The organism is Aquirufa sp. TARAVU-A1A (assembly GCF_054558675.1).
Genome location: NZ_JBPXKP010000005.1, coordinates 1 through 57,671, shown reverse-complemented (window position 1 = coordinate 57,671; position 57,671 = coordinate 1). Strand labels below are relative to the sequence as shown.

General features: G+C 42.5%; 54 protein-coding genes (1 of these 54 running past the window's edge). 16 read left to right on the top strand and 38 right to left on the bottom strand.

Translation table 11 applies throughout. The features are described from left to right. Together V7S75_RS08220 and V7S75_RS08215 are read right to left on the bottom strand one after the other, a co-directional pair. Positions 1-311: the 5' end (the start) of an AGE family epimerase/isomerase gene (locus V7S75_RS08220; RefSeq protein ID WP_459512991.1), read on the bottom strand. It extends 925 nt beyond the left edge of the window; only the first 311 of its 1,236 coding nucleotides appear in the window; the start codon lies at positions 309-311; its stop codon lies off the left edge, out of view. After that, the gene (locus V7S75_RS08215; RefSeq protein WP_459512990.1) at positions 295-1,263 is read right to left on the bottom strand and encodes a bifunctional heptose 7-phosphate kinase/heptose 1-phosphate adenyltransferase; all 969 of its coding nucleotides are present in this window, start codon (positions 1,261-1,263) and stop codon (positions 295-297) included. Before V7S75_RS08215 ends, V7S75_RS08220 begins: the two co-directional genes overlap by 17 nt. 200 nt (positions 1,264-1,463) lie before the next feature. On the opposite strand from V7S75_RS08215, the gene glmM reads away from it, so the two are divergent. Together glmM and V7S75_RS08205 are read left to right on the top strand one after the other, a co-directional pair. Beyond that, positions 1,464-2,852 carry a phosphoglucosamine mutase gene (glmM, locus tag V7S75_RS08210; RefSeq protein ID WP_459512988.1) on the top strand — a complete coding sequence of 463 codons (1,389 nt, stop codon included), beginning with the start codon at positions 1,464-1,466 and terminating at the stop codon, positions 2,850-2,852. 8 nt (positions 2,853-2,860) lie between these two features. After that, positions 2,861-4,009 (top strand): cysteine desulfurase family protein, encoded by a 1,149-nt coding sequence (locus tag V7S75_RS08205; protein ID WP_459512986.1) that lies wholly within the window; start codon positions 2,861-2,863, stop codon positions 4,007-4,009. Between the two features lie 78 nt (positions 4,010-4,087). On the opposite strand, the gene proS is transcribed toward V7S75_RS08205, so the two are convergent. Continuing rightward, a complete protein-coding gene (gene proS / locus V7S75_RS08200; RefSeq protein WP_459512984.1) occupies positions 4,088-5,560 on the bottom strand; it encodes a proline--tRNA ligase in 1,473 nt (490 codons plus the stop codon). 153 nt (positions 5,561-5,713) lie between these two features. On the opposite strand from proS, the gene V7S75_RS08195 reads away from it, so the two are divergent. Next, positions 5,714-6,682, top strand: coding sequence for a hypothetical protein (locus tag V7S75_RS08195; RefSeq protein WP_459512982.1), 969 nt, complete (start codon positions 5,714-5,716; stop codon positions 6,680-6,682). A gap of 5 nt (positions 6,683-6,687) precedes the next feature. Continuing rightward, positions 6,688-8,226 (top strand): OmpP1/FadL family transporter, encoded by a 1,539-nt coding sequence (locus V7S75_RS08190; protein ID WP_459512980.1) that lies wholly within the window; start codon positions 6,688-6,690, stop codon positions 8,224-8,226. Here V7S75_RS08190 and V7S75_RS08185 read toward each other — a convergent pair. The 3 genes from V7S75_RS08185 to V7S75_RS08175 are packed head-to-tail and all read right to left on the bottom strand — an operon-like array spanning position 8,223 to position 10,434. Next, positions 8,223-8,741: a shikimate kinase gene (locus tag V7S75_RS08185; RefSeq protein WP_459512977.1), complete on the bottom strand. Its 519-nt coding sequence runs from the start codon at positions 8,739-8,741 to the stop codon at positions 8,223-8,225. The genes V7S75_RS08190 and V7S75_RS08185 overlap by 4 nt on opposite strands. A gap of 8 nt (positions 8,742-8,749) precedes the next feature. Beyond that, complete coding sequence (locus V7S75_RS08180) at positions 8,750-9,844, bottom strand: BT_3928 family protein (protein WP_459512975.1); 1,095 nt, start codon at positions 9,842-9,844, stop codon at positions 8,750-8,752. A 5-nt stretch (positions 9,845-9,849) separates the two neighbouring features. Then, positions 9,850-10,434: a DUF1599 domain-containing protein gene (locus V7S75_RS08175; RefSeq protein ID WP_459512974.1), complete on the bottom strand. Its 585-nt coding sequence runs from the start codon at positions 10,432-10,434 to the stop codon at positions 9,850-9,852. Between the two features lie 61 nt (positions 10,435-10,495). On the opposite strand from V7S75_RS08175, the gene folP reads away from it, so the two are divergent. Together folP and V7S75_RS08165 are read left to right on the top strand one after the other, a co-directional pair. After that, complete coding sequence (gene folP, locus V7S75_RS08170) at positions 10,496-11,365, top strand: dihydropteroate synthase (protein WP_459512972.1); 870 nt, start codon at positions 10,496-10,498, stop codon at positions 11,363-11,365. Further along, positions 11,343-12,161 carry an aminotransferase class IV gene (locus V7S75_RS08165; protein WP_459512971.1) on the top strand — a complete coding sequence of 273 codons (819 nt, stop codon included), beginning with the start codon at positions 11,343-11,345 and terminating at the stop codon, positions 12,159-12,161. Before folP ends, V7S75_RS08165 begins: the two co-directional genes overlap by 23 nt. Before the next feature lie 123 nt (positions 12,162-12,284). On the opposite strand, the gene mog is transcribed toward V7S75_RS08165, so the two are convergent. The 8 genes from mog to aroQ are packed head-to-tail and all read right to left on the bottom strand — an operon-like array spanning position 12,285 to position 17,934. Next, positions 12,285-12,806 carry a molybdopterin adenylyltransferase gene (gene mog / locus V7S75_RS08160; RefSeq protein ID WP_459512969.1) on the bottom strand — a complete coding sequence of 174 codons (522 nt, stop codon included), beginning with the start codon at positions 12,804-12,806 and terminating at the stop codon, positions 12,285-12,287. Further along, a complete protein-coding gene (locus tag V7S75_RS08155) occupies positions 12,803-13,576 on the bottom strand; it encodes a tRNA threonylcarbamoyladenosine dehydratase (protein WP_459512967.1) in 774 nt (257 codons plus the stop codon). Before V7S75_RS08155 ends, mog begins: the two co-directional genes overlap by 4 nt. Then, positions 13,576-14,529, bottom strand: coding sequence for a glycosyltransferase family 2 protein (locus tag V7S75_RS08150; RefSeq protein WP_459512966.1), 954 nt, complete (start codon positions 14,527-14,529; stop codon positions 13,576-13,578). Before V7S75_RS08150 ends, V7S75_RS08155 begins: the two co-directional genes overlap by 1 nt. A gap of 44 nt (positions 14,530-14,573) precedes the next feature. Continuing rightward, positions 14,574-15,281 carry a tRNA1(Val) (adenine(37)-N6)-methyltransferase gene (locus V7S75_RS08145; RefSeq protein ID WP_459512965.1) on the bottom strand — a complete coding sequence of 236 codons (708 nt, stop codon included), beginning with the start codon at positions 15,279-15,281 and terminating at the stop codon, positions 14,574-14,576. Further along, entirely contained in the window at positions 15,268-15,894 is a 627-nt protein-coding gene (locus V7S75_RS08140) for a ribonuclease H1 domain-containing protein (RefSeq protein WP_459512963.1), read from the bottom strand. The genes V7S75_RS08145 and V7S75_RS08140 overlap by 14 nt, the downstream gene beginning before the upstream one ends. Then, the gene (locus V7S75_RS08135; protein ID WP_459512962.1) at positions 15,894-16,466 is read right to left on the bottom strand and encodes a MarC family protein; all 573 of its coding nucleotides are present in this window, start codon (positions 16,464-16,466) and stop codon (positions 15,894-15,896) included. Before V7S75_RS08135 ends, V7S75_RS08140 begins: the two co-directional genes overlap by 1 nt. Further along, positions 16,456-17,505 (bottom strand): aminotransferase class V-fold PLP-dependent enzyme, encoded by a 1,050-nt coding sequence (locus V7S75_RS08130; RefSeq protein ID WP_459512960.1) that lies wholly within the window; start codon positions 17,503-17,505, stop codon positions 16,456-16,458. Before V7S75_RS08130 ends, V7S75_RS08135 begins: the two co-directional genes overlap by 11 nt. 3 nt (positions 17,506-17,508) lie before the next feature. Beyond that, a complete protein-coding gene (gene aroQ / locus V7S75_RS08125; protein ID WP_459512958.1) occupies positions 17,509-17,934 on the bottom strand; it encodes a type II 3-dehydroquinate dehydratase in 426 nt (141 codons plus the stop codon). Between the two features lie 66 nt (positions 17,935-18,000). Between aroQ and xerD the strand changes: the two genes are divergently transcribed. After that, positions 18,001-18,915 (top strand): site-specific tyrosine recombinase XerD, encoded by a 915-nt coding sequence (xerD, locus tag V7S75_RS08120; RefSeq protein ID WP_459513244.1) that lies wholly within the window; start codon positions 18,001-18,003, stop codon positions 18,913-18,915. On the opposite strand, the gene V7S75_RS08115 is transcribed toward xerD, so the two are convergent. The 4 genes from V7S75_RS08115 to V7S75_RS08100 are packed head-to-tail and all read right to left on the bottom strand — an operon-like array spanning position 18,912 to position 21,649. After that, on the bottom strand, positions 18,912-19,316 hold the full coding sequence (locus V7S75_RS08115; protein ID WP_459512956.1) for a hypothetical protein: 405 nt from the start codon (positions 19,314-19,316) through the stop codon (positions 18,912-18,914). The two genes, xerD and V7S75_RS08115, sit on opposite strands and share 4 nt — an antisense overlap. Then, positions 19,313-20,527 carry an alanine dehydrogenase gene (locus V7S75_RS08110; RefSeq protein WP_459512955.1) on the bottom strand — a complete coding sequence of 405 codons (1,215 nt, stop codon included), beginning with the start codon at positions 20,525-20,527 and terminating at the stop codon, positions 19,313-19,315. The genes V7S75_RS08115 and V7S75_RS08110 overlap by 4 nt, the downstream gene beginning before the upstream one ends. 1 nt (position 20,528) lies before the next feature. Then, the gene (gene tsaE / locus V7S75_RS08105) at positions 20,529-20,951 is read right to left on the bottom strand and encodes a tRNA (adenosine(37)-N6)-threonylcarbamoyltransferase complex ATPase subunit type 1 TsaE (protein WP_459512953.1); all 423 of its coding nucleotides are present in this window, start codon (positions 20,949-20,951) and stop codon (positions 20,529-20,531) included. Then, positions 20,948-21,649, bottom strand: a complete 702-nt coding sequence (locus tag V7S75_RS08100; RefSeq protein WP_459512951.1) for an SDR family oxidoreductase — start codon at positions 21,647-21,649, stop codon at positions 20,948-20,950. The genes tsaE and V7S75_RS08100 overlap by 4 nt, the downstream gene beginning before the upstream one ends. A gap of 37 nt (positions 21,650-21,686) precedes the next feature. Here V7S75_RS08100 and V7S75_RS08095 point away from each other — a divergent pair, with 37 nt between their 5' ends. Continuing rightward, positions 21,687-22,418 (top strand): MlaE family ABC transporter permease, encoded by a 732-nt coding sequence (locus tag V7S75_RS08095; RefSeq protein ID WP_459512949.1) that lies wholly within the window; start codon positions 21,687-21,689, stop codon positions 22,416-22,418. On the opposite strand, the gene V7S75_RS08090 is transcribed toward V7S75_RS08095, so the two are convergent. The 3 genes from V7S75_RS08090 to V7S75_RS08080 are packed head-to-tail and all read right to left on the bottom strand — an operon-like array spanning position 22,415 to position 25,013. Next, entirely contained in the window at positions 22,415-23,269 is an 855-nt protein-coding gene (locus V7S75_RS08090) for a transglutaminase family protein (RefSeq protein ID WP_459512947.1), read from the bottom strand. The two genes, V7S75_RS08095 and V7S75_RS08090, sit on opposite strands and share 4 nt — an antisense overlap. Then, positions 23,266-23,994 carry a peptidase gene (locus tag V7S75_RS08085; protein WP_459512946.1) on the bottom strand — a complete coding sequence of 243 codons (729 nt, stop codon included), beginning with the start codon at positions 23,992-23,994 and terminating at the stop codon, positions 23,266-23,268. Before V7S75_RS08085 ends, V7S75_RS08090 begins: the two co-directional genes overlap by 4 nt. Positions 23,995-24,050: 56 nt before the next feature. Further along, the gene (locus tag V7S75_RS08080; RefSeq protein WP_459512944.1) at positions 24,051-25,013 is read right to left on the bottom strand and encodes an alpha-E domain-containing protein; all 963 of its coding nucleotides are present in this window, start codon (positions 25,011-25,013) and stop codon (positions 24,051-24,053) included. A 191-nt stretch (positions 25,014-25,204) separates the two neighbouring features. On the opposite strand from V7S75_RS08080, the gene V7S75_RS08075 reads away from it, so the two are divergent. From V7S75_RS08075 to V7S75_RS08065, 3 genes are all read left to right on the top strand, one after another. After that, positions 25,205-26,239, top strand: coding sequence for a quinone-dependent dihydroorotate dehydrogenase (locus tag V7S75_RS08075; protein ID WP_459512942.1), 1,035 nt, complete (start codon positions 25,205-25,207; stop codon positions 26,237-26,239). 63 nt (positions 26,240-26,302) lie between these two features. Continuing rightward, a complete protein-coding gene (locus V7S75_RS08070; protein ID WP_459512940.1) occupies positions 26,303-28,762 on the top strand; it encodes an FtsK/SpoIIIE family DNA translocase in 2,460 nt (819 codons plus the stop codon). Beyond that, positions 28,762-29,364 (top strand): LolA family protein, encoded by a 603-nt coding sequence (locus V7S75_RS08065; RefSeq protein WP_459512938.1) that lies wholly within the window; start codon positions 28,762-28,764, stop codon positions 29,362-29,364. Before V7S75_RS08070 ends, V7S75_RS08065 begins: the two co-directional genes overlap by 1 nt. A 71-nt stretch (positions 29,365-29,435) precedes the next feature. Here the strand turns inward: V7S75_RS08065 and purQ are convergent, their stop codons facing one another. From purQ to V7S75_RS08045, 4 genes are all read right to left on the bottom strand, one after another. Then, a complete protein-coding gene (gene purQ / locus V7S75_RS08060; protein ID WP_459512936.1) occupies positions 29,436-30,122 on the bottom strand; it encodes a phosphoribosylformylglycinamidine synthase I in 687 nt (228 codons plus the stop codon). Positions 30,123-30,168: 46 nt separating this feature from the next. After that, positions 30,169-31,755: a M1 family metallopeptidase gene (locus V7S75_RS08055; protein WP_459512935.1), complete on the bottom strand. Its 1,587-nt coding sequence runs from the start codon at positions 31,753-31,755 to the stop codon at positions 30,169-30,171. A gap of 79 nt (positions 31,756-31,834) precedes the next feature. Then, complete coding sequence (gene ahcY, locus V7S75_RS08050; protein ID WP_459512933.1) at positions 31,835-33,151, bottom strand: adenosylhomocysteinase; 1,317 nt, start codon at positions 33,149-33,151, stop codon at positions 31,835-31,837. A 91-nt stretch (positions 33,152-33,242) separates the two neighbouring features. After that, complete coding sequence (locus V7S75_RS08045) at positions 33,243-34,535, bottom strand: UDP-N-acetylmuramoyl-tripeptide--D-alanyl-D-alanine ligase (protein WP_459512932.1); 1,293 nt, start codon at positions 34,533-34,535, stop codon at positions 33,243-33,245. A gap of 43 nt (positions 34,536-34,578) precedes the next feature. Here V7S75_RS08045 and V7S75_RS08040 point away from each other — a divergent pair, with 43 nt between their 5' ends. Beyond that, positions 34,579-36,555 (top strand): T9SS type A sorting domain-containing protein, encoded by a 1,977-nt coding sequence (locus V7S75_RS08040; protein WP_459512930.1) that lies wholly within the window; start codon positions 34,579-34,581, stop codon positions 36,553-36,555. Here the strand turns inward: V7S75_RS08040 and V7S75_RS08035 are convergent. After that, complete coding sequence (locus V7S75_RS08035; protein WP_459512929.1) at positions 36,552-37,505, bottom strand: sulfite exporter TauE/SafE family protein; 954 nt, start codon at positions 37,503-37,505, stop codon at positions 36,552-36,554. The genes V7S75_RS08040 and V7S75_RS08035 overlap by 4 nt on opposite strands. 121 nt (positions 37,506-37,626) lie before the next feature. Here V7S75_RS08035 and leuS point away from each other — a divergent pair, with 121 nt between their 5' ends. Further along, positions 37,627-40,443, top strand: coding sequence for a leucine--tRNA ligase (gene leuS / locus V7S75_RS08030; RefSeq protein WP_459512927.1), 2,817 nt, complete (start codon positions 37,627-37,629; stop codon positions 40,441-40,443). A gap of 28 nt (positions 40,444-40,471) precedes the next feature. Here leuS and V7S75_RS08025 read toward each other — a convergent pair whose 3' ends face one another. The 11 genes from V7S75_RS08025 to V7S75_RS07975 all read right to left on the bottom strand — a co-directional run bounded on the left by V7S75_RS08025 (position 40,472) and on the right by V7S75_RS07975 (position 51,128). After that, positions 40,472-41,041 carry a hypothetical protein gene (locus V7S75_RS08025; protein WP_459512925.1) on the bottom strand — a complete coding sequence of 190 codons (570 nt, stop codon included), beginning with the start codon at positions 41,039-41,041 and terminating at the stop codon, positions 40,472-40,474. An 81-nt stretch (positions 41,042-41,122) separates the two neighbouring features. Continuing rightward, positions 41,123-42,133, bottom strand: a complete 1,011-nt coding sequence (locus tag V7S75_RS08020; protein WP_459512923.1) for an SO2930 family diheme c-type cytochrome — start codon at positions 42,131-42,133, stop codon at positions 41,123-41,125. 2 nt (positions 42,134-42,135) lie between these two features. Then, positions 42,136-43,335 (bottom strand): parallel beta-helix domain-containing protein, encoded by a 1,200-nt coding sequence (locus tag V7S75_RS08015; RefSeq protein ID WP_459512922.1) that lies wholly within the window; start codon positions 43,333-43,335, stop codon positions 42,136-42,138. Positions 43,336-43,340: 5 nt separating this feature from the next. Next, on the bottom strand, positions 43,341-43,700 hold the full coding sequence (locus tag V7S75_RS08010; protein ID WP_459512920.1) for a hypothetical protein: 360 nt from the start codon (positions 43,698-43,700) through the stop codon (positions 43,341-43,343). A 32-nt stretch (positions 43,701-43,732) separates the two neighbouring features. Further along, a complete protein-coding gene (locus V7S75_RS08005) occupies positions 43,733-45,097 on the bottom strand; it encodes an alkaline phosphatase family protein (RefSeq protein ID WP_459512918.1) in 1,365 nt (454 codons plus the stop codon). Further along, complete coding sequence (gene eboE, locus V7S75_RS08000; RefSeq protein WP_459512916.1) at positions 45,082-46,260, bottom strand: metabolite traffic protein EboE; 1,179 nt, start codon at positions 46,258-46,260, stop codon at positions 45,082-45,084. The genes V7S75_RS08005 and eboE overlap by 16 nt, the downstream gene beginning before the upstream one ends. A gap of 1 nt (position 46,261) precedes the next feature. Further along, positions 46,262-47,407 (bottom strand): 3-dehydroquinate synthase, encoded by a 1,146-nt coding sequence (locus V7S75_RS07995; RefSeq protein ID WP_459512914.1) that lies wholly within the window; start codon positions 47,405-47,407, stop codon positions 46,262-46,264. A 10-nt stretch (positions 47,408-47,417) separates the two neighbouring features. After that, positions 47,418-48,305: a UbiA-like protein EboC gene (eboC, locus tag V7S75_RS07990; RefSeq protein ID WP_459512912.1), complete on the bottom strand. Its 888-nt coding sequence runs from the start codon at positions 48,303-48,305 to the stop codon at positions 47,418-47,420. Beyond that, positions 48,305-49,210 (bottom strand): TatD family hydrolase, encoded by a 906-nt coding sequence (locus V7S75_RS07985; protein WP_459513242.1) that lies wholly within the window; start codon positions 49,208-49,210, stop codon positions 48,305-48,307. The genes eboC and V7S75_RS07985 overlap by 1 nt, the downstream gene beginning before the upstream one ends. A gap of 112 nt (positions 49,211-49,322) precedes the next feature. Then, complete coding sequence (locus V7S75_RS07980) at positions 49,323-50,075, bottom strand: EboA domain-containing protein (RefSeq protein WP_459512910.1); 753 nt, start codon at positions 50,073-50,075, stop codon at positions 49,323-49,325. Between the two features lie 48 nt (positions 50,076-50,123). Continuing rightward, a complete protein-coding gene (locus V7S75_RS07975) occupies positions 50,124-51,128 on the bottom strand; it encodes a glycosyltransferase (protein WP_459512908.1) in 1,005 nt (334 codons plus the stop codon). 104 nt (positions 51,129-51,232) lie between these two features. Between V7S75_RS07975 and V7S75_RS07970 the strand changes: the two genes are divergently transcribed. The 3 genes from V7S75_RS07970 to V7S75_RS07960 are packed head-to-tail and all read left to right on the top strand — an operon-like array spanning position 51,233 to position 55,504. Continuing rightward, a complete protein-coding gene (locus V7S75_RS07970) occupies positions 51,233-53,347 on the top strand; it encodes a S9 family peptidase (RefSeq protein ID WP_459512906.1) in 2,115 nt (704 codons plus the stop codon). A 32-nt stretch (positions 53,348-53,379) separates the two neighbouring features. Continuing rightward, positions 53,380-55,239, top strand: coding sequence for a YgiQ family radical SAM protein (locus V7S75_RS07965; RefSeq protein ID WP_459512905.1), 1,860 nt, complete (start codon positions 53,380-53,382; stop codon positions 55,237-55,239). Positions 55,240-55,276: 37 nt separating this feature from the next. Next, positions 55,277-55,504 (top strand): zinc ribbon domain-containing protein YjdM, encoded by a 228-nt coding sequence (locus V7S75_RS07960; protein WP_459512903.1) that lies wholly within the window; start codon positions 55,277-55,279, stop codon positions 55,502-55,504. Positions 55,505-55,809: 305 nt separating this feature from the next. On the opposite strand, the gene rmuC is transcribed toward V7S75_RS07960, so the two are convergent. Beyond that, positions 55,810-57,090, bottom strand: a complete 1,281-nt coding sequence (gene rmuC, locus V7S75_RS07955; protein WP_459512902.1) for a DNA recombination protein RmuC — start codon at positions 57,088-57,090, stop codon at positions 55,810-55,812. Positions 57,091-57,671 lie beyond the last annotated feature (581 nt).

Here is a 57,671-nt window from a genome sequence, read left to right as displayed (position 1 = left end):
AAGGGCTTACCAGCACGGTCAACCATCCAATGGAATCCGCCATGGTTAGAATCCCACATGTGGTCTAATAGAAATTTGACACCGTTTTTAGCCATTTCGAGCATGATGGGTCCTCCAAAACCGTGGCGATATGCCTGCGAATAGGTAAAGATGGAACGGGTTTGCGCGATGAGTGATTTCTCGTCATCTCCTGCATCGTTCCCGAATTCATCGAAATGCGTGATGAATCCTCCATGCTTTGGGTCTATCGTCCGTTTAATCCAAAAAGGTAATAAAGCGTTTTCGGTATAATCTTTAATTTCTTGTTGCATGGTTTGTAAGGATTATTTCTTGTGGATTTGCACTGCCTGTTTCGCCTAATTTGTGGATGGATACATGGACAGCTAAACTGGCGAATTGGCAGGATTCCGGAATGCTAGCACCTGCTGCTCGGGCAGCACTGAATGCTGCGACGACCATATCTCCGGCTCCTACCGTGTCGATGGGGCCATGTTTGGGAATCGCTTTCTCCCAATGAAAATCTGTGGGGGAGGCATAGATCATACCTTGTTCGCCTAAAGTTACGAGCACGGGTTTTTGCCTGGTAGAAACCCATTGTTTGATTGCTTCTTCCCAATTATTCGTTTTGCCAATGATCTTCGTTAATTCAGCTTCATTAACTTTTAAGAGTGTTTGTGTCGCATATTTTCCGAGACTACGCAAGTCGGCAATAGAAGATTCTCCTACGAATTTTTGGAGGTATTCCAACGTCGCCTGATTTAGCAATGGAATTTGAAATTGCTCATTGATGACAATCCAATCATATTTACTAGCATGAATGGCTAATTCGTGTATGACGTCAATCGAAAATTCCTGAAACCGATTATTCCGCGTGCCAAAATCTAGTCGGCTTTGTTCGATGCCCCCTTGCATGGGTTTACTGTATGTGGGTGTGTCGATGCTGTTTTTTACACGAAGTTGCTCGGTATTTATCTGGAGTTGATGCGCTAAATGTTCCATTTCTCTGCCAAAAACATCATTTCCTCGTATGCCAAAGGCTTCCACCTGAACGCCCAAATAAGCCAAATTTTTGGCTACATTTCCTGCACCGCCTAGATAGGTTTTGGTTTGTGAAGCATGTTGGACTGTTTTTCCCGTTTCTACAGATATTTCATCGGATTGAGCGGCCAATTCAAAATAGAAATCCAGAGCATAGTCGCCGATGACCGCAATGCGGAGTGAGCTGATTTTAGCCAATAGGGCTTCTAATCGCTGGGAATTCATGTTGATAGGTTTAGTGGCAGAAATGTACAAAAAAAATGAGTTCAGGCAAATAGGGGCTTTCCGCTCTGTTTGCGTTTGTCTTAGCTTTGGCAATCCTTTGAGGTTTGCCAAAGCTACGCCGTTCGAATGAAAATTGGACTTGAGAAACTGATAATTTCTCCTTAATTTTAATCTTCTATTTACCCTAAATTTATTCCGTTTTGGCATTAATTAAATCTATTTCTGGCATTCGTGGTACCATCGGTGGGAAACCTGGCGATGGACTAAGTCCCATTGATGTGGTGACTTTCGCCGCCGCTTATGGTGCTTGGTTGAAAAGCACGAATCCAACTTCCAATCAAATCGTTATCGGTCGAGATGCACGAATTTCAGGATCGATGGTTTCCTCTTTGGTTTCCAATACCTTAATCGGCCTGGGATGGAATGTGTTGGATATAGGTCTTTCAACTACCCCAACCGTAGAATTAGCGGTGCCCTGGACGAAATCTGCTGGAGGAATCATCATCACAGCAAGCCATAATCCAGCCCAATGGAATGCGTTGAAACTCTTGAATGCAGCAGGGGAATTTATCTCCGACGAAGACGGAAAGGCTTTGCTTCGTTTGGCAGAAAATCTTGATTTTAATTTTGTCGAGGTAACGGAATTAGGAAAGGTTACGGAAGACGCAAGTTTCCTTCAACAACACATCGATCACGTGTTGGGTTTACGTTGGGTTGACCAAAAGGCCATTCAAGCGAAAAATTTCAAAGTACTGGTTGATGCGGTTAATTCCACAGGAGGAATTGTTGTTCCCCAGTTGTTAAATGCACTAGGTGTTCAGCATGTGGATGTAATTTTTGGCGAACCCAATGGACATTTTGGTCACAATCCAGAACCATTGCCGGAAAATTTAACGGCGATGATCGCTGAAATGAAGACAGGAAAATATGATCTAGGTATCGTCGTGGATCCGGATGTGGACCGCTTATGCTTTATTTCGGAAGATGGTACGCCGTTTGGTGAAGAATATACCTTGGTAGCCATCGCGGATTATATATTAGCCAAAGAAAAAGGAAATACAGTTTCAAATTTATCCTCTACGCGTGCGCTAGCTGATGTGACTAATCAACATGGCGGAACGTATTTTGCTGCCGCTGTAGGCGAGGTGAATGTGGTGACCAAAATGAAAGCAGAAAAAGCGATCATTGGTGGCGAAGGAAATGGAGGCGTTATTTTCCCTGAATCGCATTACGGTCGGGATGCCTTAGTGGGTATCGGATTGTTTTTGACGCATTTGGCCTATAAAAACAAATCAGTAAGTGCTCTTCGTGCCGAATATCCGGCTTACATCATGTCGAAAAATAAGATAGAATTGTCTACGGATTTAAATGTGGATTTAATCTTAGCGACGGTGGCGGAGCAATTTAAAGCTGAACGCGTCAATACGATAGATGGTGTGAAAATTGATTTTGCAGACCGCTGGGTACATTTGCGCAAATCCAATACGGAACCCATTATTCGAATTTATTCTGAAGCACCTACCGAAGCGGAGGCGAATGGATTAGCCCAACAAATCATGCAGGTAATCGAAGCGATTGCAGGCAAATAAAGTATAACATGACATCAACAACGAAAACACCTATTTACCTCGATAATGCGGCGACCACTCCGGTGGACCCGGCGGTTTGGCAGGAAATGCAACCCTTATTTGAGCATTTTACGGCGAATCCTTCGTCGATACATTCGCATGGCCGACAAGCCAAAGTGATTGTTGAGAAAGCTCGGAAGGCTGTTGCTACTTTATTGAATGCATCACCTGCAGAAATCTTCTTTACTTCTGGCGGTACAGAGGCTGATAATACGGTGATCCAGTCGGCCGTTTTATACGGCGGCGTGAAAAACATCATCACATCCCCTTTAGAACATCATGCGGTTTTGCATACAGCGGAGGCATGGGAGAAATTGGGGATGGCGAAGGTTCATTTGGTTCAAATCAATGCCCAAGGTGATATTGATTTGGCGCATTTGGAAACTTTATTAGCCGAAAATCCGAATGCCCTTGTTTCCTTGATGCATGGGAATAATGAAATTGGAAATCTATTGGATTTGCATGCGGTGGGGGCTTTGTGCCAACAGTACAACGCCACTTTCCATTCGGATACGGTGCAAACCATGGGTCATTTTACGCATGATGTTCAGGCTTTGCCGGTGGATTTCTTGGTAGGAGCTGCTCATAAATTCCATGGTCCTAAAGGGATTGGGTTTTTATATGCACGTGCAGGGGCGAAATTTCATCCTTTGATGCATGGCGGAGCGCAAGAGCGTAACCAGCGGGGAGGAACGGAAAATGTATATGGGATGGTTGGTTTGGCCAAAGCCTTAAGCATGGCTTATGAGCACATGGATGAGCACATGGCACATATTAAATCCATCAAATCCTATTTTATCGAAGGTTTAGAAAAACGCTTCCCGGGTATTCAGTTTAACGGTCGGTCGGGCGAAGTGGATAACAGCCTTTATACGGTTTTAAACGTTCGCTTCCCAAGTGTTGCGGATGGTGATATGCTCTTGTTCCAATTGGATATTGAGAAAATTTCCGCTTCGGGTGGAAGTGCATGTTCGAGCGGTACATCGGTGGGGTCCCATGTGCTTTCCGCCTTGAATCCGACGGCGACGGGTGCAGCGATTCGTTTTTCTTTTTCGAAGAATAATACGAAGGAGGAGATTGATCGGGTGCTGGAAGTGCTGGAAAGATTGGTGAAATAACTCTTTTAAATTCCCCAGACTGAAGTCTGGGGTTTCTAAAATCGTTCATTAACCCCAGACTTTAGTCTGGGGAGTAGTCTAGTAAGCTCTCGCAAACAACACCCGCTTATTCGACGGATTGCCAGTAAGAATACATTTGCCGGCCTCTTCTTTTGCATCCAAAGGAATGCAACGAATCGTCGCTTTGGTTAATTCTTTGATTTTCTCTTCTGTTTCAGAACTACCATCCCAGTGCGCTGAGATGAAACCACCTTCTTCCAATTTGGCATTGAATTCGTCCCAAGTATTTACTACATGGGTTTTCTCTGTGCGGAATGCTAACGCTTTGGCATAAATTTTGGATTGAATATCTTCCAAGGTATCCACGACTACTTGCTCAATTCCTTCGAATGACATGCTCGTTTTTTCACGAGTATCACGGCGCGCTAATTCGATCGTGCCATTTTCCATGTCCCGATTTCCAATCGCCAAACGTACGGGGACGCCTTTCAATTCGTATTCGGCAAATTTAAATCCAGGGCTTTGGTTTTCGGAAGTATCAAACTTCACGGAAACCCCACGTTTGCGTAATGCTTTTACCAAAGGATTTACTTTTTCGATGATAGCATTCAATTGCTCCTCACCTTTGTAAATTGGCACGATAACCACTTGGATAGGGGCTAATTTGGGAGGTAATACCAAACCTTGGTCATCCGAATGAGCCATAATTAAGGCACCCATTAAACGGGTTGAAACGCCCCAAGATGTTCCCCAAACATAATCCAATTGATTTTCCTTGCTCAAGAATTTGACATCAAATGCTTTGGCAAAGTTTTGACCTAAAAAGTGGGAAGTTCCCGCTTGTAAAGCCTTTCCGTCTTGCATCAAGGCTTCGATACAATAAGTTTCATCTGCACCTGCAAAACGCTCGTTGGCTGTTTTTATCCCTTTCACAACCGGCATTGCCATAAAGTTCTCAGCGAAATCCGCATATACTTCTAGCATTTGTTCGGTTTCCTCGATCGCCTCCTTTTTCGTTGCGTGCGCCGTATGGCCTTCTTGCCACAGGAATTCTGCTGTACGTAGGAATAAGCGAGTACGCATTTCCCAACGAACCACATTAGCCCATTGATTGATTAATAAAGGTAAGTCGCGGTAGGACTGAATCCAGTTTTTATAGGTCGACCAAATCACCGTTTCGGAAGTTGGCCTTACGATTAATTCTTCTTCTAATTTTGCCTCAGGGTCAACGATAACACCTCCACCGTTGGGATCATTTTTAAGACGATAATGCGTAACAACCGCACATTCTTTGGCAAATCCTTCTACGTGCGAAGCCTCTTTGGAAAGGAATGATTTGGGAATGAATAATGGAAAATAGGCATTTGTATGACCTGTTTCCTTGAACATATCATCCAAAGCACGTTGCATTTTTTCCCAAATGGAATAGCCATAGGGTTTGATAATCATGCAGCCTCGAACAGCTGAATTCTCAGCTAAATCAGCTCTTTTGACTAATTCATTATACCATTCTGAATAGTTGTCGGCACGTGACGGTAAGGATTTACTCATATATTTTTAGGGAATCGTACTAGGTGGGTTTTTATTTCGTTAATTTGTAGGTAATTGATTTGAAACTTTTTGTAAGCTTCAAAGGTTAAATTTACGAATTAAACCATGAACTTAAAAATTGAAATGAATCACAGATCCTAATCCAATGAATTTATGAAAAATATAGGGATTGCCTCGGTATTGATAGCGATGATTGCACTATTAAATGCATGTTCGGTTTCACAAACAGCATTTGTTTCGGATGACCTTTATGATAGTTACCAAAGGCCTGCTGCGGTAGTAGCCAAGCAAAAGAAAGCATCTTATTTGAATTTTGAGGATGATGCACAGATCATTCAGGAGGAGGAAGCAACGGTGATTCAAGAGGATGCGGATGTGAATTATTTGAATTCGAGAGCGATATACCAACAAGGCTATAATTCGGGATTCAATCAAGGCTTATTTACGTCAAATCCATGGAATAATTGGTATTCCAATCCATACATTACGTTCGGGTTAGGATATAGTAATCGATGGTATTCACCATTACAAGCTTGGCGTTTAAATGATCCCTTTTATTCGGGTTTCTCGTTGGGGACTAATTTCGGATATTATGGGGGGATGAGTTATGGCTTTAATTCATTTGGGTTTTCGAGTCCATACGGGTATTATGATCCGTTTTATGGTTATGTGGGTCCAGGTATGATGTTTGGATATGGCCCTGCGTATAATTACTATTATGGTTTTGGCCAAAATTATTACGGTGGAAACAATTATCAATCGAATGTGGGAAATGCACAAGAACCTGCTCCTCGTTACATTCGTGGACCGCGGGATGGAGGTTCAAGCAATCGATATGGGGGTGAAAATTATTCCAATGCACCCCGTGGTGGGAATAATACCTATAATCCTCAAGGTACGAATCAGCCACGTGTGAATTCAAATGCGGGTTATAACAATTCGCCTGTACAAGCGGCTCCACGTAGAAATTCAAATTATGAATTTCAACCGAGCACACCGCAGCAAAATTATGGTCAAAATAGAACGGAATCCTACAGTTCTCCTTCTTCGAATTATTCCGGTGGTGGATATAGCGGCGGGGGAGGTTCTTCCAATGGTGGTTCTTCACATGGTCCAAGATAATTTCTATGAAGCATCTATTTAAAATCATCACGCTTATTTTGATAAGCTACGTGGCTAACGCGCAGGTGTATACCTATCCGATGTTGGCCAAACAATTTTCTACATCTTATGTAACGGGTTCAGCTCGGATGCAGGGAATGGGAGGAAGTCAAATTGTTTTGGGGGCGGACTTAAGTTCAATTGCAGGTAATGCTGCCGGATTAGGATTCTATTCGCGTTCTGAAATTGGACTAAATTTTGCTGTTAATTCGTCTTCAACAGATGCTGAATATTTAAGCCAGTCGACGAATAGTTCGAACAACTTATTTCATATGCCCAATTTTGGGATTGTGATTTCAGGGGATTATTTGTCTAGCTCATCTTGGAGAGGAGCCTTTGGAATTGGGTATTCCCGTCAAGTGGTATTGACCCAGCCTCTAACGATAAATGGAACAAATAATCGGAGTTCATATTTAGATCGATTAATTCAACAGGCAGGTGATAAAGGAGCAACAGGTGCTAGTTTGGATGCTGAATATGATACGTATTATAATACGGCTGATAGTCCTGAAGCGGCTGCTTATCAAGCCTATTTGATCAACCCTAACCCCACCACAGGTGGGGCGCCATTTGAACGTTATTTGCCTAATTTACCCACAAAGCAATTTGGCTATGGAACGAATTCTGGTTCTGTTGCTCAGTGGGATATCAGTTATGGCGCAGCTTATCAAGACCAATTTTACATCGGTTTAGGGGTTCATTTCTCCAAATTAAATACGACGCATACGCAACGCTGGGACGAAAGTTTCCCAGGGAATAATTATGTAGCGGGTTTTAGCATGGAAGAGCAATTAATCACCACAGGTTCAGGAATTTCAGTTTCATTGGGAGCAATTTATAAGTTGAAGCCCAATCTTCGTGTCGCATTGAATGTTCAAACGCCCACCTATTATGATCAGTTGAATGAGCAACTGACAGGCTTAATGACACCACAAGTTTCATCGATTCCTGTTTCCGGTGGCTATATTACGAAGGTCAAGCCTGTGAAATTAACTCCGAATGAATTTACTTACCAAATGGTAACGCCCTTCCGTATTTCGGGTGGGATGGCCTACTTCTTCGGTAAACGCGGTTTACTAAGCGCTGATGTTGAAATGATAAACTATTCAGGCATGTCGGTTTCTTCTGCGGAGTTAGGACCCTATGCTAACCAACAGTTTAAAGACAAGTACAATAGTCAAATTTCGAAAAACTACCAGACCGTATTGAATATGAAGCTGGGTGCTGAATTCCGTGTTTCCAGTGCTTGGACATTACGTAGTGGAGCTGCTCTGTATGGTAGCGGGTTTTCTAGTACCTATGATTCGATTGATCGTAATCAACTCCAATTTTCTGCGGGTTTGGGATATCGAAGCTCGGCATATTATGTCGATTTTGCCGTTGTCCAACGAACTGGAAAGGATGCTTATACGCCTTATGCATTAAAAAATGCGGCCGATTATGCATCAGCCGCATTGAAATTAACCAATACGCAAATTACCCTAGGGGGTGGAATCTTCTTCTAAACAGGAAGGTATTGGTCTAATAACCAAAGTAATTGACTAACCGTAATTTCGCCATCCACTTGGATGTCGGCTTGTTGGTAATAGGCTAAACGCTCCTCAAAAGTCTTTTTAATCGAGGCAATTACCACTTCTTCGCTTTGGCTTTTGTCTAATAAAGGACGGTTATTTCCTTGCGCTTTGTATAAGCGTTTTGCCAAATCATTCACATCTACATTTAAGAAAATGCTGACACCGTTTTCTTTGATGAAATCCATGTTGTCATTGAAGCAGGGAATGCCACCACCTGTAGCAATCACCATGGATTGATTCGGCTGAAAGCCACGTAAAGTCTTCTTTTCTAGTTCGCGAAAATGTGCTTCTCCATAGTTTGAAAAAATTTCAGAAACGGTTTTTTGCTCACGCGTTTCAATCAATTTATCCATATCTGTAAAGCTATACCCTAAATTTCTTGCTAATTCTTTCCCTAATGTACTTTTTCCTGATGAGGGCATTCCAACTAAATAGATATTCTTCATTCTTGCACTTATTGTTTTAAACGTTGTTGAATTTCATCCGCATCGGGTAGGTAATAGGCCGACCATTTCCCTTTGACGGTTCCTTGGCTAATAAGCCAAAGTCCAGGACTTGAGCGGATGATGGTTTTTAATACTTTGGTGTCCGCCGATAAGGCAGGAAATGCCAATTGGTACTCATGACGCAAGGCATTCACATCCTCATCGGAAGATGCACTGACTAACCACATGGGAACCTTAATTGTTTTTGCTAATTGGCTGATACTTTCAAATGCGGCTAAACGCGTATGGAGGACATTGGGTACGATGACCAACAAATGATCCCCCTGGAATATCATTTGTGTATAATCCGTCGTGTCACCGTCAATCCATAAACGGTAGTCGGTGATTAAAGGTCGTGCTTCTTTTTCGTTGATTGCCTGCATGGAAATGAACTCGGCTTTCGGATCCGTAGGCATTTCCGTTAATTCGACCTCTTTGCCATTGATTTTGTAGACATAGCTGAATTTTAATTCTTCACGATTCTTCATGTTCGTAGGAATATGTTGGCCCACGGCATAAGGCAATCCATCTTGAATCGGGAGGAAGAAATAGCAATAGGTTCCCAGTCCAACACTGATCAAAGCGGATACAATTACCCATTTTCCTGTCGGTTGGCTTTGCTGGATTTTGTCTGTCAAGAATAAGCTTAAGGTCAAAACAAGTAAGAAAATGTCTTTGCCAAAGGATGTCCAAGGTGTCAATTTAATCGCCTCCCCGAAGCAACCACAGTCGGTAACTTTATTGAAATAGGCCGAATAAAACGTCAAAAAGCTGAAGAAAATGAGGATACCTACAAAGAAGTAAAGTGTCTTTTTGGTTTTGTAGTTAAATGCCAATGCGATAGCTAAAACAATTTCAGCGCTACTTAATCCGATGGAAAATAGTAGGGCTTGCGGGATGAGTAATTTCCAGAAACCAGCCATCCAAGGAAAATCCACGGAGAAAACTTCGAAGTATTCTTCGAGTTTCAATTGTGTACCGATAGGATCGTTGAGTTTGATGAGACCTGAGAATAAAAATATCCCGACCAATACAAACGTGGCTATGTTGCGGTATTGCTTCATCCGATTTATTGCTGTTGAGCCATTTGCATTTGCTTTTCTTCTTTGAATTTAATCAAACAGAAGACAGCATAATTAAGCATATCTTGGTAGTTGGCCTCCACACCCTCCGAAACCAATGTTACCCCTTGATTATTTTCGATTTGTTTGGTGCGGAAAATTTTCATGAGAATAAGGTCAGTCATGCTGCTGATGCGCATATCACGCCAAGCCTCACCGTAATCGTGGTTTTTGTTGCGCAATAATTCAAGTGTCGTTTCAACTTGTTGGTCGTAAAAAGCACTTAATTCTTCGGGAGTAAACTCCATTTGATCGGATGATTCAAGTGATTTTTGAATCAAGGCGATGATGCAATAATTAATGATTCCGATGAATTCGCCTTCGATACCATCTTCGATGCGTTGCGCTCCTTTCTCTTGAATACTGCGGATGCGTTGGGCTTTAATGAAGATTTGGTCAGTCAAACTAGGCAATCGTAAAATTCTCCAAGAGGTACCGTAATCTTTGTTTTTTTTATCAAACAAGGCTTTGCAGTATGAAATTACTTGGCGATATTCGATTTCAGTTTGTGAAGGCGCGGAGTCCTTGATCATACGGGTCAGTATTTTAATTATAGCCTACAAAAATATTTAAATTATCCTAAATTTCGTTGATTTGAACGCTCTTTTTCCATCAATTCAAACAATTCGCGTACAGGGTCGAATCATAAGCCTCGATAAGCCACTTATCATGGGTATTTTGAATACAACACCTGATTCTTTTTATGCGGGTAGTCGGGCCTTGGATGCTTCTGTTTGCTTGGAAAGAGTTGCGGGTATGGTCGCGTTGGGAGCCGAAATTATCGATATTGGGGGACATTCTACGCGTCCCGGAGCTGACCCCGTTTCCGTGGAAGAAGAAATTGAACGTGTTGTCCCTGTGATCACATTGTTGCGTCAGCATTTTCCCTCGCTGGTGATTTCGATTGATACTTATCGATTGTCGGTGGCGCAAGCCGCGATAGCAGCAGGAGCTGATATTTTCAATGACATTGGTGCAGGCCAAATGGATACGGGTATCTTTGAATGGGTCGCTCAAAATCAAGTCCCTTACATTTTGTCGCATAGTCGGGGTGCCTTTGATCAGGTACATGAAATACCTAATTACCAAAATGTCGTTTCGGATGTTTGGTCTGATTTGGCTCAAAAACTCCAACAATTACGCGCATTGGGTGCGAAAGATGTGATCGTTGATCCCGGTTTGGGCTTTTCGAAATCCATCGAGCATAATTTTACTTTATTGGCTCATTTGTCAAGCTTCAAAACCTTAGGAGCTCCCATTTTAATTGGAGTTTCACGTAAGTCGATGATTTATAAAACACTGGGCATTACAGCTGCGGAATCCTTGAATGGAACGGCGGTGTTGCATACGATTGCGCTCCAACAAGGAGCGAATATTTTACGCGTGCATGATGTAGCGGAGGCACGTGAGGTTATCACATTAGTAGCAAAATTACAAGCAAATGGATTACCCGATTTGGTTTAATGGGGCTTGGAAGCCGGCGAATGAAGTGCATGTTTCCGTCAAGGATATTGGTTTCTTACGGGGTTATGGCATTTTTGATTTTTTTCGAATCATGGATGGGAAACCCGTTTTTTTAGCGGATCATTTGGCGCGCTTTGAACGATCTGCGGCCAAAATGGGTTTGAATTTGCCATATTCAACCGAGGCTTTATCTGCTTGTATTCATGAATTAGCTGCGATGTCAAAGGATGCCTGTTTGGGTGTTAAAATGGTGTTGACCGGTGGTGATAGTTTGAATGGCTATACCCCAGCTGAGCAATCAAACCTATGGATTTTGCCTGGGGTATTTCAGTTTACGGATCCTGAAAAAGGCATGCGTTTATTGAGTAAGGAATTTGTCCGTGAGATGGCCGATATTAAGTCGCTAAATTATGCGTTTGGAATCCGGCATATTCTTGAGATGAAGCAGGCTGGTGCGGATGATTTACTTTATTTTACTTCCCAACATGGTGTTTCTGAATCGACAAGAAGTAATTTGTTTTATGTTAAAAATGGGGCGATTTACACGCCCGATGCGCATATTTTGGAAGGAATTACCCGGATGAAGGTGTTGGAAATCGCACGGAAACATTATCCAGTTTTCGTGCAGCGTTGTAGTTTGGAGGATTTTATGCAGGCCGACGAGGTATTTACAACCGGAAGTACGAAACGGGTGGTGCCTATCTTAGCGATTGATGGACAAATAATTGGTTCGGGGGAGAGAGGTTCGGTGGCGAAGCGGTTGTATGAGGAGTTGGTGAAATTAGAGGTGTTGTAGAGACGCGATACCTCGCGTCTATTTAATTTAAGACGCGATGTATCGCGTCTCTACAAAATATGCCAACGACTAACGTCCAATGTCTAACGTCTAATAGACGCGAAGTATCGCGTCTCTACAAACTTAACTCCCCTTCGGCCTAAATGCCTTCATATTCGCCTCATTGCATTCCAAGAATGGTCCTCCGATTAAATCAATGCAATAGGGGATAGCAGGAAAAACAGCCTCTAAGCATTGGCGAATGGCCTTTGGTTTTCCAGGTAAATTTAAGATCAAGGTTTGATTGCGAATACCTGCGGTTTGTCGGCTTAAGATCGCCGTAGGAACATATTGCAAACTTACAGATCGCATTAACTCACCGAAACCAGGCATCATCTTTTGGCATACCGCTTCGGTTGCTTCGGGTGTTACATCGCGCAATGCAGGTCCGGTGCCGCCCGTGGTTACTAAAAGACAAACTTCTTCACTCATTTCGGTCATTTTGGCCTCCAACAAAGCTTGCTCGTCGGGGATTACGGCATACACCACCTCGAAAGGTGAGGTCAAATATTCATGCAATAATTCTACGACTGCCTTGCCGGGAATATCTTCGTAGATACCTGCGCTGGCACGGTCCGACACATTGATGACGCCAATTTTGATCATTTCTTATAGGCTTTTAGACGTTTTTCCATGGGAATCGGTTCATCCAATAAATCGCGAATCACAATAGACGCAACTGCTCCACCAAAAGCGGCAGGTAAATAGGAAATAGTCCCGTAGGCTGATTTTTTGAAGTTGGAACCATCCGTTAATATCAAAGACTCATCCTTCACTTTCTCCAGCGAAAAAACCGCTTTGATTCCTTTGCCTACATTCATTTTACGAATGCGTTTGCGCACCAAGGATGCCAAATAACATTCCCGCGTGTCCATCAAATCCGCCGTACGAATCTTGGTTGGGTCTAATTTTCCTCCGGCACCCATCGAACTCGCAATGCGATAGCCTAAATCATAAGCCGTTTTTAGCAAGGTTATCTTTGGCGTGACCGAATCAATACAGTCCATCACATAATCAAAGCGGGTTTGTTCCAATAATTCTTTGGCAGCCTCTGGACTCAAAAAGCTTTCAATACTCGTCAGTTTCAAGGCTGGATTGATTGCCATCAAGCGTTCCGCCATAATTTGGGCTTTCGATACGCCATGGTTTGTAGCCAATGCGGGTAATTGCCGGTTTCGATTGGTTGGATCCACAACGTCACCATCTACGATGGTCATAGTTCCAACGCCTGAACGGGCAATAAATTCTGCGGCGAATGAGCCTACGCCACCGAGGCCAACAATTAATACGTGTGCGTTTTGTAATTTTTGGATTCCTTCTGCGCCGATGAGTAGTTCGGAGCGAGAAAGCCAACTAAGGTCATTATCTTGTAACATTAGGCAATTTCTTCCTTGATTTGGTATTGTGTAGTTTTATCGGAATTCGTGATAAGTAGTTCTCCTAGGAAACCTGCGACGAATAATTGAACACCCAAAATGATGGCAACTAATGCCAAAAAGAATAATGGGTTTTCTGTGACGTTTCTGAACTTAAGATTATTCGCGATGTTATAAAGTTTTACCCCAATTAACCACAAAGTAATCAGTGAGCCAGAAAAGAAGGATAAAATCCCTAAACTACCGAAAAGGTGCATGGGTCTTTTGCCAAAAGTCTGCACAAAAGTGATGGATAATAAATCCAAGAAACCATATAGAAAGCGTTCCAAACCAAATTTGGTAACCCCATATTTACGCGCTTGGTGCTGAACTACCTTTTCGCCAATTTTCGTAAAACCATTCCATTTAGCCTGCACCGGAATGTAGCGGTGCATTTCGCCGTATAATTTGATGGTTTTGACAACCTCTAATTTGTATGCCTTTAAGCCACAATTGAAATCATGTAGGGAAACGCCCGACAAAGCGCGCGTCGCGGCATTATATAGTTTTGTTGGGATAGTCTTGGAAATCGGATCGAAACGCTTTTGTTTCCAGCCCGAAACGAGGTCAAATCCTTCCTCGGTAATCATGTGATACAATCCTGGAATTTCATCAGGAGAATCCTGTAAATCCGCATCCATGGTAATGACAACTTGCCCGCTGGCTTTTTGGAACCCTTCATGCAAAGCAGCTGATTTGCCGTAATTACGCGCAAATGAAATGCCTTTAACGGTTGGATATTGTTTCGCCAACTCTTGTAAAACTTGCCAAGAATTATCCTTGCTTCCGTCATTAATATAAATCATTTCATAGGAGAATTGATTTTTCTGCATGACCTGATCAATCCACGAACATAATTCGGGAAGGGATTCAGCTTCGTTATACAAGGGTACTACAATGGATATTTGCAACATAGGTGGGCATCAAACAAACAAAAATACAAATTTCAATGGATAAATTAGTCGAAAATCAGATAGTAGGGTCTTAATAAGTTAATGAATGCCGGTGAATAGGTATCATCGTTATTCTTTATGCAAAGTATCTCCTTTGCTAATTGTCCCTCATGAAACGAACCTTGAGCCATCAAACGTAATGTTTCGTGCGTGGCTTGATGTTTGACCTCACAGATTTGATTCAGGTAAAGTCCACGTTTATTTGCCGCCTCTTCGAATTGCTTCATGCCTACTGGTGGGTAGAGCACGGTGAATTTTCCTTCGGGACTTAAGGTGCGCTGAATGCCTTTGGCCAATTCCTCCGGACTAAGCGTATCACTGTGCATCGCTTGATTCTTAGATGCATCCGAGTTTTTCAAGTGATTGATGAAAAATGGTGGATTGCAGATGATGAAATCATGTTGGCCATCATATTCAGCAAGTCCTTTTGATTGAATTTGGATATTACTTTTCGATAATGAAAGCATATTTTCATTGGCCAATTTGGCTACATCTGCCTGGATTTCAATGCCGGTAAATTGTGCTTGGGGGTGAGCTTGGGCCAACATGCCTATGAGTAGTCCGCAGCCCGTTCCGATGTCGAGTATGTTTTGTTGGGGAAATTGTGCCGACCACGCTCCGAACAAACAGGCTTCTGTTGTTATTTTCAAGCCTGGCTTTCCGTGTGCGAGAGCAAATTGTTTGAACTGAAAAATAGATCTATTTTCGGCCATAATCTGCCGGATTTTCACCCCAATCTTCTGTTTCCCACTTCAAGATTTTGGTAGTATAGCTGTTGGTCTTCAACCATTCAATCGCTCGATCGACCAAAATAAACAGATCCTCCGTTTTCGCATTGCGTTCCAAATTCGTTTTAATCGCTTTGTTTCGAACCCAGGCAATGGCCGTTCGGGAATCAGAGTACAGCGGAAAAGGACAATCCAATTTTTTGAGGTAGGAGAGCCCGTGAACAATCGCAAGAAATTCACCTAAATTGACCGTCCCTACTGGAAAGGGGCCTCGTTTAAAAAGAACTTCTTTGGTTGCTGTGTTGACACCTTGGTATTCTAAGATGCCGGGATTGCCGGCGCATGCCGCGTCGACTGATATGCTCGGAACGATGTAATTGCCTGCAGCTCCCGAAGGCTTCAATGTTTTTGTCGCTTTGGGATTGATACTCGCCCAATAGTTTTTCTTTGATGCCGCTTCCGCTTCTTGTCTTGTTTCGAAAGATTTATATTGAGCATTGGGAAAGCCTTTGATATGCTTCTCAGTTTCCGACCAAGAGTCGAAAATCCCTTTTTTATGCCCCTCCCAGATTACATAGTATTTCTGTTTTTTGGCCATTATCCTAAACGCGTTTTGAAGATTTTAATCGCGATGGCAATCAAGATTACCCCAAAAACTTTGCGTAAAACCTGCGTTCCAGCATTTCCGAGTCTGTTTTCAATCCAGACGCTGGAGCGTAAAACGATGTAAATGAAGATGAGGTTAATCAAAATACTGATCATGATATTCTCCTCCTCAAATTGTGATTTCAAGGAAATTAAGGTGGTCATCGTACCTGCGCCAGCGATAATCGGAAAGGCCAAAGGCACAATGCTATGCGCGGATCCTTCTTGCACTTCTTCCGATTTGAAAATGTTACGCCCGAGCGTCATTTCTAAACCAATCAAAAAGATAATCAGCGCTCCTGCCATGGCAAATGAGTTCGTATCCACGCCAAAAAAGCGCAAGATTAGTTTCCCCGCAAAGAAAAAACCAATCATGATTAATCCTGATACCATCGTGGCTTGTTCTGCATGGATATTGCCATTCTTTTTTCGCAAATCGATGATGATGGGAATTGAGCCTAAAATATCAATGACCGAGAATAAAATCAGGGATGATGATAAGATTTCTTTGAAATTAAAGTTCATGTGTTAGTACTTGAATGAGTGTTTGAATGTCGTTTTCGGTATGGCTAGGGAAGTTGGCAATCCGCACCGTATTCGCTTGCCAATCGCCGTATCCTTTACCTAATTCAATGCCTGCTGCTAAGCAAGTTTGTTGGATTAATTGAATTTGTTCTGGATCTCCTTGTAAAGCTAAAACTGTCGGAAGGCGTAATTCGGGATTTTCGATTAAGCATTGAAGTCCCCAAGCCGTATGGGTATGCCAAAACTCTTCCCAGATTTCCATCTTTTTCCTCGTTTGCGCATCGATTACGCTTAAATTAGGTAGTAGATGTGTTAATCGGTTAAGCACGTATATGCTCAATACATTAGGTGTATAATGGGTCTGAAACCGCTTACGATTTTCCTCCATTAATAAGATGTCATTATAATGCGACTTGCGTCCCAATTTCTCTGCATGAGCTAAAGCTTTGGGTGAACAAATCATGATCCCTAAGCCGGCTGGAATACCTATGCATTTTTGTACCGAGGCCAACCATACATCGGCTTCTTTCCAAGGCAATTCGATGCCCCCCATGGAGGAGGTCGCATCAATGGCAATTAGGCATTCGCCATAAAGTGAGCGTGAAATTGTTTGGCCTGTACCATTGGAAGTTTCACTTTGGACTAGGCAAATTGTATCGATTTCGGCTAATGATGGAAGTTCGACAGAAGATAAACTAGCTTGAGCATCTAAGGCAATCGCTTGTGCCTGTGGGTAAATTTGTTGGGTATAATGCGCCCATTTTTTTCCAAAAGCGCCATTGTAAAGATGCAGGGATTGCTTTTCAATCAAGGATTGGGCTACAATTTCCCAGGCTTCTGTGGCGGAAGAAACAAAATAGATGGTATAGTCGGAGGGAATATTCCATTTCGCATGCAATACCTCCAAGGTGTCTTTTAGTAATGCTTCAAACCGCGCACTTCGGTGGTTAATGCTGACAATACCCTGGTCAAAGGCTTCTTGGATGAATTCCAAGGCCTCCGGATGAACCTTAGAAGGACCGGGGTAAAATGAAAGCATAGACTATTGGAAAGAATTTAATGCTAATTCATAGCCGCGTAAGCCGAAGCCCACGATGATTCCTTTGCAATTTGGACTCAAATAACTGTGTCCACGGAATGCCTCCCGTGCATGTACATTCGAAATGTGAACTTCGATAACAGGTGTTTTGATTGCAGCAACCGCATCCCCTAAGGCAATGGAAGTGTGCGTATAGCCTCCTGCGTTAAAGATAATGCCATCGTAAATGAAGCCAACTTCATGAAGTTTATTAATCAGGGCTCCTTCTTCGTTGGATTGAAAATATGCGATGTCCAAACTGTCTTTGAATTTTTCTGTCAAAATTTCAAGAAACTGTTCAAAGGTCTGATGTCCATAAATTTCAGGCTCTCGCGTGCCAAGTAAATTCAAATTGGGACCATTCAGGATTAATATCTTTTTATGTACCATGGTTCAATGCCTGTGCTATATTTCAAATTTAGCCTAAATTTACAGGAATCTAGCAATATTGCATTCATGTGGTCGACGGAAATCCAAGCATTTGGTAATTATTTGAAGATTGAGCGGGGCCTTTCTGCACATTCTTTGGACGGTTACGTGCGTGATGTGTTGAAATTTGCAACTTTTATGGCTGATTCTCCACATCATGATTTGAGTCCGTTGGAGATTGAGGAAAATCACATTCTTGATTTTTTCAAGGTGCTACATGATCTTGGGATTGAGGCGAGCAGCCAAGCGCGCTGTTTATCTGGTCTTCGAAGTTTTTTTCAATATTTATGCCTCGAGAATCCTGATTTTCGGGATCCAAGTGTTCACATCAAATCCCCTCAAAAGGGTCGACATCTTCCAGATACGCTTTCTTTTGATGAAATTGAGCTCATATTGGAATCGAATGATATGTCAAATTCGCAAGGCATTCGCAATCGGGCGATGTTGGAATTTCTGTATGGTGCGGGTTTGCGTGTTTCCGAATTAGTCAACTTGAAAATTAGCGATATCTATGCGGATTTGGGTTTAATCAAGGTGCGCGGAAAAGGTGATAAAGAGCGTTTAGTTCCGGCTGGTCGGGATGCGTTTTATTATTTGAAACTGTATCAAGAGGAGGTTAGAGCTCACATGGATGTGAAGAAAGAAGCTCAAAATATCGTCTTTTTGAATCGGAGAGGGGCGGCGCTCAGTCGGGTGATGGTCTTTATCATCTGCAAGGAACTAGCCGCAAAGGCAGGTATCGAGAAAACGATTAGTCCGCATACCTTCCGACATTCCTTTGCCACACATCTCATCGAAGGTGGGGCAGATTTACGGGTTGTTCAAGAGATGCTTGGGCATGAATCCATTTTGACTACGGAAATTTATACCCATTTAGATCGGGCCTATTTAAGTCAAATGGTGCATGATTTTCATCCTTTGAACCGACGCTCTGCGAACTAAATCTCGTCCGGGAAAGGAATAAAGACGAAGTTGGTGAATTGCCCATCCACCACAAATAAACAGGCGTATTCTTCGATATCCTTGAAATTCTGCACAAACAATTCCATATTTTCCTCTGCGATTAATTTGCGTTGCACAAATTCTTCCATCATGGAGGCATGGTAATTCCACTTGTTGCCGTTCAATTCTCCTACGCCGATTAGCATTTGGCCAATTTCAATAGGTCGCTGTGAACAAACAAAGATTGGAAATTCAGAAAAGCCCCGTTTTTTGATTTGGTAGGCTGCCTCTTTCAATGTGTCAGCTACCAATACGAAGTCACTGGAAATAAGTCCTAAATATTTTCCATTCAAATCCGGGGAATTAGGGGCATTGGATAGGGCGGTGTAATCTTCAATCATCGTGCTAATAATAAGAGTTGAATGTCCTTTAAGGGTTTTTTATACAGTTTTGCGATGCTTGCTAAGGTAACGTGACCTTTGTAACAGAAAGTTCCTTTCATGAAGGATTTCCCTTGCCAAAGCATTTCTTCCACACCACCCGTTTTGCCTGCTTTCAATACAAAGGAGGTCAATAGATTACTGATGGCAATACTGGCGGTATGAGAAACCAGTGATGGGATATTGGGTACGCAATAATGGCTCACGCCAAATTTTTTAAACACGGGTTTGCCTAAACTTGTGATTTCGGATGTCTCGAAACAGCCTCCTTGATCAATGCAAACATCGATAATCAACGTTCCTGGTTTTAGTTTGCTCACCATTTCTTCCGTCACCACACAAGGTGTTACGCCCGAATCCGAACGCAAAGCTCCCACGATGACCGTTGCATCTTGTAAAGCGTGAGGTAAATTTTCGGAATCAATAACCTGGGTAACGAGTGGGAATCCCAAAGTGTGTTTTAAGCGTTGTAATTTGTAAATGTCTTTGTCGAATACTTGCATCTGTATCCCAGCATGCCAAGCTGCTCGTGCCACTTGCTCCACCACATGTCCCGATCCTAGTAAAACCAATTTACAAGGAGGAACGCCCGTGACATTGCCCATCAACAAGCCAGGTCCTTTGTGATTGCTCAGAATGCCACTCGCAATCGGAAGCACAAGCTGGCCAGCAATTTCAGCCATGATTTTAACAAAAGGATAGCCTCCTGCATTATCTTCTGCATATTCCAGCCCGATAGCGATCAATTGTTTCCGATTGATTTCGTCAAGTAATTCACCCGATAATTGATTTTTTGATGCGCATGAAACAAAAGATTGTCCCGGCATCATGCGTCCCACTTCTTCCAATGTAGGTGCATTGATTTTCAAGATTAATCCTCCCTGCCAAACTTGTTGTAAATCTTCAGTGACAATTGCTCCAGCTAAAAGATAGTCGGCATCTGAAAATCCGGCTCGTTCTCCTGCACCTTTTTCAAGGATCACTTCATGACCATTGGCAACCAGCAATTGAACGGCTTGGGGTGTTAAGCCAATCCGATTTTCATAGGTTGATGTTTCTTTGGGAAGCGCGATTTGAATGCTTTTGGCATTTTGTTTGGTCCAACTCATCGCCTCCATGGGCATGATGCCCTGTTGGGATAATAACTCGTGAAAAGGATTTGTCATACGCATCTTACCAAGATAGGGTTAATTTTCGTTGGGTTTCATTGATTGCCTCAATTTCCACATAGACATGCGGAAAATCCCAAAGTTCTTCTGCTTGTTCTGGCCATTCAATCAAACAAATATGTCCAGAATCTAAATATTCCTCTATTCCAATGGCCAAGGCTTCTTGGATGTTTTTTAGTCGGTATAAATCAAAGTGGTATACCGTCTCACCAGAGTTCGTTTGGTATTCGTTGACCAAAGAAAAAGTCGGGCTTTGTACGTTTTGATCGATACCTAATTGCTTGAGTAATTCCTTGGAAAGCGTCGTTTTTCCTGCACCCATTTGGCCACGAAATAGCCAAACCCGCGGGGCTTCCTGCAGGGAGGCCAACATTTCTTTGGCAACGACCGGTAAATCAGCTAAGGTATAGGATTCCCAATTTCTCATAAATCAATATCTCCTAATTGTGGGCGAATTAAGATTTCTTCCAAAACCGTGGATGGGCTCATTTGATATGCCGACCAAATTGTCTGTGCCACATCATCTGCCGGAATGAAACGCGATGCAGGTAGTTCGACGCCATCCCAAGAAGGGGTCAATGTTGCCCCTGGAAGTATCGCTGTTACTTTAATGCCTTGGTTTTTTAATTCCTCGCGCAATACTTTGGTAAAGCCTAATAAGGCGAATTTACTGATGCAGTATGATCCTCCGAGCGTATAAGCCGTAATGGAAGCTGTCGAACAAATGCTGAAAATATGTCCAGCTTGTTTCGCTTGAATCGTAGGCAAAAGAGCGCGTGTCATATGATAGGCGCTGTATAAATTCGTCTCGATGGTTTTCTCAAGAATGTCTTCCGCCTCGTTTTGGATCTGGCCCGGCATGAAAACGCCAGTATTGTTGACAAGCACATCAATTTGATTAGTTTGCTTTAAAATCCAATTGGCAAAATCAATTACTTGATTTTTTTGACTCAAATCTGCCGCAAAGGTATGTAAACGATCCGTCCCTAATTCTGCTTTCAAGGCGTCTAATTTTGCATGGTTTCGGGAGCAAGTGTACACGGTAAATTGTTCAGCTAAAAACTTTTTTACGAGTGCTTTACCAATTCCTTGGCTTCCTCCACTTATAACTACGGATTTGTTCATTATCTTTGAGACTTAGCGCGTTCTTAAATTCAAACGCATGTCAAAATTAGGTAAATATTTAATCTTCCTGAGTAAGCTTTTTACAAATCCTGAGAAATTTCGGGTGTATTGGGCTTTAACGATGCAAGAATGCAAGGATATCGGGATCAATTCGATGTTGATTGTAACGATTGTGTCTTCTTTCTTAGGAGCTGTGACATGTGTTCAAACGGCGGCGAACATGGAGAATCCTTTCGTTCCTAAGTATATCATTAGCTTAATTGTTCGTGATTCGACGATTTTGGAATTAGGTCCTACGATTACCTGTGTCGTTTTAGCGGGTAAAATTGGGTCAAATATTGCAGGCCAATTAGGAACCATGCGCATTACGGAACAAATTGATGCTTTAGAAGTAATGGGGATCAATTCACCATCTTATTTAGTGCTTCCCAAAATGATTGCGGCGATGGTTACTTTTCCGATGCTTGTGACCATGGCTTGTTTTTTAGGAATTTACGGTGGCTATTTGGCAGGATGGTTGACAGGTTCTGTAACCCAACAATCTTATATCTACGGTTTGCAGTTCGACTTTAAACCTAATTACGTATTGTTTGCTTTAATCAAATCGGTTGTATTTGGTTTTTTAGTTGCTTCCATTGCGGCCTTTCAGGGCTTTTATACCAAAGGTGGAGCCTATGAAGTAGGGAAGGCTAGTACCGCTGCTGTGACGAATGCTTGTATTGCAATTCTGATTGCTGATTATCTATTGGCCCAATTATTAGTTGGCTAGATTCGCTCAATAAATACTTCTGTTGTCAACGTTGAAATGGCCGCGCCACGATAGGTGCCAAACACCGGTGTGATCTCTTCGGGTAAGCAAGATGCAGCCAAAGGAATGTGATTTCCCGATACGACCTCATGTTGGGTTGGGTCATAACCTCGCCAGCCGCCACCCGGCAAATATACTTCTACCCAAGCATGTAAGTGATGAGTTTGATTGGGCACATCAACAGGCGCCGCCCCTGTGTAATAACCGGAAACAAATCGCGTAGCAAGTCCCATCGTTCTGCAGAGTGCAGAGAAAAGTACCGCATAATCCCGACAAGATCCTTTCCGATTTAATAGCGTGAATTCAGGTGTATTGGGGGCGCCTTCTTCACGAATTTCGTAGGCGAAATTTTTGTAGATGAATTCGTTTATCAGCATTAAAAATGCAGATGTTTCATATTGCACCTGCGAGGCGAGTTGGCGTGCTGTTTGTTCAACAACGGATGTAACTCCTTCCAATCCTAAATAGGGACTTAGCGTTTTTAAATAGGAATCCGAATATCGCATTGGGAGTCGTTTGCTTTCGAAAGGGAAATAAACGAAATCGAAGGGATTAAATTCAGTTGTTTCCACTAGGGCCTGCATTTGTATATGCAGGAAATTTGTCGGCGCCTTGAAAAATAAGATATTTTGTATGTTCCCTTCCGGGTCCAAATTCTTTGAAATCTGTACCGGTTGCGGATCGATTTGTAAGTCAAACGACTGAACGCTTAATAATGAGCTTTTTCTGGGATGTAAATACAAGACATGCGGATCCAAAGTGACGGGTTCGCTGTATTGATATTGAAGGCTATGGTGTATTTTAGCGATCATCGGCTCGGTAAAGTAAGCAAGCTCTTCATCCAATGTTCGTCGATGGTCTCGAGGGAATTACGCAAGGCCAAATTCCATTCGTCGGAAATCTTTTGCATGTCCTCTTTATGTAATCGAATTTCTTTGGCTTTGAAACTATTCTTTTCGTAAACCACGACATCTATTGGGTAATCAACATCATTCGTACTCACTTGAGTCGCATCAAAGGATAAGAAGCCCATTTTAAGTGCATCTTTTAAGGGAGTCTCAAAACTGAGGTTACGATTTAACAGGGGCTTTCCATAATTGGAATTGCCTATGATTTGGTACTTCAAGCCATCATTGATTTCAATCCAATTGCCTTCGGGGAAAATAAGAAACAATTTATGTTCGTTGTCTTTAGGCATTTGCCCGCCCACAATAGCGTGAAGGTTGAAATTGTAGCCTTCTTTTTCTAAAGCTTCTCGGTCTTCTTGAGCGACCTTTTTAAGCATTTGGCCAAAAGCCGTCGCTGCCTGAAACATATAATCATAGCTCGATTCTTCTTCCTCAATTTTCTGATTGAAATAGGTGACTGCTTTGTCGCGCACAGAACGCAAACCCGCCGTCATGATGAATAAACTATGCTTATTAATTTCGTGTATCGATATTTTCTTGTTGGAATACATTTCATTTCCCGCCGTAATACGGGTGTCCGCAATCGCAATAAGACCTTCTTTAACGGTGATTCCTAAACAGTATGTCATAAATGATGGGTGGCAAATGGGAGCGCAATATTACAAATTAAAATTGAGAAGCCGGGTTAGCTGACCGGCTTCAAATCGAAATAGGTGTTGAAAATAGTTTGACCGATTTCGTTGTTTTTGCTTTGGAAATTGTCCAAAAATTGATGCAATCCGGTATTCAGAATGTCATCGATTTCCGTGAATTGCACTTCGGAAAGCAATTTGGATACTTTTTTCTCGGCCGGGTTTGAATAGCCATGATCCGAAGATGTTCCCGAAATAGCATAGAGTGAGGCTTCGGCTTCCTGTAAACAATGTACGACAGAACGCGGAAAGCTTTTGTCAAGGATCAAAAACTCCACAATGTTCTTGGGATTGATGACCTTGTATTGTTGGCGGAACATGTTGTAGGCCGAGTTGGATTTCAGTACCGCCGACCACAATAATAGGTCCAAAGGAGAACCAATCGCGTCAATATCGGGGAGTAGTGTAAAATACTTCACATCCAAGAAACGCGTGGTTTTGTCAGCGCGCTCCAGTAATTTCCCCAATTGGCCAAAATGCCAGCCTTCTCCTCGTGTAATGGTGGAGTCTACGATGCCGTAGAACAATTGACTGCCTGATTTGATTTCCTCCAAAAAGCCTTGATACCGAGAAATTTCCCATTCTTTACTACCTTCGACCCGATCTTTAACCTTCCAATAGATTTGGTTAACGTATTCCCACATTTCCCTGGAGATGCTCTCACGGATGGTCCGTGCATTTTCGCGGGCGCTATAAAGGCAAGATAATATCGAGTTGGGATTGCTTTCATCGAATGTCATGAAATAGAGGACATTTTCTCGATTAGCAGCGGGGTAATGTTCAAAGAAATTGTAATGATCGGCCGTGGCGACAATGAGCGGTTCCCATTGTTCCGGGACATTGGGAGGGAGATCCAATGCAAGGTTGAAATTTACTGAAATGAATCGCGCGTAATTGTCGGCGCGTTCAATGTACCGATTCATCCAATAGATGGAATTTGCTACTCGACTTAACATAGGCTGTATAATTTTTAAATGCTTGATTACCCGGTAAGGTATTTTTAAAATTAGCCTTTTTTTCGAGTTGGCCGCATGCTTGTGCGCGTTATTTTAAAAAGTCTTTCGAAACTTCAGATTATCCTTGAATTATTCCCATAATCTTGAGGGCATTTTGTATTTTTGTTACTTAGCTTTTTGAATTCCCTTTTATGTTTTATCAGTACCTTATCAAGCCATTCTTTTTTCTGTTTGATCCAGAGCGCGCGCATTATTTGCTTGCGGATATCATCAAGTTTTCGATGAAGATTCCAGGTGTTCCAGCATTGTTCCGACTCATTTATGGATATGAACATCCGAGCTTGGCGCGAACGGTTTTTGGTATACGATTTCCTAATCCAGTCGGATTAGCTGCGGGTTTTGATAAGAATGCACTTTTAATCGATGAATTTTCACATTTGGGATTTGGCTTTATCGAAGTAGGTACCGTTACTCCAAAGGCGCAAGCGGGAAATGATAAACCGCGTTTGTTTCGTTTACCTGCTGATGGAGGGATAATTAATCGGATGGGGTTCAACAATGAAGGCTTGGATGCAATGAAAAAGCGTCTGCAAGCGCGTAAGTCTCAAGTAATCATTGGAGGAAATTTGGGTAAAAATAAAGTTACGCCAAACGAGGAGGCAGATGAAGATTATTGCAAAGGATTTGAGGCCTTATATGACGTGGTAGATTATTTTGTGGTCAATGTTAGTTCGCCCAATACGCCTAATTTGCGTGCATTGCAGGAGAAGGAGCCACTTCAAAATTTGCTGATGCACCTTCAAACCTTGAATGCTGCCAAGCCCAAGCAAAAGCCTATTTTGCTTAAAATAGCACCCGATTTGACGAATGAGCAATTGGATGATGTGATTGAAATTGTTTTATCAACGAAGATTGCCGGATTGATTGCGACGAATACGACCTTGTCACGCGAAGGATTGCAATCGGAAGAATCATTGAAATCGCAATCCGGCGGCTTAAGTGGTAAGCCGGTTCGTGCGCGCTCGACGGAGGTAATTGCTTATATCCATCAAAAATCGAACGGACAAATTCCGATTATTGGGGTAGGAGGGATTCATTCTGCTTCTGATGCAATTGACAAATTGCGTGCAGGAGCGAGTTTGGTTCAAATTTATACGGGATTCATTTATGAAGGTCCGGGTTTGATTAAGGAAATCAATCAAGGAATCGTTCAGGCGGGCCTGTAAAAATGATTTTGTAAATCGAATCAAAAAGTCGAAATTTATATGTTAAATATGATTGTTTCTTAGATGGCCAAGAAGATAGTAAATCCTACGAGTACCCTTCAAATTAATTTTGATTCTGAAAACAGGAAGCCCAAAACTCCCGCAGAGATTGCATATCGCGTTCGATTGATTTTCGGATGTTTTTTGTTTCTAGTGGGTATTTTATTGCTTTTTGCTTTTGTGTCAAGTTTCTTCGTAGGAGTTGCCGACCAGAGCGAAGTTTCGGAAGGGGCCTTGGATGTGATTGCCGGTTCTGATATCCCAGTGAAAAACTGGGCTGGGTTATTGGGTGCCAAAATTGCACATTTCTTCTTGTTCAGAACCTTTGGCTGGTCATCTCTTTTATTGATTCCTTTGTTCTTTTTGTCGGCCATTAAATTGATTTTCAAACGCGAAGTATACCCCTTGGATCGCTTAACCTGGCAACTGATTTTCTACATCATTTGGGGAAGTTTAATCGCTGGTTTTTTTGTTTATCAATTGGATTTGCCGCATTCGATTGGCGGAGGTGTGGGTTATTTTGTCAGTGAGAAATTGATTCAATTGATTGGATACTTGGCCATTTTTGCGCTTGGATTTGCGGGTTTGGTGTTTTTGATTTTGTTCTACCAATGGAATCCTTCTAAGCCTAAAGTCCAAACAGCAGCTTCTGGTGGCGCATTGCCTGTGGATGAGTTTGCTGAGGAAGAGGCCTTGTTTGATGATTACGATGATTCTCCTGTTCATGTGGATAATGAGGATTTAGAGACTTACCGACCGCTTGTTCCGCCGGTTAAGGTAGATGACGTGGAGGATGTATTGCCAGCAGATTTGCCGATTGTCGAAGAGCAAATTGCGGAAGCAGCTTTGGAAGAAGTGGATGAAACGCCATTTACATTCAAGGTGGCTGATGAAGATGATGCGGCTGTTGAAGTTGAGGAAACACAACCGACTACCACTGTTCAGGCGAATGACTTAGTTGCCCAGTTTGGTTTATATGACCCTACAGCGGACTTGCCTAAGTATGTCTACCCGACGCTTGATTTGTTGAAGGAATACGATCAGAAGAACCAGACGACACAGGTGACGATGGACGAGCTGAAGGAAAACAAGGAGAAGATTGTGGAGACCTTGTTGAACTATGGCATTGGAATTCAGAAGATTGAAGCGACCATTGGGCCAACGGTTACGTTGTATGAAATTGTGCCAAAAGCGGGTGTTCGGGTAAGTAAAATTACATCTTTGGAAGACGATTTATCACTTTCTTTGGCCGCCATGGGTGTTCGTATTATTGGGCAAATGCCAGGTAAAGGTACGATTGGTATCGAGGTAGCGAATAAGAACCGGGAAATGGTTCCGGTACGTGCCGTGATTGGTTCGGAGAAATTCCAAAAGTCAACTTATGATTTGCCGATTACCTTGGGTAAGACGATTTCGAACGAAATTTTTGTTGCCGATCTAGCCAAAATGCCTCACTTATTGATGGCTGGTGCTACGGGACAAGGTAAGTCGGTGGGATTGAATATGTTATTGACTTCCTTGATTTACAAAAAACACCCTTCAACCTTGAAGTTCGTATTGGTGGATCCGAAGAAAGTTGAGCTGTCCTTGTTTAATAAGTTGGAGCGCCATTTCTTAGCCTGTTTGCCAGATTCTGCGGAGGCGATAATTACAGATACCAAAAAGGTTGTCGCGACTTTGAATTCCCTTTGTAAGGAGATGGATATGCGTTACGATAAACTGAAAGAAGCGGGATGTCGTAATATTAAGGAATACAATACGAAATTTATTAATCGCCGATTGAATCCGAATGAGCATGATTTCATGCCGTATATCGTTTTGGTGATTGACGAATTAGCCGACTTAATGTTAACAGCCGGTAAGGAAGTGGAGCACCCGATTGCCCGTTTAGCGCAGTTGGCCCGTGCCATCGGTATTCACTTGGTTGTTGCGACGCAACGTCCTTCCGTGAACGTTATTACGGGTACGATTAAGGCCAATTTCCCTGCACGTTTATCGTTCAAGGTTATGTCGAAAATTGACTCTCGTACGATTTTGGATGCCGGCGGTGCTGATCAATTGGTAGGTATGGGAGACATGCTATTATCGATGGGATCTGAGGTAATTCGTTTGCAATGTGCGTTTGTCGATACGCCAGAGGTTGAGGAGATTTGTGACTTTATTGGGAACCAACAAGGATATTCGTCGGCCTATTTATTGCCAGAACCGGATGCGGATGAAATGGGTGGTCAGGACCGTGGTGATGTGGATTTGGGCGATCGGGATTCGTTTTTTGATGAGGCGGCACGTTTGGTTGTGATGCATCAGCAGGGAAGTACGTCCTTGATTCAGCGTAAATTGAAATTAGGTTATAACCGTGCAGGTCGATTGATAGACCAATTGGAGGCAGCGGGCATCGTAGGTTCATTTGGAGGATCTAAAGCCCGGGAGGTATTAGTTAAATCCGAAATAGAGTTAGAAGAAATTTTGAAAAATTTAAAGTAATGAAAAAGATATTAGCGTTTGTGTTGTTATCATTGCCCGTTTGGGGACAAGCGAATAAGGCCATTAGTTTAATTGATGGCATGCAAAAGAAATATAAAAGCATGGGGTCGTTTTCAGCAAATTTCAGCTATCAAACCGATGGTGGAAATACGATGAATGGTTCGATTACCGTGAAGGGGACGAAGTTCCGTTTAAAGACGGCGGGGCAGGAGATTTTCAATAATGGGAAAGAGGTTGCGACGTATATCAAAGAAATCAATGAAGTGAATATTTCGGCCTTTGACCCCGCGGATGGCGACTTGAACCCGGCTAAGATTTACACCTTTGACAAAAAAGGCTATAAGTTTACCTTGGTAGGCGAAACAGGTGGTGTTGCGACTGTTGAGATGGTACCAGGTGGTAAAGCTGCTCAGGTGAAGCATATCAGCCTTAAGATTAACACATCGGACTTTACGGTGAAGTCTTGGACAATTGTTAATAAGACGGGTAAGAAACAGTTGTTTACCGTGACGAAATTGAATCCTAAAGCCGGTGCGGATGATGCGTTCTTTACGTTTAATAAGAAGGCGTTTCCGGGGGTAGAGGTGAATGATTTAAGATAAGGTTGTAGAGACGCGAAGTATCGCGTCTCTACAAGTAGGAAAAAAAAGCGCGAATTTCGCGCTTTTTGATTTTATGCCATTTGAAGGATTAATTGCTTCATGATTTCCAGTCCGTCTGTATTATTCAAATCGGGATCTGCCGCACGTTCTGGGTGTGGCATCAATCCGAATACATTGCGTCCTTCATTGCAAATTCCAGCGATGTTCAATAAGCTTCCATTTGGATTTGCTTCCTCTGTTACGTTTCCTTCAGCATCACAGTAGTAAAACAAGATCTGATCATTCGCTTGCAAAGATGCTAGGGTCGCTTGATCTGCAAAATAACGTCCTTCTGCGTGTGCAATTGGTATTTTGTAGGCTTTGTTTCTATCTAACTCTTGCGTCAATAAAGCATTGTTTGTTGCAGCCTTCAAGTAGATATTCTTTGAAATGAATTTTTGGGAATTGTTACGTAATAAAACGCCTGGCAATAAATGTGCCTCAACCAATACCTGAAATCCGTTACAGATACCCATCAAATAGCCACCATTCTTAGCGAATTCAATGACGTGTTCCATGATAGGTGAAAAGCGTGCAATGGCACCTGAACGCAAGTAATCTCCGTAAGAGAAACCACCCGGAACGATAATGAAATCACAGCCTTGTAAATCAGTATCCTTGTGCCACAATTTTACGGCCTCGTGGCCTAAGCTTTGAATTACGCCAACGGTGTCATCATCACAATTGGAACCCGGAAATACGATTACGCCAAATTTCATTTCTTTTCTGTCTTAATTTTGTGTAAAAATACGGGATTTCAGCGATTTATTTTAGCAATTCTTTATCAAATAAATAGCTTTCTTCATCCAATTCCGGAGCATGGTCTAATTGAATTTCTTGCCATGCCGAATTTGGTTTGATTTTCTCGCCTGATTTAAGTGTGAGTGGAAAGCTGATGGCATCACTCAGGTTACTCCAGCGATAGCGCATTGTCCATGAATTGCCCGTTTGTAAGATGCTATATTGCAAATTGGGATTCTTCACTTGATACAAGTAATTCAACATCAAATCCTTGATGGGCTTGTTCAAGTGCTTGCTCCAATATTCAATAACTTCTTGCGTATTCGTGTTCTTGTGGTAAAATGCCAAACAAAATTCGCGCATGGTTTTAAACCAAAGTGCATCATCTTGAATGATATTTCGCAAGGTATGGAACATCCAAGTACCCTTGAAATACATGTCGGAATCCGGGTGCTGGTAGTTGACCTGATAAGGGCCCGCAATCGGGAATGCATATCGAATGTTTCTTTTTTGGCCATTCAAGTATTCTAGTGCTCTCGCCTTGCCAAATTTCTCCTCCACATAAATGGCTTCAGCATAAGTTCCTAATGCTTCATGGATCCATAAATCTGCATGATCGGAACAAGAGATCGAATTGCCAAACCATTCATGTGCCGACTCATGTACAATGATAAAATCGAATCCGAATTTATTGTTTTTGTAGTGGTTACCATAGGCCACGGCACTTTGGTGTTCCATGCCCCAGTAATCCGTTTCAACTAAGGCATATCCATCCCGTGGGAAAGGGTAGGGCCCAAAATATTTCTCAAAAATGCGCAACATTTCTTCACTTTGCTCGAAGTGTTTTTTAGCAATTGCCTCATTTTCTTTGAGAACATAATAGTCTAAATCTAAGTTCTTGCCATTCAATTGCTTCATCGTTTTGGACCAATGCGCATAGTCGGCCATGTTGATGCTAACATTGTATAGATTGATGGGATAGCTGACTCTCCAATGATATTCGTCGGTGGATGCCTTGCTGATTTTTTCTACCAAATTTCCGTTGGAAACAGAAACCAGTCCTTTCGGGCCTTCGATGTGGATGTCCATGGATGCGGGTTCGTCGGAAGGATGATCCTTGCAGGGCCACCAAACCGATGCCCCTAATCCCTCACAGGATACGGTTACCCAAGGATTTCCTTTGGGATCTTTTGTCCAGGAAAATCCGCCATCCCAGGGTGGTTTTACGGCCGGTCGGGGATTTCCGTGGTACTTCACCCAAACCGTTTGAACTTGTTTGGCGGGAATCATATGATTCGCTTGGATGAAAATAGCATTGCCATCCCGACGGAAGTTTACTTTTTTATTGGCCCAACGAATTTCGTCTACGATTAAGTTTGCAAATAGATCCAATTGAATCTCTTTGGTTTGTTGGGTCGTGATAAAACGAATACTATTCGTTCCCGCAATGCTTTTTTCGGCTGGATTCACAGCCACATGTAGGTCATAATGCAATGCGTCGAAACAGGCTCTTGCCGGGCTTAATGTTCCGCGAAGACTATCCGCATGGCTGAATTTTTGTGCAAATAAACCGAAGGGGATCAGGAGAATGAAGAGTAATTTCTGGGTCATTGGAATGAAATATGAATTTAAAGATATAAAAAAAGCTGCACCTTGAAAGTGCAGCTTTTGATATACATTCAGAAAAATACTAGTAACGGTAATGCTCCGGCTTGAATGGACCCGCTTGAGGTACGCCGATGTATTCTGCTTGTTCTTTTTCTAATTTCTCCAACTTCGCTCCGATGTGTGCTAAGTGCAAGAATGCTACTTTCTCATCCAAGTGTTTTGGTAAGATGTAAACTTTGTTCTCGTAATTTTTAGAATTAGCCCATAATTCCAATTGAGCTAATGTTTGGTTACAGAATGAGTTCGACATCACGAAAGATGGGTGACCCATGGCACAACCTAAATTTACCAAACGACCTTCTGCCAAAACGATCACGTTTTTGCCGTCGATGGTGTACATGTCGACCTGTGGTTTGATTTGGTCTTTGGTAGAACCATAATTGTTGTTCAACCACTCCATGTCGATCTCATTGTCAAAGTGACCGATGTTACAAACAATTGCTTTGTCTTTCATCGCTTTGAAGTGACGATCACGGATAATTTTTACGTTACCTGTAGCTGTTACAAAGATGTTCGCGCGTGTTGCAGCTTCATCCATTGGAACAACTTCATAACCATCCATTGCCGCTTGAAGTGCACAGATTGGGTCGATTTCTGTTACCAAAACACGGCAACCAGCTCCACGTAATGAATCAGCAGAACCTTTTCCTACGTCACCATAACCTGCTACCACAGCAACTTTACCTGCTAGCATCAAGTCCGTTGCACGACGAATCGCATCAACCAATGACTCTTTACAGCCGTATTTATTATCAAATTTAGACTTTGTTACCGAGTCGTTTACGTTGATCGCTGGCAAGAATAATGTGCCATTCTTCATACGTTCATATAAACGGTGAACACCTGTCGTTGTTTCTTCTGAAAGACCTTTGATGCCTTCGATTAACTCAGGATACTCATCAAAAACCATGTTGGTCAAATCACCACCATCATCCAAGATCATGTTCAAGGGTTGACGATCTTCTCCAAAGAATAAAGTTTGCTCGATACACCAGTTGAATTCCTCTTCGTTCATGCCTTTCCAAGCATAAACAGGGATACCTGCCGCCGCGATTGCTGCTGCTGCGTGATCTTGCGTAGAGAAAATGTTACAAGAAGACCAAGTTACATCCGCTCCTAAAGCTGTTAATGTTTCGATTAAAACCGCTGTTTGAATCGTCATGTGCAAGCAACCCGCGATGCGAGCACCTTTCAATGGTTGCGCTGCTCCAAATTCCGCACGCAATGCCATTAAGCCCGGCATTTCAGCTTCTGCTAATTGAATCTCTTTGCGACCCCAGTCGGCCAATGCAATGTCTTTAACTTTGTAAGGTACGTAAGTGCCTGATTGTGATGCCATTGTGTATTGTTTTTTATTTCGTATTCTTAAGAAAGTGCAAATTTAGCCCTTTATTGTTGCGCAACAAAATTTTGTTTTGATAAACGATTGACTAAGATTCCAGGAAAGCTAAAACACTTTCGAGTTGGATCCCACGCGAACCTTTTACTAACAAAAAGCTATTCGTAATGGGATTATCTTGTAACCAATTGTGTAAGCCAAATTTGTCAGGGAAATAATAGGCTTGAGGCAAATGAATTAATGCATGTTGCATGTGATTACCTACAAGTAGTACCTTCGAAAATTGGAATCTAGCTATTAGTTTACCTAGAGAAGCGTGTTCACTTGCTGATAAATCACCCAATTCAAACATGTCGCCTAGGATGACAATTTTAGGGTTATTTTCCGTTTCGGCGAAATGACTTATGGCAGCCTCCATGGAAGATGGATTCGCATTGTATGCGTCCATTAAGACTTGGTTGGATCCAATTTTGATGAATTGCGATCGATGGTTCGTTGGCTGATAAGAACTAATCCCAATCCGACAAGCTTCATCACTGAGTCCGAAGTTTTTCCCAACGGCGATGGCCATTTGGATGTTTTCAAAATTATATATTCCCGGGAGATGCGATTTTACAATACTTCCATCTGCACAAGAAAAAGTAATCGTTGGTTTCGCTTCAATAAGTGTTGTGGGCATTTCTGCATTTGCTACAATGCAATTGGCGATGCCGCGCTCCTCGCTCATTTGGTGCACGACATTTTTGTCTTTCGGTAAAAAGACCGTTCCGCCATGTTGGGCAACATAATCAAATAATTCCCCTTTTCCTTTGCGGACACCCGCCTCCCCGCCAAAGCCTTCTAAATGTGCCTTGCCGATATTGGTGATTAAACTATGTGTCGGCTGAGCGATTTCAACCAATTCTTTGATGTCACCTTGCTTATTTGCACCCATTTCGATCACTGCAACTTCATGCGAGGATTTGATCTGTAAGATAGATAGTGGCACGCCGATGTGGTTGTTTAAATTCCCAGCAGTGGCATAGCAATGGTATTTTTGAGATAAGACTGAAAATAATAATTCCTTCGTCGTTGTTTTACCGTTTGATCCGGTCAATCCAATGATAGGTATGTTCAGCGTATTACGATAATCCCGTGCTAAATCTTGGAGGGCTTTCAGGCCGTCATCCACGAGTAAGGTCTTATCGCCTATTTCGAAGTTCATGTCATCGATGACAGCAGCTATGGCTCCTTTTTCTAAAGCTTCTTTCGCTAAGGCATTGGCATTGAAATTAGGACCTTTCAAAGCGAAAAATAGATTTCCTGCTTGAATCTTACGCGTATCCGTGCAGACTCCCGTCGAGGATAGAAAAAAATCTAAAAGAGCTGAATTTAAAATCTTCATGTTAATTTTAGTGAGCCTTTGTTTTTGCAGCTACAAATATCGAATGAAAAATTGTTTAATCCTTTTATTGAGCTTGATAAGTATGCAAATCCAAGGCCAGACTTTGCGATTTGATGTATTTCAAGGCATGACGGTTAAGCAAAATGGCCAAACGCTATCGAATGCTTGGTCTGGAGGAATGAATGCCATGCAATACCAAAGCTTGGATTTAAATGGAGATGGAGTACAGGATTTGGTGACGTATGATCGGACGAGCCAACAAATTTCCACTTTTTTGCAGGATGCAAGCGGAGCGTTTCATTTCACCACCAATTATGCTAGCCTATTTCCCCCCATCGAAAATTGGTTTGTTCTAGTGGATTATAATCAAGATGGACGGAAGGATTTATTTTGTTCCAGCGCGGCTGGCATCAAGGTTTACCAAAATAAATCCTCACAAGGTCAAGTACATTTCGAAAAGATACAAGATCCCATTACTACCCAAGGTTTTGCTGGACGGGTGAATTTGTATGTTGCTTCTCCGGATATCCCTGTTATTGCGGATGTCGATTATGACGGGGACATTGATGTGCTGACTTTCGAACCTGGAGGTCATTACATCGAATTTCATGAGAATGTATCCTTACAAAAATTGGGTAAAGCGGATTTAGATTTCCAAAAATCACCACAGAACTGGGGGAATATTGTTCACTATGATTGCAGGGAAGCCCAAATACTAAACTCGGAAATTCGTTCTCAAGCTGTAGGCCAGGTAAATCGAGTTGAACACGTAGGAAATGCCTTGGGAAGGTCTGCTACTAATGATTTATTCATGGGACATGTTTCCTGTAGCAATTTGGCTTATTTGAAAAATAATGGAACCAACAAACAAGTAAGCTATTCAAACTTTGATTTTGACTATTTATCCGCTTTTTCTAGCCTTTCTGGTATGTTTTTTTCTGCAAGTCCACTTCAGTTAAACGCGAATCAGGAAGATCTATTTGTTTCAGTGAATACAGCGGATAATGCTGGTTTTTTGCAGGATTTTCAACATTCATCCTTTCAGATTACAGGTGGAAAAGCAAAACCATTTTTACAGGATCAAATGATCGATGTAGGGGAGAAGGCGAGTCCATGTTTTTTTGATGTTGATGACGATGGGGATTTAGATTTATTGATTGGGCACGCAGGTTATCGGAAAGGGAATGACGTTCGTGCAGGAATTTATTTATATGAAAACCAAGCTGGAGTTTTGGTCTTTAAAACCCCTGATTATTTAGGACTCGCTACGCGCGAATCGCTCACGGACATCGTTTTGCAAAACCAAGATCGCCAAGTCCTTGTGGTCGGTCAAAGTTCGCAGGGTCCTCAAGTTTTTAAAATCACTCAGCAGCAATTAATTCCATTAAAGCTGGAATTGAGTTTTGGCGATATGCCGATTGTTAGTCCATGGGGGAATCTAGTTTTAGCTAAATCGGGACGTATTCGCTTGGAGATGAATGCCGACTGGGGGCAATTGAGCAAAGAATCATGGCAACTGCGAACTTGTCAGATTGCTGATCTGGATGGAGATGGAACACCAGAATTAATAGGTTTAGACATGAATGGAGCATGGCATTTGGGGAATTACCAAGCAGATTTGGATGCGATAACTTGGCGATCAGCGGATTTTCAAGGTTTTAGCGTAGGTAGAAATGCTCGTTTAAGCGTGGCTGATTTCAACGCGGATGGTCGGCAGGATTTGGTTGTTGGAACCGGCGCTGGAGGTGTTTATTTACTGGAGAACAAGAGCAATTCACCGGTTTGGGATGCGATGTCGGCGCAATCGTTACAAGTTTGGCCTAATCCGCATGCAGGTCTAATTCACGTATTGACAAATCAACCAGGGGAATTGCAGTTATATAATATGATGGGCCAAAAGGCTTCAATGCTTCACGTTGAACCCGGTAGAACCTATGACTTACATGTACAACAACTGGGTTTCATCCGTTTTGTGGATGATAAAGGACGAGTGAGTACCCATAAACTCCAACAAGATTAAAAGAATTTGCCGGCGCCTAAAACGATTTGGCGTAAGCTAACAATGATGATAACAATACCTACCATAATCATCATGCTTTTCACCGGAAGTTTGTTGGCCAAACGCGCAGCGATCGGTGCAGCGACAACACCCCCTAAAATTAAGCCGGCAATAACTTGCCAATAACCTAAGCCGATCACCGTAAAGAAGGTAATCGAAGAGGCAAGGGAAACGAAAAATTCAGTGAGGTTAACACTCCCAATCGTATATTTTGGATGCCGTCCCGATGCAATTAAGGTGGAAGAAACGATGGGTCCCCAACCGCCACCACCGATGGAATCTAAGTAACCACCGAATAAAGCCAACCAACCCACTTTCTTTAATGGACGTTTTTCTTGGCGTTTGATTAAGGCCTTGCGGATAATGATGGCCCCTAAAAATAAGGTGTAAATGGAAACGATTGGTTTGATATATCCTGCGTAGTCTTCCAAAGAAGATAAAATATATGCACCTAAAATTGCGCCAATTACGCCTGGAATGACTAAGGTTTTAAACAGTTTGGAATTCACATTCCCAAATTTCAAATGCATATATCCTGAAACGCCCGAGGTGAATACTTCAGATGCATGCACGCTGGCCGAGGCTGCAGCAGGCGTGATGCCCACTGCCATTAAAAAAGTTGTCGCAGTAACGCCATAGGCCATACCTAGTGCCCCATCGATCATTTGGGCAATAAAGCCACCAAGTACATAATATAGAATTTCCGAATTTACGGTATTGAAAACGGCTATGATATTTTCAGTAGTTAGGTAGGAAAACAATAAATGCCCGACAATCATTAATGCTAAGGCATTGCTGATGTGTATGATGACTTCCGTGATGCTCCGCTCTCTTTTCCAAATGATGTTAATCGCTTTTAATAAGCTAGGAAATTTAGGCTTTTTGGGCGTGGACTCAGGTTGTGTAGACATGGGTAAAATTAATAATCCTACAAAACTAATAGACTTTACATAATCTACCAATAAAGTAGAGTAAATATTTTTTCATAAAATTCGTGTAAATTGCATGCCCTTTTGAAAAACAAACAATTATATGCGTTCAGAGTATCAATTTCGTGAGATCGAAAAAGCGTGGCAAGGATTTTGGGAGCAAAACCAAACATTCAAAGCACAGGTAAATCCTAATAAACCCAAGTATTATGTGTTGGACATGTTTCCTTATCCATCGGGAGCGGGACTGCATGTAGGCCATCCACTGGGGTACATCGCTTCAGATATTATGGCGCGTTACAAGCGTTTGCAGGGATATGAGGTATTGCATCCGATGGGGTTCGATTCCTTTGGTTTACCTGCTGAGCAATATGCGATTCAAACGGGTCAGCATCCTGCGATTACAACGGAACAAAATATTACTCGTTACATTGAGCAATTGAAAAACATGGGTTTTTCGTTTGATTGGACGCGTGAAGTTCGTACATCAGATCCTGCCTATTATAAATGGACGCAGTGGATTTTCATGCAATTATTTAATTCTTGGTATAACCAGGAAACGGATAAGGCTGAGTCTATTGATACCTTGAAAAGTATGCTAGCTTCCAAAGGGTCTATCGGCTTGAAAGCGGTTTGTGAAGACGATGTGGAGCGTATTTCAGCGGATGCTTGGAATGCCATGGGTGAGGAGGAGCAATATGCCTATTTATTGAATTTTCGTTTGGCCTATTTGGATGATTCAGTTGTCAACTGGTGTCCTCAATTAGGTACGGTATTAGCGAACGATGAAGTTAAAGATGGTTTATCAGAGCGTGGAGGTTATCCAGTGGAGCAGAAAAAAATGCGCCAATGGTCGATGCGCATCACAGCCTATGCAGATCGTTTATTACGTGGTTTGGAGGAGGTAGATTGGTCGGATTCGTTGAAAGAACAACAACGCAACTGGATTGGGAAATCAATTGGTACAGACGTTGAATTTGCTATTGAGGGTATTTCGGATAAGAAAATCAAGGTGTTTACGACGCGTGTAGATACGATTTATGGAGTGTCTTTCATGGTGTTAGCGCCTGAGCATGAATGGGTAGCGGAATTAACAAAGCCAGAACAACAGGCTGATGTGGATGCCTACATCACTTGGACGAAATCTCGTTCGGAATTAGACCGTGTTTCGGAAGTTAAAACTGTTTCAGGGGTATTCACAGGTTCTTATGTGATTAATCCCTTGAATAATGAGCGTGTGCCTTTGTTCTTAGCCGATTATGTGTTGGCTGGTTATGGAACCGGAGCTGTTATGGGAGTGCCTTCTGGGGACCAACGTGACTGGAATTTTGCCAAACATTTTGATTTGCCTATTCCTGCCATCTTAGATGCGCAAAAAGATATTGAAAAAAAGGCTGATAATACCAAAGAAGGGAAATATATCAATTCGGGGATTATCAATGGCATGGGCTATAAACAAGCTACGGAAACTTTAATTCAATGGTTAGAGGAACGTGGAATAGGCAAAGGAAAAGTGCAATATCGCATGCGAAATGCCGTATTCTCCCGTCAGCGTTATTGGGGAGAACCAGTTCCCGTTTATTTCAAGCCTACGGCCTCAGGCAAGTTATTACCTTATTTAATTCAGGAGTCTGAATTACCTTTAGAATTGCCAAAAATCGATAAATATTTACCTACAGAAACGGGTGAGCCACCATTAGGACGTGCTGCGGATTCATGGAAATACCAGGGGCAATACGATTACGAATGGTCGACCATGCCAGGTTGGGCTGGTTCATCTTGGTACTGGTATCGTTACATGGACGCTCAAAATGATTCGACATTTGCTTCTGCGGAGTCGGTTAATTATTGGAAGGCTGTTGACCTGTACATCGGTGGTTCTGAGCATGCAACGGGACACTTGTTGTACTCGCGTTTTTGGAACAAGTTCTTGAAAGATTTAGGTTATGTAGCGGAGGAAGAATTTGCGAAGAAATTGATTAACCAAGGGATGATTCAAGGTCGGTCAAATTTTGTCTATCGTGTCAAAAATTCCGATCAAGTAACTTTTGTGTCTCATGGATTGAAAGATCAATACGATGTGGCTGCATTGCACGTGGACGTGAATATTGTGGAAAATGACGTGTTGGACGTTGAAGAATTCAAGCGTTCACGAAACGATGTACCTGCAGATGCACAATTCATCTTGGAAGATGGAAAATACGTATGCGGTTGGGAAGTAGAGAAAATGTCCAAATCAAAGTTCAACGTAGTGAATCCAGATGATTTAATTGCCAAATACGGTGCGGATACCTTACGTGTGTATGAGATGTTCCTAGGTCCATTGGAGCAATTCAAGCCTTGGAATACGAATTCGATTTCAGGTTCACATAATTTCTTACGCAAGGTTTGGCGTTTGTTCTTTGATGAACAAGCACAAAAATCGATTTTAGTAGATGGAGCAGCGACACCTGAAGAATTAAAGGTATTACATACAGCCATTCGCAAGGTTCAGGATGATTTGGAGCGTTATTCGTTCAATACGGTCGTTTCAACCTTGATGATCTGTGTGAATGATTTAGGTCAGTTGAAATGCCACAAGAAATCGGTGCTTCGTGAATTGGTTTTATTGCTATCTCCTTACGCACCTCACATGGCCGAAGAATTATGGTCGGCCTTAGGAGAGGAGGCAGGAAGTATTTCCCATGCCAAATTCCCGGTATTCAATCCTGAATTTTTGGTGGAGAATGAATTCAATTATCCGATCTCATTCAATGGAAAAGTGAAATTGACTTTAGCTTTTTCAGCCACAGCAAGTCCTGCGGAAGTGGAGGCAGCTGTGCTGGCTAATGAACAAGTGCAGAAGCACTTGGATGGCAAAGCACCTTCCAAGGTGATTGTGGTTCCGAAACGGATTGTGAATATAGTTTTAGGAAAATAGATAGGAAGGGCTGAGGAATCAGCCCTTTTTAGTTATGGACAACTAGATCAATGATTTTAAATAATGTGAGACTGAAGGTCATTAAGCCAAGTGTCCATTTGATATGTGATTTCATTGTTTTTTCAATCGTTGCCTCGATTCTAGCTTCAAAAGAAACGAATCTCGCTTCAAGTGTTTGAAATTTGCCTTCAAGGGAATAGAATCTATTTTCAAGTTCATAAAACCTTCTTTCAAGTTCATGGAATCTGCCTTCAAGTTCATGGAATCTGCCTTCGAGAACAATAAATCTACCTTCGAGGTCATGAAATCTACCTTCAAGTACTTGGAATCTACCCTCGAGTACTTGGAATCTACCCTCAAGCTCAAGAAATTTTCCTTCAAGTCCACAAAAGTCCATCCGCAATTGTGCCACATCGGCAGCCACTTCATCCAATCGCTGATCCAAATGATTAATGTGATTGAATGCAGATTTCATGAGAAGGGTATTCACATCTTGATCCGTTAATGCCTCACCTAGGGAAAATTTGTTCTCAATCAGCTGAATGCGAGGCTGAATCATTTCCAAGAGTTGGTTCTCTATTTTGCTATTCTTTTTCATCTTTCGGGCTAGGTTTAATATCACAAATTTCGCCCAGAGAAAGACCTTTTCCTATTCAGTTTTCGACTAAAGTAATGATTATCAATGAATTGATTTAATCCATTCGCGAATGAGCGCGACACCTTCTTGGTGAACAATGGTCCGGCCGAGTTCCGGCATCATAACGCCAGGATCTTGCGAATTCATCCGGTAATGTAAGATGCTTTCAGAAGGTTTTCCGGCTACAATATCATACAATAAACCACCAGATCCCCGACCCGCCGCAACGGGTGATTTCATCATCCCATACGCCGTCGTTCCATAATAACGATAATCGAGAAACAATCCCGAACTCTTCGCGGGTCCTTTTGGATTATGACAATGCGCGCAGTTGATGTCTAAATATGCCTTTACTCGTTCATTGAGTGGAGCACCCTCGTCGATATAAGAAACGAATTTTGGCCTAGTTTCGGGTACATTTGTCAGCTGATTCGTCCGACTCCAATAATCCAATTGGTTTTCTTCTCCATGGTCATAGCGCATCGAGGCATTCATTTGTCTGGCGCTTGGACCTATCGGCGTCATCATGCCATCCCGTTCGTGGCATCCCTTGCATTGATTCATATTCGGCACGACATAATTAACCTGCTGCTTCTTTCCCTGCAAGTTTTTGAACTCCACCAAACTCGTCCCTCCAGCTACTTCTAATAAGGCTTCTGTTTGTTCCTCGTTCCAAATGTAAGGCAATGCCACCCAACCTGAAGGTTCGTGGCTTAGGATACGTGTTTCCATGATGCGCCGACCGGATTCCGGTTTGCGCTCATCGATGGGATAATAAAAGGTTTTGGCTATGCGTGTTCCTACCGGAAATTGAAAAACGGAATCCGGATTGTAGGCGACTGATTGGCCCGCAGGTAACTGAACGAAACGTAATTTATGGGCGTAATCTGAAAAGAGGGGACTTATTAACTCATAAGGTGTTACTCCGTTGACTGGAATTTGATCCTTCAAGTTCCCCTGAAATAAGCCATAATCGGACAATTTCATTGGGAATTTAGGCGCTGGTTGGTACGAAAATAAGCCAAGAAGCAAGAAGAATCCCAAGTAACGCATGCCTAAAATTGATTCGATTTGACATATTCCTGTACACAATCCAACTCCGCGGGATTACGTCGAACGTTTTTGAAATCATGCTCCGCGTCCATGTTGGCCACCGACTGGTTTATATTATGATGTACACAAATGCGATGCTGAGGCAAATATTGACTATCGCTTCCACAACGTGCCGAATCAAGAATACCATCATAAACGACATGGGGTACATTTCTGCCAAATCGCAATTTAAAGCGGTAAATCTGCGCAAATCGTCCTTCTAAGGGTACACGTCCTAAACGACGCTCAAAGGTATTATTGAACACCGAAATGGCGGTCGGGTAAGGGTCATATTCCTTATCTTTAATCGCGATTTCCGACATGAAATAAGATATAATACCGACGCCTACCGTTTGATGATTTAAAATCTTATTGTCGTAAATGTCTACATTACTCGTCGCCAAAATCAACATCCCGGTCCCCTTGGGTACTTTACCCACGATATTGCCTTTAGGAGCGAAATTCGATTGGTTATTTTCTTCGATAAGGTTATCGTGGACCTTCACAAATCCTCCCTTTTTTTGAATCAAATCCGGTAAATCAAATACCAAAATCCCACCTGTATTTCCATAGGCATGGTTATGGTGCACATCCGCATAAAGCGAGTTTTCAATTTCTATTCCCGCCACATTCTGATAGGCGGTACAATTTTTTACTTCGATGTGCTGCGATTGCCCAACATATATACCGGCGTCAGATGCCCCGATTGCGATGCAACTATCAATGAGGATATTCGTGCAAAGCACTGGATAAAGTGCATAAGAGCCATTTTGAGAGTTGGGGCCGCCTGTCCATTCGGCTTTAATTCGACGGAATGTGATATCCTTCACATGCATCGTTTTAATCAGATCCCCTTTGGAATCCTGAACAGTCAAATCTTCTAAAACGATATTTTCGCAATTGGTGATTTTGATTCCCTCCGCACCGGTTTGTTGATTTTTGAAACTCAAAACCGTTTTGTCCATTCCCTTACCGCGAATGGTAATTTTCTTTTTACCTTCTAGGGATAAACTACCTGAAATTTGAAAATTACCAGACTCCAACTCAATTAAATCCCCATCTGATGCCAGGATTAATCGGGTCTGTAGGGCCTTTTCAAATTGGGCTTGCCCCATGACTGGAGAAAGCCCAATGAATAAAAGAAAGATGCTGAGGTATTTCATGCGAATTAGTTTCTTGGAGGACCACCCGCACGCATTTGCGACTGCATAGTCTTGTATTTCTCTAATTGCTCAGGTGTCAAAATTGCCTTCAACGCTTCTTGTTGGCCCTCATTAATCTTCTTCATTTCTCCCATCATCTCTTCACGATCCATACCAGCCTGACGGAATTCCATCATCTTTTCGATACGTGCAACAATCAAGGGTTCAATTTTGTCTTCTTGTTCTTTGGTCAATTTCAATTCTGAACTCATGCGGTTCAATTGATTCATAGCCATTTCCTGTGGACTTGGCATTTGTGCGTAAACTGCTTCGCCGGCTCCCATTAGGGCAACGACCATGGCGATTGTTGTTAAGATCTTTTTCATTTTGATAAGTTTAGAATTTCAAGTTAACTAATTTATTCAAACACCGTATTCCAAATCAAGGAATAAACTTCCGTTGGCTCCATTTTATCAGTTGATTGATTATCAGCGATATACAATGGATAATAAGCTTCGTCGCAAAATGGACTACCATGGGATCCTTTGACCAAACTCGCATCCAATGGAATTACATCCATGCGATAACGGAAACCAGTCAGTTTACGGGCCAATTTATAGGCTGCACGTAGTTTGATGAATGGGTTTTTAGGATCCATGAACATCTCAACGGGGTCATACCCAGGTTTCTTGAAAATATCGACGCAACGGGCAAAATCGGGTGCTTTTTTGTCGTCCAACCAGTAGTAATAGGTGAACCAAGCATCCGTTTCAGCAATCAATACCAAGTCGCCCGCACGGGGATGATCGATGTGAAATGCGGCTAATTCCTCACCGGATAGCACTTTTTTGACGCCACGTGTTTGCATCAAAAGTAATTTTACTTCATCCAATACAGAAGCTTCAGGACAATATACATGCGCGATTTGGTGATCAGATACGGCAAATGCACGTGATGCACCCGGATCTAATAATTCCAATCCTTGTTCCTCCCGCAAGGCGATATAACCTGCCTCGCGCAAGATGCGATTCAAATGAACGGGTTTGGAAACGTTATTAATGCCATATTCGGAAAGGATAATAACTTTCGCACCTTTGCCTTCAAAATGGCTAACTAAACGCTCAACTACCTGATCGATTTCATGCAAATCGCCTTTGATCTTTTCAAAATCCACGCCGAATTTCTGTAAGCAATAATCCAAATGAGGCAAATAGATAAAGGTCAGCGTCGCATCGTATTTCTTGTCGACGTAAATAGAAGCATCTGCGATCCAATTTGTCGATTTAATATTCGCATTGGGTCCCCAAAAATTAAATAAGGGAAATGTCCCGAAGGCCTCCTGCAATTCATCGCGCAAATCAGCGGGATGGCTGTAACAATCAGGCATCTTCACTCCATCCGAGTGATATTGAGGTCTGGGTGTCACCGAATAATCCGCCGTTGAATACATGTTGTACCACCAAAATAAATTGGCACAAGTGAAATTCGGGTCTTTTTTATGTCCAGCATCCCAGATTTTTTCATCCCTCACCAGCTTATTGGACTGTTTCCAAAACTTCACTTCCGAATCGATTTTGTCATACCAGCCATTCCCCATAATGCCGTGTGAACTCGGATATTTTCCTGTCAGGTATACACTTTGGGAAGTCGTCGTCACAGCCGGAAACGGGGGCTTGATTTTCGATTTCTTTTTACCCGAAATATAGCCGTCTAAAAAAGGGGTATGTTGACCTAAAATACTTTCGCTTAGGCCTACAATATCAATGACTACGGTTTTTTGCATAATAGGTCTTGTATGTACGAGACTTCACGCGCGATGGATGTCTCGATGGATTCTTGGTATTCGGAGGGTAAAACGCCCCAAGTATAGGTCTCAATTTCCATCATCCGTGTGACATGATGTTGTTGATGATAAGCCAAAGTTTCCGCGATTTCCGCTTGCGTGGAATTCAATAAGCCATAGGAATCTAAGAAAAGAGGGACATGGAAATGTACGCGCCACTCGTCGTAAATGCCATCTTTGTATAGCACTAAGGCTTCTCCCAAATCTTTGAATTGTTCGTAATTCCCATCTTTTTTCAAGGCCTTCACCTGATGTAAATAAGTGGGTTCTTCATATTGTTTCAAGGCTTCGATACGCGCATTAGCGTCCTGTCGTAAATCAACTCGCAGCGCTGAACTGATTTGTATCTTGCCGATGGAGATATTTTTCTCTGCTAATTCTTGTAAACAGGTTGAAGGTTTATCGAAGGAAACCCCATAATGACAGACATCGAAACAGATGTGAATATGCCTGCGAACCCAATCTTCCGGAATGCTAGCAGTTATCGCATATGGAATTAAAATGTCTGTGTACCAGTCGACGAATTCACGGTGATTTTCCAAGAGTCCATCTGGCTCCGGTTCGATGTCAATGTGAATCCATTTGCCCGTTTTTTGTTCCGTTTGAGCCAAATAGGGAACGAGTTTTAGCAATTCCATCGTGGCCTGACTAATCGCTGAGCCGCGATTATCCCACCAAAATTTATAAGACAAGGGGGACGTTGAAATACCTCCCTCATGTTGATCCGAAGGCAATAGTTGAACTAATAAATCAATCAGTCGGCGGGTATAATTCACGCGATCCTGTGTCGTCCAGTCGGGAGCATGCACCTGATCTTTAACGATCGTATTGTGAAATCCGCCATAGGGGAATCCGTTCAACGTAAATATGTAAATGTCTTCTTGGGCGAGCCAGGATTTTAAGGCTGCCAACTTATTCGAATCTTTGCTTAAATCAATACTTGCCTGATTCGCGATTCGTAAACCCAATCCCATCGCGTGGTCTGGACAAACTTCTTGCTTTACCTTCGGGACGGTTGCTTGTAAATTGGCAAAATGTTCTTCCCATATTTCTCCAGGATGAATATTACTGCAATAACTAAGGTGTCCGTGGGCTGTTTTCATGTTAGGCGTATTTGGCTAATAAGGCAACGGAAGCTTGGATGGTAGGGAAGTCCATTTCGTGAACTTCTTCTCCTTTTCCTAAGGCTTTCAACAAAGTGATGGTTAAATGCCCTCCCAAATGTTCTTGGAATTCTTGCAAACCTTTATGCAGGTTTTGGCATTCATTTTCGGCCAAGGCAGGATGATATAAGTCAAATCCTAAGCCTTTAATGACGGCCAAAATACGCTCACAATCCGATAAGGAAATCGCACCAATCAAATGCGAATACACGCAATCCAAGGCAATTCCGATCGCGACGGCTTCGCCATGACGTATCTTGAAATCGGATAAATATTCCAATTTATGGGCTGCCCAATGTCCAAAATCCAAGGGCCTTGCGGATCCCAATTCAAAAGGATCTCCGCCCGAAATGTGCTTCATGTGCAAGTCGGCGCACCGATAAATTTGCTCTACCATCGCCACTTCATCACGGGCATTCATGGCATCGACATGCGCCTCTAACCATTCAAAAAAGTCAAAATCTTTGATCAAAGCTACTTTGATGGCTTCTGCAATCCCAGAGCGCCAGTCGCGGTCTTCCAAGGTTGCTAAAAAGGCGATATCGTTAAATACTGCTACAGCAGGTGCGAAGGTTCCTAAGAAGTTCTTCTTTCCTAAGTAATTGACCCCATTCTTGACGCCTACTCCTGAATCATTTTGAGATAAGACGGTCGTGGGTATACGAATCAATTTAACGCCTCGGTGGGAAATAGCAGCGGCATAGCCCGACATGTCCAAGAACGCACCACCACCAATGGCTGCGACAAAGGAATGTCGGTCAATGCGATGTTCATCAATCGCCCGAACGACTTCTTCGTAAAATCGCGGATCATTTTTACACACTTCCCCACCAGGTAAAACCAAAATTTCCGGTGCTAAATCAGCTACATCATTGGATTCAAAATAAGAAACAATGTTACTGGTTAAGGATGGATGTGCATCTGCAACACCTTTGTCGATGACAAATAAGATGCGTTTGCGGAAATTGCTTTGGCCAAAATTGGATATAAAATCACACAAGGTTTTATTGCTCGCGTCAAACAAGTGTTTTGTGAAAATCACTTGATAACTGAAGGGTACTTGAAATTGCTGTTGTAAAACTTGCATGAATGATAAATTAAGAAACGGCGAATTTTTTGCCTACCCACATAGAGAGCGGCAATAAGGCTAAAGTTACAAAAGCCATGTAATATTGTTCACTGACGCTGACCCAGGCGGCATTCATTAAAATTAGTGTCAAAACACCGGTTTTAACACTTTGACCTATATTTGGACCAATGGGGTTTTGAATGGCTTTTGCCAATTTTGAAAAAATCAAATAAGCGTGTGCCACAACAAAAGGCAGCATGTACATGAGTTTGCCTGCTTGAAATCCTACGGCCAATTGACTTCCATGCACAATGACGAATAAGAAGGCCGCAAACCATAAAGGCGCCGACTGGCTTCCATGTACCTCGCCACGACTCACCAAGGTAATTGCAGCGATGTAAATCAAGGGAATTAAGATCAAGTAAAAGCGCTCTAAAACGCCTAGCTCGTACACGCTCATCCCTAGCATTAAATTATAGGCCCGGCATAATCCCATATTGATCGGACCAAAAATGCGCATGTGTTTTCCCTTGTAATCATAAAACAACGCCAGCATCGTTATGATCACTGCGACGATTCCACTCAATCGGCTTTGCCAAAAGGCTAAGAATATTCCCAATGAAAGTAAAACGATTCCACCAAAAACGGCTTCTATTCGTTGGATTCTTCCACTCGGTAAAGCGCGTTCCGGGCGTTCAATGGTGTCCAGTTCGTGGTCAAAAATGTCATTGAATACCACACCACCTGCATACAAACACATGGTCGAAATACCCAGAAAAACCACGGGCCAAAATTGATAGTCCAAGGTCCCAAAGGTAAATCCTACGATGGCCATTCCCGCCAGCACATCCGTTAAGGCTGTGATGACATTCGCTGGACGCATGAGTTCAAGAAAGGCTCTGAATTTGATACGCATTAGCGAATGATTAGGGAATCTTTGTTGACACGCGGCGCTTGACCACCCCGTAAAACCGTATTTCCATTAAATTTTTGTGTTTGGTCAATTTCCAATCCATTGATGAAATCCGATTCTTGAATCTGTCCACTTTGGGCAAATGCATCCAACGCATTTTGATACGTGACCAAACGAATATGTTCATCAGGAATCTCTTTGATTTTCATTAAGGCAGCCGTTTTGGGAATCGCTAAAGGATCCGAAATGCCCCAATCCGCAGCAGAATTGACCATAATGCGTTCGGGACCGTATTGTTTGACGATTTCCACCATACGCTCATTACCCATTTTAGTGAAAGGATAAATCGTAAAAGCGGCATAAAAACCTTGGTCTAAAACCGATTTAACTGTTTCTTCATTATTATGGTCAATGATGACCATGTTCGGTGCGATGCCATGCTCCAAGGCAATGGCCATGCTGCGCTCCGTTCCTTTTTTCTTATCCCGGTGTGGCGTGTGTACTTGAACAGGCAAATTCATTTCTTTGGCAAGCTCTAATTGCGCACGGTAATATTTTTCCTCAGCGGCCGTTTGGTCATCGAAACCGATTTCCCCTACACCCACAACGCCTTCTTTCTGCAAGAATAAAGGCAATATTTCCATAACCTGTTCTGCTAATGCCTCATGATTAGCTTCACGAGAATTCAGTCCAATCGTGCAATAATGTTTGATGCCAAATTGCGAAGAACGAAAACGTTCCCAACCCACTAAACTCGCGAAATAGTCTTTAAACGAGGCTAATCCAGTACGCGGTTGGCCCAACCAGAATGCAGGTTCAATCAAGGCAACAACTCCAGCATCAGCCAAAGCCTGGTAATCATCCGTCGTCCGCGAAGTCATGTGCACATGCGGATCAAAGAATTTCATGCCTTGCGTGTATTGGGCAAAAGTTCCATCAACTGCATGCGCTGTTGTTTTCTCTTGCTCCGTTCCTTCGAAATGGGAAGGATTTCCTATGTTTTTATGTTCTTGGCACATATTAGGCGGTATAAATCGGTTCTGGTTTTTCGAGTTCATGCCAAAGTCCTTGCGTGCTGCTAGGATTTTGGACTTCTTGTTTCACGAGGTTTGCCGCTAGTACATCCCGTGGATTTTCAGATTGTGCTAGCTTTTCAATGTCGGCATGTAATGATTTATTCATGAATTTAGGAACGAGTCGCCACACTTGCGAAGGGACTCTTCGGCCTGCCGACCATCTTTCATGGGCAAAATCGGAAAGTGTGTTGGCTAAATCTTGATTAGCTCGATCATCCAAGCCAATGATTTGATGAATCGCTTTATCGTTGAAAATACATTTTAAGACTAATTGGTTCCAAGCCGCTTCGCTGAAATAATCTTTCGGATAGGTATTCCCAAAGGCAATAGCGTCAAAAACGGGCCCCATGTTTGAACGCACCGCGTCCGTCGCACGTAATAAAAAATTCTTAGGATTATTTAAGTAAGGAAGTGAACGCGTTAAAGCGACAGCTTCTTGCATTTCTGCAGTTTCAAATAACAGATCTACATTCGACTCGTCCAATTGAGTAAGCAAATCCACACGAACGACTTGGTCTAGCGTCCAGCCTTTGAAATCACCAACTTCAATCAAAGCCTTTGATATAAAACGAGGTGCTTTTACAAAGGCTAAAGCCAAGGCTTTACCGTTTAAGGTTTTTTGCTCGGCGATCCAAGTGGATTCTGTTTCAGTCGCATAGGCTGCGATGGTTTCAGCGATTTGTATATTCGTTTTCACGGCTAATTAGGTTCCTTTCAACGAAAATACTAAAAAAAATGAGGATTTTTATGATTTATTGACATGATCAATATTCTCTTCCGATTTTATGCGGTAAGGTCCTTTTTTTAGGATCAATATCGAAAAAAAATAGCGATAGAGAACGCCCAATTTTTGGCTAAAGATTCGTTGGTTTTTCGTATCGTCAAGCACATTTTTCCCTTGGATGATATTCAGGCAAATTTTCCAAGTCCAAAACAAAGGAGCCAAAATGGTATAATTCGCATAGATAAGTAAGAAGGGTAAAATCCCATAACTTTTCCGTATCCATAACAAGTTTGATACCTGAATTTGCATGGCAAATCGATTGACCCAGGAGAATGTCGTTCTGCGGAATGGATTATCCTGAATCAAATGTATGAATTTGACATCATCAAAATAGGCCAATTTCCCGATTTTGCTTAGTCGGTAACTCAATTCCGCATCTTCTGCATACATGAAAAAATCTTCGTCCCAGCCCTGTAGTTTGAATAGATTTTCTTTTGATGCCATCAGAAAGGCGCCCACTAAATTATTCGTTTCTTCCGGTCGGCTAAAACTTTCTTCAGGCAATAAACGATCGATCAGTTGATGAAAAACAGGGCTATTGGGAACAATGTAGAAATCCCGTCTTACATCGTTTAGCGTTCGATAATAGGGGATGGGGATACGATTTTCGTCGACTTGAATTCCGCCAACAGCCGCGAGTCTTGAATCATTTTTTAATTTTTGAAAAGCGTTCGTTATTGCTGCATCGAAGACCAATGTGTCGGCATTTAGAAATAGTACATATTTGCCAGAGGCTGCATGCAAGCCGATGTTATTGGCTTTGGAAAAACCAACATTCCCACCGGAATCAATCCATTTTGTTTGTGGAAATTCGGATAAAATGGCTGAATTTTGACCTGGGACGTAATGATTGTCTACGATGATGCATTCGAAATGCAGGTCGGTTGTATGCTCGCAAATGCTGCGCAAGCAATCCAATAAGAGCGCTTCCGTTTTGTAATTGATAAGTACAATCGATACATCCATGAACTTCAAAATTAGTTTGAATTTATTTTATTTAAACGGGTCGAGCATTTTTTCTTTTCGAATCCGTCGGACATTCCCTATATTTCGTTTTATAAATTTAAACTATGCGTAAATTATTTTACTCCCTTGTTCTTGTTACCTTTCATTTGATCGCATTTGGTCAAAAATTCACCTTTGAAGCGGTTAAATCCTATGCTTTCCCGACGGAACTTGTTCGTTCAACGAAGGGAGATAAAATTGCATGGGCTTTAGATGAAAAAGGTGTTCGGAATATTTATGTGGCGGAAGCGCCTAATTTCACAGCTCGCAAGTTGACATCTTTCAAAGAAGATGATGGACAGGAGCTAAGTTCCATTTCGATTTCGGATGATGGTAAGTGGGTATTGTTTGTGCGCGGGGGAGATCATGGAGCAAATTTTGATGACGAAAAAGCAGTTAATCCTGCTGGAAATACGGAACCACAAACGGTGCGCGTAATGCAAATTGCCTTCACTGGCGGTCCTATTCGTATCATTTCAGAGGGAGACTTTCCTGTTATTTCACCGGATAATAAAGTGGTTGCTTACATTAAGGAAGGCCAACCGTGGATATGCAAATTGGATACCAATGAGAATGAGGATTTCTTAGAAGCACCTGTTCGCTTGTTGAAAACGCGTGGTTCGGTGCATTCCTTGACTTGGGCTCCAGGTGGAAAGAAATTAGCTTTTGTTGCGAATCGTGGAGACCATTCGTTTATTGGATACTTGGAAATGGGCAAGAATACGGTTAATTGGGTTGATCCTGCATTTGCCAAAGATTTTAGTCCGAATTGGTCACCAGATGGCACCCAATTAGCCTTTGTTCGGACCCCTGCAGAAGGTGGTTCTGCGGATTCGTTGACCCAACGGAAGCGTATTCCATGGTCGATTCGTAAGGCAGGTTTAGCTGCAGGAGAAAAATCTACCTTGGTTTGGGAAGCGCCAAATACTTACCGAGGTTCGCTACCTAGCACGCACGGCGGAACGAATTTACATTGGGCACGTCAAGATCGTTTAGTATTTACGTCTTATCATGATGGTTGGCCACATGCTTATTCTGTTGCCCCTTCGGGTGGCGCGGCTTTGTTATTGAGTCCAGGTGAATTTATGGTTGAACATCTGAGCGTTAGTGCGGATGGAAATTCGATTTATTTTGATGCAAATACGGGTGGAGAAGATACAGATAAAGATCGCCGACATATCTGCCAAGTTTCTGTGGATAAGGCTGACATGAAAGTCTTGACGTCAGGTAAGGGAATTGAGTGGACCGCTGTTTCGGTTGCAGGTGGATATGCTTATATCGGGGCAGGGGCTCAAAAAGCTCCCCAATTGATGTTGTCTATCTCTTCGTCAGCTCGTTCATTAACCGAAAGTTTAATCCCTGTAGAATTCCCAACGAGTGCATTGGTAGAACCGAAACAAGTCATTTTTAAATCATTGGATGGCTTAACGATTCATGGCCAAATATTTGATAATTCGAACGGAACACAGAAAAAACCGGCCATCATTTTTGTACATGGTGGACCTCCACGTCAAATGCTTTTAGGTTGGCATTACTCAGATTATTACGCAAATGCCTATGCATTGAACCAGTATTTGGCGAATCAAGGGTTTGTGGTATTGTCGGTTAATTACCGATTGGGTATTGGTTATGGCTATGATTTTCATAATCCAAAATCAGCAGGCCAATGGGGCGCATCGGAATACCTAGATATCAAAGCGGCAGGTGAGTGGTTGGCCCAACAATCTTTTGTTGATCCAAAGAAAATCGCCTTATATGGCGGATCCTATGGCGGATATTTAACCGCTTTAGCGTTGGCGCGTGATTCTAAATTATTTGTAGCTGGAGTAGATATTCATGGGGTGCATGATTGGGCTCACCAACGAGAAATTCCGATGGAGTTATTGTCCGGACCTCACAAGGCACCTGATGCTGATTGGGCAACAAGTTTATCTTATCGCTCATCACCTATTTCTTCCATCGATACGTGGAAATCGCCTGTATTGTTCATACATGCTGATGATGATCGCAATGTTCCATTCAGCCAAAGCATTGACTTAATCAATCGATTGCAAAAGAAAAAAGTACCAATGGAAACGATGGTGATTGTGGATGATACGCATCATTGGATGAAGTTTTCAAATGCCATCAAAGTATTTCAAGCGACGGCAGATTACTTAAAAGCGCAATTGACGAAATAGGTTAAACCCGCGTTTTTAGCTAATTTTGCAGCATGCAAGAAAGACCGATTACCGACTGGCTTCCATTGACAAAAAAGGAAGTAGAAAAGCGTGGCTGGGATGAGCTAGACGTCATTCTGATTTCAGGTGATGCCTATGTTGATCATCCGGCGTTTGGAACGGCGGTTATTGGTCGGATTATGGAGAGTGAGGGCCTGAAGGTTGGCATTGTGGCACAGCCCAATTGGCAGGATGACTTGCGTGATTTTAAGAAATTAGGCAAACCCAAATACTTTTTTGGCGTAACGGCAGGTTGTATGGATTCCATGGTTAATCATTATACGGCGAATAAGCGATTACGCTCCAATGATTCCTATACACCGGGTGGTGAAGCAGGTTTTCGGCCGGATTATGCCACGACGGTTTATTCCAAAATATTAAAGGAGATTTATCCGGATGTCCCTGTGTTAATTGGGGGTATCGAGGCATCCTTGCGTCGGGTGACGCATTATGATTACTGGGCGGATAAATTATTCCCATCGATTTTAGTGGATTCCCAAGCAGATATGTTGGTCTACGGCATGGGCGAACAACCCTTGCGTGAGATCATTCGTGGGGTGAAATCTGGTAAACAATTAGCTGAATTAACCGACATCAACCAAGTAGCCTTTCTTCAAAAGCAATCGGAGCCCTTGCCTGTCGTGGGTGATTGGGAAACGGTTGAGTTGGCCAGTCATGAAGTTTGTTTACAGGATAAAATTAAATATGCGTCCAACTTCAAGATTGTGGAGGTGGAGTCGAATAAGTGGCAGGCTAATCGGATTACCCAAGCCATAGGCGAGGACCTTTTGGTGATTAATCCTCCCTTTAAGACAATGGAAGAGGCGGAGATGGACAAATCCTTTGACTTGCCTTATACGCGCTTACCACATCCAAAATACAAGAAGCGTGGACCGATTCCAGCTTATGAGATGATTAAGTTTTCGGTGAATATGCACCGCGGATGTTTTGGAGGATGTAGTTTTTGTACGATTTCCGCGCATCAAGGGAAGTTTATTGCGTCCCGAAGTGAGAAGTCAATCATGAAAGAAGTTGATCAAATCACCAAGCAGCCTGATTTTAAGGGGTATTTGTCGGATTTGGGAGGCCCATCAGCCAATATGTATCGCATGAAGGGGAAAGATGAGTCGATTTGTGCCAAATGTGTGAGTCCATCGTGTATTCATCCGGTGATTTGTAATAATTTGGATACGAATCATAAACCCTTGACGGACATTTACCGGAAGGTAGATGCGCATCCGGGCATTAAGAAAGCATTTGTGGGGTCAGGCGTACGATATGATTTATTGGTCGATGACTTCAATAAGAATAACCAGGATGGCAACCATGACGAATACATGGAGCAATTGATTACACGCCATGTTTCAGGCCGATTAAAAGTTGCGCCGGAGCATACTTCGGATGCGACCTTACGCGTGATGCGGAAGCCATCGTTCAAGTATTTTCATGCGTTTAAGAAGAAATACGATGAGATTTCTGCCAAATTTGGCCTAAAGCAGCCTTTGATTCCCTATTTTATTTCATCGCATCCGGGATGTGAAGAGGAAGATATGGCGAATTTGGCGGCAGAGACCAAAGATTTAGGGTTCCAGTTGGAGCAAGTGCAGGATTTCACCCCTACACCCATGACGGTGGCGGAGGTGATTTACTATTCAGGCGTTCATCCTTACACCTTGCAGCCCATTAAAACGGCGAAGACGCGGGAAGAGAAGCAGAATCAGAATAAGTATTTTTTCTGGTATAAGGCGGAGTATAAAGATTGGATTCGGAATCGTTTGACGTATTTGAAGCGACCGGATTTGGCTCAGCGCTTATTAGGATTTAGAAATAACAAAACCGGTTGGAAGAAATAGTTCTAACCACATTTTATAACCAAAAAACAAGAATACAATGGATGAGAATGAAGAATTAATCGTTCGCGATAGCAATGGAGCTGTTTTGAAAGATGGCGATTCGGTTACAGTAATCAAAGATTTGAAGGTGCGTGGTTCATCGAGTGTGATCAAGCGTGGTACGATGGTCAAGAACATTCGTTTGACTGATGATGCTGATGAGATTGAGGGGAAAGTGGAGAAGTCGATGATGGTGTTGAGAACGGAGTTTTTGAAGAAGGCATAGGGGATAGTCGCTAGTTCTAAGGGAATTAGTCCAGAGTCCGAAGGGAAAATAGTCGTTAGTCATCAGTCGTCAGTCCGGAGTGGGTTTTCAGTTGTCTGTTGCTTCTCGTCTGTCCCGAATGATTAACTCTTCATTATTAACGCTTACTTCTTAAGTTATTTAACATCCGAAGTCCGAAGGTGTATGCTAGGGGCTTCGGATTTTTTAAAGTCGCTTGTCGCTAGTCGTCAGTTCGGAGGGAATTAGTCCAGAGTCTAGCTGATTTCTTAATTCTTACCTCTTCACTCTTCACTCTTCACTCCAACCTATTCCTCCTCAATCTCCGGCTCTTCGTCCTGAATCAATCCTTGGTTTATTTTTTTGGTTGATTTGATGCCTAGTTTATGCAGTTTTTCGGCCCGACTGACAAGGTTACCTTTTCCGGTGCTGAGTTTGTTTAGGGCGCCAGCGTGGGCATCTTCAGCACGTTTCATGTGTTTGCCTACGTCTTCCATGTCTTGGGTGAATGAGACGAATTTGTCGTAAAGATCACCGGCTTGTCGAGCAATTTCGATGGCATTACGTGTTTGGTATTCAGTCTTCCAAACTGATGCGATCGTACGCAAAGTTGCCAATAGGGTAGAAGGGGATACCAAAACGATTTTACGTTCCCAGGCATAATTAAACAAGGTCGTATCTTGGCTGATGGTTGCCACGAAACCTGATTCAATGGGAATGAATAGGAGGGTGAAGTCGGGGCTGTTTAAGTCGAGACCTGTATGGTAATCTTTGGCAGATAATAATTTGATGTGGGATTTAAGTGACTCGATGTGTTCTTTGAGTGCTTGTTCTTTTTCGATTGTGCCTTCTTCTGCACTCGTATAGCGTTCGTAGGCGGTCAAAGACACTTTCGAGTCGATGATGAGGTTTTTGTTATCAGGTAGGAAGATAACCGCATCGGGTTTAATCGTTTCGTTTATTTGATTTTTAGTGACAAATTGTGTCTCGTATTCCATGCCTTTTTTGAGGCCAGAGCTTTCCAAAACGCGTTCTAAAATCATTTCGCCCCAGTTTCCTTGGGATTTATTGGAGCCTTTGAGGGCGTTTGTGAGGTCTTCGGTTTTTTGGGTAACGGTTTGATTGAGGTTTGTTAGATTTTTGATTTGCTCCAAAAGCACTGTGTTTTGATGTAAGGAGTTTTTTTGGCCTTCATTGACCTGAGTCTCAAATGCCAAAAGTTTTTCCTTGAGCGGGTTTAAAACGTCGTTTAATTTAACTTGTTGCTGATCGCTTAGCATCCGGCCTTGTCTTAACACCGACTCATTGCTAATATCGGTAAGCATTTTCCGCAATTTATCTTCGTCGGCCTTCTGGCTATCCACTGTAGCTTTTAGCGTTTCATTTTGTCCTTCGAGTTGGGATAATTTACCAAACATTGCTTTGTTCTCCTGTTCCAGTGCTTCGGTTTTAGCTTGTAAGCCGGTTAGTTGGCTTAATTGGCTGTTCAAAACGGTGATTTTACCTTGGAGTAGGAGATAGGCTGCTCCGGCTCCGACTAAAATTGCAAGAATGATGTAGATAATTGTCATGAAGTAAAAGTAAATCATTAGGGGGTAATTACAAAGCTAGGGATAGGTAAATGAGTGACAGAATTTAGTCGTCAGTCGCTAGTCGCTTGTCACTAGTCATATGTCATTTGTCAGGAGGGAGCGTACGGTAGTTAGGAACGAAGAGTGAAGAACTAAGAGTTAAGAATGAAGAGTTAATCCTTCGGGACCGACGACTATCGACTAGTGACTGTTTTCCCTCCGGACTCCGGACTAATTCCCTCCGGACTTCACGCCATGTAAGAGTGAAGAACGTACTGCTACTCCGGACTCCGGACTAAATCCCTCCGGACTTCTCGCCACGTAAGAGTGAAAAACTAAGAGTGAAGAGTAAAAAACGTACAGCTCCTTCGGACTCCGGACTAATTCCCTCCAGACTGACAACTGACGACTAGTGACTAGTGACTGTTTTCCCTCCGGACTCCGGACTATTTCCCTCCGGACTGCCGACTAGCGACTAGTGACTAGCGACTGACGACTATTTAGGCCAAAAAAAAAGACCCACACTTTCGGTGCAGGTCTTCTATAATAACTTGGAGCTTACTTACTTTCCCGGGTTTGATCCCAGTATCATCAGCGGT

Excerpts from the sequence above, each read along its gene's own strand:
- V7S75_RS08215 (WP_459512990.1), bottom strand. The coding sequence starts at position 1,263 with ATGAATTCCCAGCGATTAGAAGCCCTATTGGCTAAAATCAGCTCACTC.
- V7S75_RS08205 (WP_459512986.1), top strand. The coding sequence starts at position 2,861 with ATGACATCAACAACGAAAACACCTATTTACCTCGATAATGCGGCGACC.
- proS (WP_459512984.1), bottom strand. The coding sequence starts at position 5,560 with ATGAGTAAATCCTTACCGTCACGTGCCGACAACTATTCAGAATGGTAT.
- V7S75_RS08195 (WP_459512982.1), top strand. The coding sequence starts at position 5,714 with ATGAAAAATATAGGGATTGCCTCGGTATTGATAGCGATGATTGCACTA.
- V7S75_RS08190 (WP_459512980.1), top strand. The coding sequence starts at position 6,688 with ATGAAGCATCTATTTAAAATCATCACGCTTATTTTGATAAGCTACGTG.
- V7S75_RS08185 (WP_459512977.1), bottom strand. The coding sequence starts at position 8,741 with ATGAAGAATATCTATTTAGTTGGAATGCCCTCATCAGGAAAAAGTACA.
- V7S75_RS08180 (WP_459512975.1), bottom strand. The coding sequence starts at position 9,844 with ATGAAGCAATACCGCAACATAGCCACGTTTGTATTGGTCGGGATATTT.
- V7S75_RS08175 (WP_459512974.1), bottom strand. The coding sequence starts at position 10,434 with ATGATCAAGGACTCCGCGCCTTCACAAACTGAAATCGAATATCGCCAA.
- V7S75_RS08165 (WP_459512971.1), top strand. The coding sequence starts at position 11,343 with ATGGATTACCCGATTTGGTTTAATGGGGCTTGGAAGCCGGCGAATGAA.
- mog (WP_459512969.1), bottom strand. The coding sequence starts at position 12,806 with ATGATCAAAATTGGCGTCATCAATGTGTCGGACCGTGCCAGCGCAGGT.
- V7S75_RS08155 (WP_459512967.1), bottom strand. The coding sequence starts at position 13,576 with ATGTTACAAGATAATGACCTTAGTTGGCTTTCTCGCTCCGAACTACTC.
- V7S75_RS08150 (WP_459512966.1), bottom strand. The coding sequence starts at position 14,529 with ATGTTGCAAATATCCATTGTAGTACCCTTGTATAACGAAGCTGAATCC.
- V7S75_RS08145 (WP_459512965.1), bottom strand. The coding sequence starts at position 15,281 with ATGGCCGAAAATAGATCTATTTTTCAGTTCAAACAATTTGCTCTCGCA.
- V7S75_RS08140 (WP_459512963.1), bottom strand. The coding sequence starts at position 15,894 with ATGGCCAAAAAACAGAAATACTATGTAATCTGGGAGGGGCATAAAAAA.
- V7S75_RS08135 (WP_459512962.1), bottom strand. The coding sequence starts at position 16,466 with ATGAACTTTAATTTCAAAGAAATCTTATCATCATCCCTGATTTTATTC.
- V7S75_RS08130 (WP_459512960.1), bottom strand. The coding sequence starts at position 17,505 with ATGCTTTCATTTTACCCCGGTCCTTCTAAGGTTCATCCGGAGGCCTTG.
- aroQ (WP_459512958.1), bottom strand. The coding sequence starts at position 17,934 with ATGGTACATAAAAAGATATTAATCCTGAATGGTCCCAATTTGAATTTA.
- xerD (WP_459513244.1), top strand. The coding sequence starts at position 18,001 with ATGTGGTCGACGGAAATCCAAGCATTTGGTAATTATTTGAAGATTGAG.
- V7S75_RS08115 (WP_459512956.1), bottom strand. The coding sequence starts at position 19,316 with ATGATTGAAGATTACACCGCCCTATCCAATGCCCCTAATTCCCCGGAT.
- V7S75_RS08110 (WP_459512955.1), bottom strand. The coding sequence starts at position 20,527 with ATGCGTATGACAAATCCTTTTCACGAGTTATTATCCCAACAGGGCATC.
- tsaE (WP_459512953.1), bottom strand. The coding sequence starts at position 20,951 with ATGAGAAATTGGGAATCCTATACCTTAGCTGATTTACCGGTCGTTGCC.
- V7S75_RS08100 (WP_459512951.1), bottom strand. The coding sequence starts at position 21,649 with ATGAACAAATCCGTAGTTATAAGTGGAGGAAGCCAAGGAATTGGTAAA.
- V7S75_RS08095 (WP_459512949.1), top strand. The coding sequence starts at position 21,687 with ATGTCAAAATTAGGTAAATATTTAATCTTCCTGAGTAAGCTTTTTACA.
- V7S75_RS08090 (WP_459512947.1), bottom strand. The coding sequence starts at position 23,269 with ATGATCGCTAAAATACACCATAGCCTTCAATATCAATACAGCGAACCC.
- V7S75_RS08085 (WP_459512946.1), bottom strand. The coding sequence starts at position 23,994 with ATGACATACTGTTTAGGAATCACCGTTAAAGAAGGTCTTATTGCGATT.
- V7S75_RS08080 (WP_459512944.1), bottom strand. The coding sequence starts at position 25,013 with ATGTTAAGTCGAGTAGCAAATTCCATCTATTGGATGAATCGGTACATT.
- V7S75_RS08075 (WP_459512942.1), top strand. The coding sequence starts at position 25,205 with ATGTTTTATCAGTACCTTATCAAGCCATTCTTTTTTCTGTTTGATCCA.
- V7S75_RS08070 (WP_459512940.1), top strand. The coding sequence starts at position 26,303 with ATGGCCAAGAAGATAGTAAATCCTACGAGTACCCTTCAAATTAATTTT.
- V7S75_RS08065 (WP_459512938.1), top strand. The coding sequence starts at position 28,762 with ATGAAAAAGATATTAGCGTTTGTGTTGTTATCATTGCCCGTTTGGGGA.
- purQ (WP_459512936.1), bottom strand. The coding sequence starts at position 30,122 with ATGAAATTTGGCGTAATCGTATTTCCGGGTTCCAATTGTGATGATGAC.
- V7S75_RS08055 (WP_459512935.1), bottom strand. The coding sequence starts at position 31,755 with ATGACCCAGAAATTACTCTTCATTCTCCTGATCCCCTTCGGTTTATTT.
- ahcY (WP_459512933.1), bottom strand. The coding sequence starts at position 33,151 with ATGGCATCACAATCAGGCACTTACGTACCTTACAAAGTTAAAGACATT.
- V7S75_RS08045 (WP_459512932.1), bottom strand. The coding sequence starts at position 34,535 with ATGAAGATTTTAAATTCAGCTCTTTTAGATTTTTTTCTATCCTCGACG.
- V7S75_RS08040 (WP_459512930.1), top strand. The coding sequence starts at position 34,579 with ATGAAAAATTGTTTAATCCTTTTATTGAGCTTGATAAGTATGCAAATC.
- V7S75_RS08035 (WP_459512929.1), bottom strand. The coding sequence starts at position 37,505 with ATGTCTACACAACCTGAGTCCACGCCCAAAAAGCCTAAATTTCCTAGC.
- leuS (WP_459512927.1), top strand. The coding sequence starts at position 37,627 with ATGCGTTCAGAGTATCAATTTCGTGAGATCGAAAAAGCGTGGCAAGGA.
- V7S75_RS08025 (WP_459512925.1), bottom strand. The coding sequence starts at position 41,041 with ATGAAAAAGAATAGCAAAATAGAGAACCAACTCTTGGAAATGATTCAG.
- V7S75_RS08020 (WP_459512923.1), bottom strand. The coding sequence starts at position 42,133 with ATGCGTTACTTGGGATTCTTCTTGCTTCTTGGCTTATTTTCGTACCAA.
- V7S75_RS08015 (WP_459512922.1), bottom strand. The coding sequence starts at position 43,335 with ATGAAATACCTCAGCATCTTTCTTTTATTCATTGGGCTTTCTCCAGTC.
- V7S75_RS08010 (WP_459512920.1), bottom strand. The coding sequence starts at position 43,700 with ATGAAAAAGATCTTAACAACAATCGCCATGGTCGTTGCCCTAATGGGA.
- V7S75_RS08005 (WP_459512918.1), bottom strand. The coding sequence starts at position 45,097 with ATGCAAAAAACCGTAGTCATTGATATTGTAGGCCTAAGCGAAAGTATT.
- eboE (WP_459512916.1), bottom strand. The coding sequence starts at position 46,260 with ATGAAAACAGCCCACGGACACCTTAGTTATTGCAGTAATATTCATCCT.
- V7S75_RS07995 (WP_459512914.1), bottom strand. The coding sequence starts at position 47,407 with ATGCAAGTTTTACAACAGCAATTTCAAGTACCCTTCAGTTATCAAGTG.
- eboC (WP_459512912.1), bottom strand. The coding sequence starts at position 48,305 with ATGCGTATCAAATTCAGAGCCTTTCTTGAACTCATGCGTCCAGCGAAT.
- V7S75_RS07985 (WP_459513242.1), bottom strand. The coding sequence starts at position 49,210 with ATGAAATTCTTTGATCCGCATGTGCACATGACTTCGCGGACGACGGAT.
- V7S75_RS07975 (WP_459512908.1), bottom strand. The coding sequence starts at position 51,128 with ATGGATGTATCGATTGTACTTATCAATTACAAAACGGAAGCGCTCTTA.
- V7S75_RS07970 (WP_459512906.1), top strand. The coding sequence starts at position 51,233 with ATGCGTAAATTATTTTACTCCCTTGTTCTTGTTACCTTTCATTTGATC.
- V7S75_RS07965 (WP_459512905.1), top strand. The coding sequence starts at position 53,380 with ATGCAAGAAAGACCGATTACCGACTGGCTTCCATTGACAAAAAAGGAA.
- V7S75_RS07960 (WP_459512903.1), top strand. The coding sequence starts at position 55,277 with ATGGATGAGAATGAAGAATTAATCGTTCGCGATAGCAATGGAGCTGTT.
- rmuC (WP_459512902.1), bottom strand. The coding sequence starts at position 57,090 with ATGATTTACTTTTACTTCATGACAATTATCTACATCATTCTTGCAATT.